Annotated in this window: 50 protein-coding genes and 1 other annotated feature (1 of these 51 running past the window's edge); of the genes, 42 read left to right on the top strand and 8 right to left on the bottom strand. The window is 50.7% G+C overall.

Annotated features, from left to right (window positions below):
* The 3 genes from M2277_RS16685 to ptsP all read left to right on the top strand — a co-directional run.
* Positions 1 to 260, top strand: the 3' portion of a protein-coding gene (locus tag M2277_RS16685; RefSeq protein ID WP_006209185.1) for a CoA-binding protein. Its footprint begins 163 nt before the window's first position; only the last 260 of its 423 coding nucleotides appear in the window; its start codon lies off the left edge, out of view; the stop codon is at positions 258 to 260.
* A 197-nt stretch (positions 261 to 457) separates the two neighbouring features.
* Positions 458 to 2,341, top strand: a complete 1,884-nt coding sequence (locus tag M2277_RS16680; RefSeq protein ID WP_076152087.1) for a glucose PTS transporter subunit IIA — start codon at positions 458 to 460, stop codon at positions 2,339 to 2,341.
* Positions 2,338 to 4,101 carry a phosphoenolpyruvate--protein phosphotransferase gene (gene ptsP, locus M2277_RS16675; protein ID WP_006209187.1) on the top strand — a complete coding sequence of 588 codons (1,764 nt, stop codon included), beginning with the start codon at positions 2,338 to 2,340 and terminating at the stop codon, positions 4,099 to 4,101. Before M2277_RS16680 ends, ptsP begins: the two co-directional genes overlap by 4 nt.
* Before the next feature lie 139 nt (positions 4,102 to 4,240).
* Here ptsP and M2277_RS16670 read toward each other — a convergent pair whose 3' ends face one another.
* Entirely contained in the window at positions 4,241 to 4,768 is a 528-nt protein-coding gene (locus M2277_RS16670) for a type 1 glutamine amidotransferase domain-containing protein (RefSeq protein WP_006209188.1), read from the bottom strand.
* Between the two features lie 305 nt (positions 4,769 to 5,073).
* Here M2277_RS16670 and M2277_RS16665 point away from each other — a divergent pair, with 305 nt between their 5' ends.
* The 4 genes from M2277_RS16665 (at position 5,074) to M2277_RS16650 (ending at position 7,863) form a co-directional block, all read left to right on the top strand.
* The gene (locus M2277_RS16665; protein ID WP_228029924.1) at positions 5,074 to 5,496 is read left to right on the top strand and encodes a hypothetical protein; all 423 of its coding nucleotides are present in this window, start codon (positions 5,074 to 5,076) and stop codon (positions 5,494 to 5,496) included.
* A gap of 95 nt (positions 5,497 to 5,591) precedes the next feature.
* Positions 5,592 to 5,939 carry a bacillithiol system redox-active protein YtxJ gene (gene ytxJ / locus M2277_RS16660; protein ID WP_063479020.1) on the top strand — a complete coding sequence of 116 codons (348 nt, stop codon included), beginning with the start codon at positions 5,592 to 5,594 and terminating at the stop codon, positions 5,937 to 5,939.
* Positions 5,940 to 6,032: 93 nt separating this feature from the next.
* Positions 6,033 to 7,043, top strand: a complete 1,011-nt coding sequence (gene ccpA / locus M2277_RS16655) for a catabolite control protein A (RefSeq protein WP_006209191.1) — start codon at positions 6,033 to 6,035, stop codon at positions 7,041 to 7,043.
* A 118-nt stretch (positions 7,044 to 7,161) separates the two neighbouring features.
* Positions 7,162 to 7,863 carry a 5'-methylthioadenosine/adenosylhomocysteine nucleosidase gene (locus tag M2277_RS16650; RefSeq protein WP_148247738.1) on the top strand — a complete coding sequence of 234 codons (702 nt, stop codon included), beginning with the start codon at positions 7,162 to 7,164 and terminating at the stop codon, positions 7,861 to 7,863.
* A gap of 113 nt (positions 7,864 to 7,976) precedes the next feature.
* Here M2277_RS16650 and M2277_RS16645 read toward each other — a convergent pair whose 3' ends face one another.
* Positions 7,977 to 8,609 (bottom strand): GNAT family N-acetyltransferase, encoded by a 633-nt coding sequence (locus M2277_RS16645; protein ID WP_006209193.1) that lies wholly within the window; start codon positions 8,607 to 8,609, stop codon positions 7,977 to 7,979.
* Between the two features lie 285 nt (positions 8,610 to 8,894).
* On the opposite strand from M2277_RS16645, the gene acsA reads away from it, so the two are divergent.
* Complete coding sequence (gene acsA, locus M2277_RS16640) at positions 8,895 to 10,619, top strand: acetate--CoA ligase (protein ID WP_036636544.1); 1,725 nt, start codon at positions 8,895 to 8,897, stop codon at positions 10,617 to 10,619.
* 236 nt (positions 10,620 to 10,855) lie between these two features.
* Here acsA and M2277_RS16635 read toward each other — a convergent pair whose 3' ends face one another.
* Positions 10,856 to 13,963 carry a penicillin-binding protein 1A gene (locus M2277_RS16635; RefSeq protein ID WP_280755212.1) on the bottom strand — a complete coding sequence of 1,036 codons (3,108 nt, stop codon included), beginning with the start codon at positions 13,961 to 13,963 and terminating at the stop codon, positions 10,856 to 10,858.
* 144 nt (positions 13,964 to 14,107) lie between these two features.
* Positions 14,108 to 14,385 (top strand) — a binding site (T-box leader).
* 52 nt (positions 14,386 to 14,437) lie between these two features.
* Here M2277_RS16635 and tyrS point away from each other — a divergent pair.
* Positions 14,438 to 15,691, top strand: coding sequence for a tyrosine--tRNA ligase (gene tyrS, locus M2277_RS16630; protein WP_280755211.1), 1,254 nt, complete (start codon positions 14,438 to 14,440; stop codon positions 15,689 to 15,691).
* A 154-nt stretch (positions 15,692 to 15,845) separates the two neighbouring features.
* Here the strand turns inward: tyrS and rpsD are convergent, their stop codons facing one another.
* Positions 15,846 to 16,448 (bottom strand): 30S ribosomal protein S4, encoded by a 603-nt coding sequence (gene rpsD / locus M2277_RS16625; protein ID WP_063479023.1) that lies wholly within the window; start codon positions 16,446 to 16,448, stop codon positions 15,846 to 15,848.
* A gap of 529 nt (positions 16,449 to 16,977) precedes the next feature.
* Here rpsD and M2277_RS16620 point away from each other — a divergent pair.
* The 5 genes from M2277_RS16620 (at position 16,978) to M2277_RS16600 (ending at position 21,920) form a co-directional block, all read left to right on the top strand.
* Positions 16,978 to 18,969 (top strand): sensor domain-containing diguanylate cyclase, encoded by a 1,992-nt coding sequence (locus M2277_RS16620; RefSeq protein ID WP_036636546.1) that lies wholly within the window; start codon positions 16,978 to 16,980, stop codon positions 18,967 to 18,969.
* Between the two features lie 100 nt (positions 18,970 to 19,069).
* A complete protein-coding gene (locus M2277_RS16615; RefSeq protein ID WP_280755210.1) occupies positions 19,070 to 19,897 on the top strand; it encodes a hypothetical protein in 828 nt (275 codons plus the stop codon).
* A gap of 131 nt (positions 19,898 to 20,028) precedes the next feature.
* Complete coding sequence (locus M2277_RS16610) at positions 20,029 to 21,144, top strand: aminopeptidase (RefSeq protein WP_006209198.1); 1,116 nt, start codon at positions 20,029 to 20,031, stop codon at positions 21,142 to 21,144.
* Between the two features lie 95 nt (positions 21,145 to 21,239).
* Positions 21,240 to 21,482: an HPr family phosphocarrier protein gene (locus M2277_RS16605; protein WP_006209199.1), complete on the top strand. Its 243-nt coding sequence runs from the start codon at positions 21,240 to 21,242 to the stop codon at positions 21,480 to 21,482.
* Positions 21,483 to 21,632: 150 nt separating this feature from the next.
* Positions 21,633 to 21,920 carry an Fpa/YlaN family protein gene (locus M2277_RS16600; protein WP_006209200.1) on the top strand — a complete coding sequence of 96 codons (288 nt, stop codon included), beginning with the start codon at positions 21,633 to 21,635 and terminating at the stop codon, positions 21,918 to 21,920.
* A 123-nt stretch (positions 21,921 to 22,043) separates the two neighbouring features.
* Here M2277_RS16600 and cax read toward each other — a convergent pair whose 3' ends face one another.
* Positions 22,044 to 23,117: a calcium/proton exchanger gene (gene cax, locus M2277_RS16595; RefSeq protein WP_006209201.1), complete on the bottom strand. Its 1,074-nt coding sequence runs from the start codon at positions 23,115 to 23,117 to the stop codon at positions 22,044 to 22,046.
* Positions 23,118 to 23,304: 187 nt separating this feature from the next.
* Here cax and M2277_RS16590 point away from each other — a divergent pair, with 187 nt between their 5' ends.
* The gene (locus tag M2277_RS16590) at positions 23,305 to 23,691 is read left to right on the top strand and encodes an Asp23/Gls24 family envelope stress response protein (protein ID WP_006209202.1); all 387 of its coding nucleotides are present in this window, start codon (positions 23,305 to 23,307) and stop codon (positions 23,689 to 23,691) included.
* A gap of 57 nt (positions 23,692 to 23,748) precedes the next feature.
* Here M2277_RS16590 and ftsW read toward each other — a convergent pair whose 3' ends face one another.
* Positions 23,749 to 24,966 (bottom strand): putative lipid II flippase FtsW, encoded by a 1,218-nt coding sequence (ftsW, locus tag M2277_RS16585; RefSeq protein ID WP_006209203.1) that lies wholly within the window; start codon positions 24,964 to 24,966, stop codon positions 23,749 to 23,751.
* Between the two features lie 11 nt (positions 24,967 to 24,977).
* The gene (locus M2277_RS16580) at positions 24,978 to 25,325 is read right to left on the bottom strand and encodes a YugN family protein (RefSeq protein ID WP_006209204.1); all 348 of its coding nucleotides are present in this window, start codon (positions 25,323 to 25,325) and stop codon (positions 24,978 to 24,980) included.
* Between the two features lie 252 nt (positions 25,326 to 25,577).
* Here M2277_RS16580 and M2277_RS16575 point away from each other — a divergent pair, with 252 nt between their 5' ends.
* The 9 genes from M2277_RS16575 to M2277_RS16535 all read left to right on the top strand — a co-directional run bounded on the left by M2277_RS16575 (position 25,578) and on the right by M2277_RS16535 (position 34,636).
* Positions 25,578 to 26,087 carry an NUDIX hydrolase gene (locus tag M2277_RS16575; protein WP_006209205.1) on the top strand — a complete coding sequence of 170 codons (510 nt, stop codon included), beginning with the start codon at positions 25,578 to 25,580 and terminating at the stop codon, positions 26,085 to 26,087.
* A 33-nt stretch (positions 26,088 to 26,120) separates the two neighbouring features.
* The gene (locus M2277_RS16570; RefSeq protein WP_063479025.1) at positions 26,121 to 27,293 is read left to right on the top strand and encodes a M20 family metallopeptidase; all 1,173 of its coding nucleotides are present in this window, start codon (positions 26,121 to 26,123) and stop codon (positions 27,291 to 27,293) included.
* Positions 27,294 to 27,447: 154 nt separating this feature from the next.
* The gene (locus tag M2277_RS16565) at positions 27,448 to 29,271 is read left to right on the top strand and encodes a DNA repair helicase XPB (protein WP_280755209.1); all 1,824 of its coding nucleotides are present in this window, start codon (positions 27,448 to 27,450) and stop codon (positions 29,269 to 29,271) included.
* The gene (locus M2277_RS16560; protein ID WP_280755208.1) at positions 29,268 to 30,977 is read left to right on the top strand and encodes a helicase-associated domain-containing protein; all 1,710 of its coding nucleotides are present in this window, start codon (positions 29,268 to 29,270) and stop codon (positions 30,975 to 30,977) included. Before M2277_RS16565 ends, M2277_RS16560 begins: the two co-directional genes overlap by 4 nt.
* 104 nt (positions 30,978 to 31,081) lie before the next feature.
* Positions 31,082 to 31,519, top strand: coding sequence for a YlbF/YmcA family competence regulator (locus tag M2277_RS16555; RefSeq protein WP_006209209.1), 438 nt, complete (start codon positions 31,082 to 31,084; stop codon positions 31,517 to 31,519).
* 47 nt (positions 31,520 to 31,566) lie between these two features.
* On the top strand, positions 31,567 to 31,830 hold the full coding sequence (locus tag M2277_RS16550; protein WP_006209210.1) for a YlbG family protein: 264 nt from the start codon (positions 31,567 to 31,569) through the stop codon (positions 31,828 to 31,830).
* A 434-nt stretch (positions 31,831 to 32,264) separates the two neighbouring features.
* Positions 32,265 to 32,702: a hypothetical protein gene (locus tag M2277_RS16545; RefSeq protein WP_006209211.1), complete on the top strand. Its 438-nt coding sequence runs from the start codon at positions 32,265 to 32,267 to the stop codon at positions 32,700 to 32,702.
* A gap of 121 nt (positions 32,703 to 32,823) precedes the next feature.
* Positions 32,824 to 33,720: a LysR substrate-binding domain-containing protein gene (locus tag M2277_RS16540; RefSeq protein WP_280755207.1), complete on the top strand. Its 897-nt coding sequence runs from the start codon at positions 32,824 to 32,826 to the stop codon at positions 33,718 to 33,720.
* 46 nt (positions 33,721 to 33,766) lie between these two features.
* A complete protein-coding gene (locus tag M2277_RS16535) occupies positions 33,767 to 34,636 on the top strand; it encodes a PHP domain-containing protein (RefSeq protein ID WP_280755206.1) in 870 nt (289 codons plus the stop codon).
* Positions 34,637 to 34,722: 86 nt separating this feature from the next.
* On the opposite strand, the gene M2277_RS16530 is transcribed toward M2277_RS16535, so the two are convergent.
* Complete coding sequence (locus tag M2277_RS16530; RefSeq protein WP_280755268.1) at positions 34,723 to 36,480, bottom strand: Rqc2 family fibronectin-binding protein; 1,758 nt, start codon at positions 36,478 to 36,480, stop codon at positions 34,723 to 34,725.
* Positions 36,481 to 36,663: 183 nt separating this feature from the next.
* Between M2277_RS16530 and M2277_RS16525 the strand changes: the two genes are divergently transcribed.
* The 18 genes from M2277_RS16525 (at position 36,664) to spoVM (ending at position 57,270) form a co-directional block, all read left to right on the top strand.
* On the top strand, positions 36,664 to 39,453 hold the full coding sequence (locus M2277_RS16525; protein WP_280755205.1) for a calcium-translocating P-type ATPase, SERCA-type: 2,790 nt from the start codon (positions 36,664 to 36,666) through the stop codon (positions 39,451 to 39,453).
* A gap of 76 nt (positions 39,454 to 39,529) precedes the next feature.
* Complete coding sequence (gene dapF, locus M2277_RS16520) at positions 39,530 to 40,366, top strand: diaminopimelate epimerase (protein ID WP_006209215.1); 837 nt, start codon at positions 39,530 to 39,532, stop codon at positions 40,364 to 40,366.
* Between the two features lie 180 nt (positions 40,367 to 40,546).
* Positions 40,547 to 42,418 carry a bifunctional homocysteine S-methyltransferase/methylenetetrahydrofolate reductase gene (locus M2277_RS16515; RefSeq protein ID WP_036636576.1) on the top strand — a complete coding sequence of 624 codons (1,872 nt, stop codon included), beginning with the start codon at positions 40,547 to 40,549 and terminating at the stop codon, positions 42,416 to 42,418.
* A gap of 38 nt (positions 42,419 to 42,456) precedes the next feature.
* Positions 42,457 to 43,344: a YicC/YloC family endoribonuclease gene (locus M2277_RS16510; RefSeq protein WP_006209217.1), complete on the top strand. Its 888-nt coding sequence runs from the start codon at positions 42,457 to 42,459 to the stop codon at positions 43,342 to 43,344.
* A 53-nt stretch (positions 43,345 to 43,397) separates the two neighbouring features.
* Positions 43,398 to 43,658, top strand: a complete 261-nt coding sequence (gene remA / locus M2277_RS16505) for an extracellular matrix/biofilm regulator RemA (protein WP_006209218.1) — start codon at positions 43,398 to 43,400, stop codon at positions 43,656 to 43,658.
* 13 nt (positions 43,659 to 43,671) lie between these two features.
* Positions 43,672 to 44,244, top strand: coding sequence for a guanylate kinase (gene gmk, locus M2277_RS16500; protein ID WP_006209219.1), 573 nt, complete (start codon positions 43,672 to 43,674; stop codon positions 44,242 to 44,244).
* 62 nt (positions 44,245 to 44,306) lie between these two features.
* Positions 44,307 to 44,507, top strand: coding sequence for a DNA-directed RNA polymerase subunit omega (gene rpoZ, locus M2277_RS16495; RefSeq protein WP_006209220.1), 201 nt, complete (start codon positions 44,307 to 44,309; stop codon positions 44,505 to 44,507).
* Between the two features lie 124 nt (positions 44,508 to 44,631).
* Complete coding sequence (coaBC, locus tag M2277_RS16490) at positions 44,632 to 45,885, top strand: bifunctional phosphopantothenoylcysteine decarboxylase/phosphopantothenate--cysteine ligase CoaBC (protein WP_280755204.1); 1,254 nt, start codon at positions 44,632 to 44,634, stop codon at positions 45,883 to 45,885.
* Positions 45,885 to 48,419 (top strand): primosomal protein N', encoded by a 2,535-nt coding sequence (gene priA / locus M2277_RS16485; RefSeq protein WP_280755203.1) that lies wholly within the window; start codon positions 45,885 to 45,887, stop codon positions 48,417 to 48,419. Before coaBC ends, priA begins: the two co-directional genes overlap by 1 nt.
* 43 nt (positions 48,420 to 48,462) lie before the next feature.
* Positions 48,463 to 48,957: a peptide deformylase gene (gene def / locus M2277_RS16480; protein WP_006209223.1), complete on the top strand. Its 495-nt coding sequence runs from the start codon at positions 48,463 to 48,465 to the stop codon at positions 48,955 to 48,957.
* Complete coding sequence (gene fmt, locus M2277_RS16475) at positions 48,954 to 49,895, top strand: methionyl-tRNA formyltransferase (protein WP_076152063.1); 942 nt, start codon at positions 48,954 to 48,956, stop codon at positions 49,893 to 49,895. The genes def and fmt overlap by 4 nt, the downstream gene beginning before the upstream one ends.
* Positions 49,892 to 51,274, top strand: coding sequence for a 16S rRNA (cytosine(967)-C(5))-methyltransferase RsmB (gene rsmB, locus M2277_RS16470; RefSeq protein ID WP_280755202.1), 1,383 nt, complete (start codon positions 49,892 to 49,894; stop codon positions 51,272 to 51,274). The genes fmt and rsmB overlap by 4 nt, the downstream gene beginning before the upstream one ends.
* Before the next feature lie 180 nt (positions 51,275 to 51,454).
* Positions 51,455 to 52,495, top strand: coding sequence for a dual-specificity RNA methyltransferase RlmN (rlmN, locus tag M2277_RS16465; RefSeq protein WP_006209226.1), 1,041 nt, complete (start codon positions 51,455 to 51,457; stop codon positions 52,493 to 52,495).
* Between the two features lie 6 nt (positions 52,496 to 52,501).
* On the top strand, positions 52,502 to 53,278 hold the full coding sequence (locus tag M2277_RS16460) for a Stp1/IreP family PP2C-type Ser/Thr phosphatase (RefSeq protein WP_006209227.1): 777 nt from the start codon (positions 52,502 to 52,504) through the stop codon (positions 53,276 to 53,278).
* Positions 53,275 to 55,404, top strand: a complete 2,130-nt coding sequence (gene pknB, locus M2277_RS16455) for a Stk1 family PASTA domain-containing Ser/Thr kinase (RefSeq protein ID WP_280755201.1) — start codon at positions 53,275 to 53,277, stop codon at positions 55,402 to 55,404. Before M2277_RS16460 ends, pknB begins: the two co-directional genes overlap by 4 nt.
* A gap of 53 nt (positions 55,405 to 55,457) precedes the next feature.
* Entirely contained in the window at positions 55,458 to 56,366 is a 909-nt protein-coding gene (gene rsgA, locus M2277_RS16450; RefSeq protein WP_063479034.1) for a ribosome small subunit-dependent GTPase A, read from the top strand.
* A 4-nt stretch (positions 56,367 to 56,370) separates the two neighbouring features.
* Positions 56,371 to 57,030 (top strand): ribulose-phosphate 3-epimerase, encoded by a 660-nt coding sequence (gene rpe, locus M2277_RS16445; protein WP_280755200.1) that lies wholly within the window; start codon positions 56,371 to 56,373, stop codon positions 57,028 to 57,030.
* A gap of 159 nt (positions 57,031 to 57,189) precedes the next feature.
* Positions 57,190 to 57,270 carry a stage V sporulation protein SpoVM gene (gene spoVM / locus M2277_RS16440; protein ID WP_034273235.1) on the top strand — a complete coding sequence of 27 codons (81 nt, stop codon included), beginning with the start codon at positions 57,190 to 57,192 and terminating at the stop codon, positions 57,268 to 57,270.
* Positions 57,271 to 57,671: the final 401 nt, after the last annotated feature.

Below are 57,671 nucleotides of genomic sequence, written 5' to 3'. Positions count from 1 at the left end.
CAGCTGAAATTCTGGGGGAGAAGAGTTATCCGTCTCTGAAGGACATACCGGAGCCCGTCCATATCGTCAATGTGTTCAGACGCAGCGAATATTGCGCGGAGGTCGCACGGGAAGCTGCCGAGATCGGCGCCAAGGTGCTCTGGCTGCAGCAGGGCATTATCAGTGAAGAGGCTGCGGCCATCGCCGAGAGCAGCGGTATGATCGCGATCATGGACCGGTGCATTAAGGTGGAGGACTCTATTGCACTCGGCGGGCGTTAACAGGAATCTGTAATCAGGGTATCGCGAGTTAGTAAAGCAAGTCTTACGTTGAAGCAGCCGGTAGCAGACTGGACACGGTCTGAACCTGCCGTTGTTCCTGCTTGTAGGACTTGCTTTTCTGTGTGACATGGCCCTTATTTCTTTTTGACAAAAACAGGCTTAACGCTTACCATCAAGGATAGAAAGGAGGGCTCGCCTTGAATTGGTTGGGATCATTACAGCAGCTGGGCAGAGCAGTCATGCTCCCTACAATGGCGCTTCCGGCTGCAGCTCTCCTGCTTAGCGTGGGGAGTCTGCCATGGTCGGCGTGGGGCTTCGGAACCTTGGGGGAAATTACCCAGGCAGCCGGACACGGTGTGTTTTATTATATGCCGTATTTATTTGCCATCGGTGTCGCGTGGGGGCTCTCGAATCAGGGAGGTCCTGCAGGGCTTGCGGCTCTCGCCGGTATGTTCATTTATGATCAGGTTATATCCCGTCTGGGTGACGGGAGTGTGCAGCCCTCAACCTTGATCGGTATTATTTTTGGAGTCATGTCCGGTTACGTTTATAACCGGTTCAAACATATCAAACTTCCCGAAGCCATACAGTTTTTTGGAGGCTCCCGGTTTGTCCTGTTGTTCATGGGACTGTTCTCCACCATATTTGCATGGATCATGCTGGGGATGGCACCGATTGTACAGCGAGGTTTTGATGCGTTCTATGAGCTTACCGTACATATGGGCGCTTTCGGTTTGTTTCTTTACGGTATTTTGTACCGGGTACTGACAGCGTTCGGCCTGCATCACCTGCTGAACAATGTGTACTGGTTTCAGCTGGGCTCCTATGAGACAGAAGACGGTACCATCGTTCAGGGGGATCTGCCTCGATTTTTTGCAGGTGATCCGACTGCGGGGGACTTCATGGCTGGGCTCTTCCCGATCATGATGTTTGCCCTGCCGGCGATTGCGTTTGCTATCATTCAAGAAGCGCGTGAAGATCTGAAGCCGAAAGTGAAAAAAACGTTTATGCGGTCCGCGCTTGTCTGTTTTTTAACCGGGGTCTCGGAGCAGATCGAATTTGCATTCTTATTTGCGTCTCCTTATCTGTATGTGCTCCACGCCCTGATGGCCGGATTCGCCATGGTGCTTACCTATTCATTTGATATCCATCACGGGTTTTCGTACTCGGCCGGATTTATCGATTATGTGCTGAATTTTCACTTGTCTCAGAACGCCTGGATGATCATACCGATCGGGATCGTGTACGGTCTTGTCTATTATTTTCTGTTCCGATGGGCGATACGTACCTTCGAGATCCCGACACCAGGGCGCGAGGAAGGCTCGGCGCTGGAAGGCCGGGCGGGAGATATCCCATACCAGGCACCGCTCATACTGGAGGCGCTTGGCGGCAAAGACAATATCGTTCAGGTCCAGTCCTGCATGACGCGTCTGAGATTGACCGTATACAACGATCGCCAGATTGATTCCGATGCACTTAAACTGCTGGGTTCAGCTGGCATCATTAAGCTGGGCGGAGGGAATGTGCAAGTGGTGTTCGGGACCTATTCCGAGCTCATCCGCGAGGAAATCAACAAGCTGATGCAGCAGGATTTGCCGCGCGTTCTGTTCAGTGCACCTGTACAGGGGCGCATGCTTCCGATTGACGAGGTGCCCGATGACATATTTGCCGCCAAGCTTGTCGGCAACGGTGTTGCTTTTATACCGGAAAAAGGGGAGCTTGTATCCCCGGTCTACGGTACCGTGATGCATGTCTACCCGACGATGCACGCGATCGGGATATCAACACCTGAGGGGCTTGAGGTGCTGATTCATATTGGCATCGATACTTCCCAGCTGAAGGGGCCGTTTACGGCTGTAGTTGGGGAAGGGGATACCGTTGAACCGGGGCAGCTGTTGGTCAAATTTGATCTGGCTTATCTAAAGACACATGCCGCATCACTGGCCACGCCAATGGTCATCACCAATCCCGATAAAGTAAGATCTTGGAGCTATGCTCCATTCAAGTCCGTTAAGAGAGGACAGTCATCTGTCATGTCCGTCGTTTTAAATGAGAGTAATGCTGGGGGTAGAGAATCATGATACAAGGCATTGGCGCAGCAACAGGCGTAGCGATCGGTAAGGCTTTCGTACTGCCGCATTGGGAGCTGGATCTTCCCGATTCCGAAATGGACGCTGTCGATTTAGCCAAAGAGTTCGAGCGCTTATATGAAGGCATACGAACCTCCAAGAATGAAATTGAATATATCAAGAACGAGTTCAAGGAAATGGTGGGGCACGAAGAATCGCAGATCTTTGATGCGCATCTGGCCATACTGGAGGATCCTGTATTTATGAATGAAATTCAAGGGATCATCGAACGCCAGTACAAGGCGGCCGAGGTGGCGGTCAAAGAGGCGATTGATCATTTCGTATCCATGTTCGATCTGCTGGATGACGAATATATGAAGGAGCGGGCGCTCGATATTAAGGATGTTGGCAACCGGCTGCTCAAGCATCTTCTCGGTGCTCCCGAAGTCAAGCTTCCGGCCGATACCCAGCCCTACATCCTGGTGGCGAAGGAGCTTTCTCCGTCACAGCTGGTGCATCTTAACCCTTCCCACGTTCTTGGTATAGTAACGATGACAGGTGGCAAGACCTCTCACTCGGCAATTATGGCTCGTGCGCTTGGCATACCGCTTGTATCAGGCATTGAGAACAAGCTGGAGAAGCCGATCCAGACCGGGGAGCATTTGGTTGTGGATGGGGACGAGGGCCTGCTGTATTTGGAGCCGGACACCCTGATTGTGGAACGTTATGAAGGAATACGCGATCAGCAGCGGAAAAAGAAAGAGCAGCTGCAGCTCCTAGCAACCGTTGACGCGGTGACGAAGGATGGCACGTATTTCAATCTGGCCGCGAATATGAACTCCGTCAAGGAGCTCGATATTGCGCTGAAGAACGGGGCTAAGGGAGTCGGACTGTTCCGGACTGAATTTTTATATATGGATCGTCACAATTTCCCGACCGAGGAAGAGCAGTTTGAAGTGTATAAGCTGGTGGCCGAGAACGCTGGTAAAGCCTCGGTCGTGATACGTACGCTGGATATCGGCGGTGATAAACAGCTGGATTACTTCGCGCTGCCGGAAGAAGAAAATCCATTCCTCGGTTACCGCGCGATACGTATCAGCTTGGATCGGACGGAGCTGTTTCAGACGCAGCTGTCAGCTATTTTGCAGGCGAGCGCTTATGGCAACGTCAAAATCATGTACCCGATGATATCCTCGGTTGAGGAAGTCAAGCAGGCTAATGTCGTGCTTCGGCGTGCGATGGCCGATTTGGACCGTCGTGGCATTGCATACAATCCTGACATTAAGGTCGGGATCATGATTGAGGTACCGGCAGCTGTCACCATCTCGGATTTGCTGGCGGAAGAAACGGATTTCTTCAGCATCGGCACCAACGACCTCGTTCAGTATGTGCTGGCGGTGGACCGGATGAATGAACAGATCGCGCATATGTACCATCCGTTTCATCCTGCGGTCTTGCGCATGCTTCGGACGACGGTAGAGGCGGCACACGAGGCTGGCATTCCGGTTAGTGTGTGCGGAGAATTGGCCGGGGATGAGAGAGCAATTCCGCTGTGGCTTGAGCTTGGCGTTCAGGATTTAAGCATGTCTCCGCAATCCCTGCTTCGCGTGAAGCATCGTATATTGAATACCAATGCGGCTGAAGCGAAGGGAGAGGCAGCAGCTTGCTTCAAATTGCGCACCAGCTCCGCTGTTGAAGAACGTCTCAGCGCCTTTGCGGAACGCAGCAGTTATTTGAACGGCACCAACGGTACGGACAGCACGGCCTCTTGAAGGTTCATAATAAGGGTTGAAATTTTTATTTCAGGTTTTCTTTTCTGGGAGGACAAGCTATATTTACGCCAAAACAGCCTCTGCATTCACGGTCCAGTGAATGCAGAGGCTGTTTGTGCATCGTTAGGTTAAGGGGAATCTAGTCACGCTGTGCCAGAGCATCGCAAAAAGCTTTGCCGTATGGCGGCAGGTCCGGTGGGCGGCGCGCCGAAATAATGTGGCCGTCGGTCACAACTGCCTCATCCACCCAGATGGAGCCGGCATTCTCCATATCGTCCCGAATCCCGGGCGTGGAGGTCACCGTGACGCCATCCAGAATTTTGGCGGAGATCAGCACCCATCCAGCATGGCAGATTTGTCCGATCGGCTTTTTGTCTTCGTTCATTTCTTTGACCAACTGGAGCACTTTATCATAACGGCGCAGTTTGTCCGGCGCCCAGCCGCCTGGGACGAGAATCCCGTCATAGTCCTTGCTGTTCAGCTCTTCGAATGCATACTCGGCCTGAGCCGGAACACCATATTTGCCGGTGTATGTTTTTCCTTTTTCAAGCCCGGCAAGATGGACCTCCGCCCCCTCTTCACGGACCCGGTATACGGGGTACCACAATTCCAGATCCTCAAATTCCTCGTCTACAAGCGCTATAACTTTTTTTCCTGTCAGTCTCATGTTATAAGAGACTCCTTTCTCCGCGAATGTTTTGATCTATCCGTATTACGACTGATTACATCTCTTGAGTCTGTATATATTGTAACAAAGATAGAGGGGCGTTTCATAGGAATGACCCGGAAATGAACATTTGGAAACATATCTGGTAAATAAAGCATTATCACAAATTAGCAGGATTCTTTGGTATGATAGTCGAATAGAACTAGTTTAGGTGACAGATTTGTGTCAAGGGACTTTTGGTTTTAGATTACGCGATAGGATTTGGGGTGGGCAATTTGTTCAAAACCTGCAACTGCGGACAATTTATGAAGTTGGAACTAAGAAAGCTGATTCATGAAAGAAAAACTCGAATATGTCATGTTCCTGTTTATGCCTGTCAGGCTTGCAAGAAGTATGAGCTTCTACCTCTTATTAAACCGGATTTACTTCGCTATCTCGCATCGATTAGCAATGAGAGCAGGCGAATAAGCGTCTCGTTTGCAGATGTCAATGAGTCAGCCTATGTTCTACGAGAAGTGTTCCGTACATACGTTGATGATTCTATGGTAGAATTGCAGTCACGCTGCATGGAAGCTTTTGATGACCGAATTAACATGCTGTTGGATCTGTTTCGGTATGCCCAGAACATGGGCGATGATGACTGGATGAGACAAATGGAGGGGCGACTTGAGCAGTTAAGCGCCATAAAATCCCTCATTCCTGAAAACTCCGGTCATTATTCAAGATAATTTTCAGAAAATTTTCGCGGTTGTTGGATTTTTCACGCACTTTTTGTTAGGATAGAGGATAGGAACTTCAATACAATGAAGGGGATGTATATCCTATGGCGACGTTGACGAAAATGACTACTATCGAGGAGTTACGCAACACGCTTGAATCTTCGGAACAGAAGCCCTTGCTGTTGTTCAAACATAGTACCAGATGCCCAATAAGTGCCAAAGCTTATAAGGAAGTCCAGGCTTACCTCCAGGACCGGCCGAACGAGCAGATTGACTATGTATGGATCGACGTCATTGCTGACCGACCGATATCGACTCAGGCTGCGGAAACTCTGAGCACTGTACACGAATCGCCACAAGTTATTCTTGTAAAAGAAGGAGCGCCAGTCTGGCATACATCCCATTTTCATATTACGGCTGAAGCGCTGAAAACTCAATTGGACGGCATCTAGTGCCGTGTCGTTGCACAAAGCAGTAATTTGTCGTATCATAAATTCAATTGGTATTGAACGAATGAAAATCTATTGGCAATGGAGAGAAGGAATTTGACGGTAACCATTTACGATGTTGCGCGCGAAGCAGGCGTTTCCATGGCGACGGTATCCCGGGTTGTAAACAATAACCCGAACGTTAAGCCTCAGACCCGGAAAAAAGTATACGAAGCGATTGAACGTTTAGGGTATCGTCCGAATGCGGTAGCCAGAGGTCTGGCCAGCAAGAAGACCACAACCGTCGGCGTTGTGATCCCGGACATTTCGAACTCGATATTTGCGGAAATTGCCCGTGGTATTGAGGATATTGCTAACATGTACCACTATAATATAATTTTGTGTAATGCCGACAAGCGGAAGGAAAAAGAAATCCGCGTTATCAACACATTGCTGGAGAAGCAAGTGGATGGCCTGCTGTTTATGGGCGGGACTGTGACGGACGAGCACATCCAGGCATTCCAGACATCGGCTGTGCCGATTGTTCTGTGTGCGACAAGCGATGAGAGAGGTTCGTATCCTTCAGTCGATATTGATCATGAGCAGGCGGCATTTGATGCGGTTAGCACATTGGTTCGGCATGGACATCGCGAGATCGCTATGATCAGCGGTACATTGCAGGATCCGGCTAACGGTTATGCCCGTTTTCAAGGCTACAAAAAGGCGCTTGAGGCTGCAGGCATCGAATATCAAGAGGATCTGGTGCGGATCGGGAACTACCGCTATGAGTCCGGTGTTGAAGCTATGAAATACTTCCTGGGACTCAAGAAGAAACCAACAGCGATTTTTGCCGCTACCGATGAGATGGCGATTGGTGCCATTCACAGCATTCAGGATGAAGGTTATAAGGTACCGGATGATTTCTCGATTATCAGTGTAGATAATATCCGGATGGCTTCGATGGTTCGTCCGCAGCTGACAACCGTAGCTCAACCGATGTATGATCTTGGTGCAGTGGCGATGCGTCTGCTTACCAAGCTGATGAAGAAAGAGAACGTGGAGAATCCTCGCGTGATTCTGCCGCATGAAACGATTCTTCGTCTGTCGGTTAGCCATGTGAACGAGTAAGAAAAAGAGTACCAAAGCTTTAAAATTAACACCGAATTAATCTGAAGAAAGCTCCTGGTTTTAAGGGGCTTTTTTCTGGTGGAAATCTTTATGCGCTTTTGAACAGGAGGGACGAAGTATGACAACACAGGTAATCGGCCTCATTGGGGCCATGGACGAAGAAGTGGAGCTGCTGCTTGGTCAATTGGAGAATAAAGTGACGACGGTTAAAGCAGGGGTTACTTATGCTTCGGGGATGCTTCACGGCAAACAGGTTGTGGTTTGCAAGAGCGGGGTGGGCAAGGTTAATGCTGCTGTCACCACGCAAATTTTGATTGACTCCTTTGGCGTTTCGAAAATATTGTTTACGGGTGTTGCAGGTGCGCTGCATCCGGATCTGAATATCGGCGATATTGTCATTTCCTCTTCATGTATGCAGCATGATATGGATGTGACCCCGTTAGGATTTGCCCGTGGCATGATTCCTTATCAGGAGGTATCTGATTTTCCTGCGGATCAATCCTTGATCGAGCTCGCAGAAGAAGCTTGCAAAGAGTTGTCTGTTGATCACTATGTGATCGGTAAGGTACTGTCCGGTGACCAGTTCATTGCCAGCCGTGAAACCGTCCAGACTCTCTACGAGGATCTAAACGGAGCTTGCGCGGAAATGGAGGGCTCTGCCGTTGCGCAGGTATGCTATATGAACCGCGTGCCTTATGTCGTGATCAGATCCATGTCGGACAAGGCAGACGGTTCGGCGCATGTCAATTTCCCCGAATTTACAGTGAAAGCTTCCAGGCGCTCTCACGAAATCGTGAATTATATGCTGGGCAGACTCTAGCAACGAAATAGTATAAAGCGAAACCTATCATAGTCTTGCATATCGTAGCGTAGTGCAGGACAATATAAACAAACTCCCCGGGGAATCCGGGGAGTTTGTTTATATTCTATCGATTAATACATGAATCGCTGTCTGAACCGGATGCGGTCGAATTGCTCTTGCGATGATAGCGGCACATGTCGCCCGATTTTGACCATCAGACAGTTGGCCGGGTGGGAACAAATCTCCGGATCATCGGTAGCATACCATTCCATATCGACCACTTTCATTAATCGCTCCATCATTTTGCGGTAATCCCATACGTTAAGGCCGCTTCCCTTGAGGTCCCAATGCCAGTAATATTCTGTGGTGAAGACGATGTACTGCTCCATCTGTCCTTCTTGAAAGGCAGTCTTAATCATCTGCTGCCCAAGTCCCAGCGAACGGTAGTCGTTCGCTACTTCAATAGCACCCAGCTCAATTAAATCTTTCATATTGCCCTCAGACCAGCGTTCCTGCTCATCCGGGTAATGAAAAGTTACATATCCTACGATCATGTTGCGGTCTCTCGTGATGATAATTCTGCCTTCGGGCAGGCCTGCAATTTCCACCAAAGCTTCATGCTGCTCACCAGGACGACGAAAAGCCTTGAGATCAGGGTGCATGGTTAGTTCGGATAGTTGCTCGGGGGGTACAGGGCCTTCGATGATCAGGCGGCGGTCTTCAGGGAACAAAACATGAGACTGGTATACCTTGCAGTGTTCCATCCGTTACGCTCCTTTCAATTCCATACCCTACTTATAGCAAAAAAATAAAAAAATGAAAAGCAATGACAGGCAAACAACAGCTATGATATAATCTTTTCGACATAAAACCTTCACAATTATATCGTACTTAACGATATGTTTCCTTGCGAAATCCAGGGCTTCATTACTCGATGACTGTGACAACATGACGGCCCACCGCAATGTGTAAATCGTATGTTTCATTCAATCATTTTGTAAGCGCTGTCCACTATGAGGAGACGATATGAGAATGAGGAGGATGTTATCATGAATCAAACGCATAGCGAAATATTGCCAAGTGAAGTTTCACATTCCAATATGAAGAGTTACGAGCAGGCACGCTCCGAGTTTTCATGGGACGAAATCGAGAGACATTTTACTTGGTATGAGTCGGGTAAAGTGAATATGGCGTATGAGGCTATTGACCGGCATGTAGCGGAGGGACGAGGAGACAAAGTTGCTCTCTTGTATAGCGATGCTTCACGCGAGGAATCTCTTACTTATGCACAATTGAAAGAGCAATCCGACAAATTCGGCAACGTGCTGCGCAAGTATGGTGTCGGCAAAGGAGATCGGGTCTTTATCTTTATGCCGCGTGGTCCCGAACTCTATGCAGGACTGTTGGGGATTTTGAAAGTCGGCGCTGTGGTTGGACCCCTGTTTGAAGCATTCATGGAGACGGCGGTGAAGGACCGTTTGGAGGACAGCGGAGCTGTTGCGCTGATCACTACGCCTGCATTGTTGTCGCGTGTAAAGCGAGACGAGTTGCCCGAGCTGAAGCATATTTTTGTTGTTGGTGAACTGGAGGAAGAGGATCCGCGGCTAGTAAGTTACTTCGAAGAAGTAGAAGCTGCATCCAGTGATCTGGAGCTTGAATGGCTTGAGCGGGAAGATGGATTGATCATGCACTATACATCAGGCTCTACCGGGAAACCGAAGGGCGTGTATCATGTGCAGAATGCGATGATTCAGCATTATTATACCGGCAAGGTTGTTTTGGACTTAAGGGAAGATGATATATATTGGTGCACGGCGGATCCGGGCTGGGTAACGGGTACTTCGTACGGTATTTTTGCGCCTTGGTTGAACGGGGTTACGAATGTTGTCCGTGGTGGCCGTTTCAGTCCGCAGGATTGGTACAGCACGCTGGTAAACAATAAAGTGACGGTATGGTACAGCGCCCCGACTGCATTCCGCATGTTGATGGGTGCAGGCTCGGAGCTTATCGACCAGTATGATTTGAGCAATGTGCGCCACGTGTTGTCCGTCGGCGAGCCGCTTAACCCCGAGGTTGTCCGTTGGGGTCACAAGGCTTATCACCAGCGTATTCATGATACGTGGTGGATGACAGAAACTGGCGGTCAGCTGATCTGTAACTATCCGGGCATGGCAATCAAGCCAGGATCCATGGGACGCCCGCTGCCAGGCATTACGGCCGCGATCCTGGATGATCAAGGACGAGAAGTAGCTCCGTACACGATGGGGAATCTGGCAATTAAGACTCCATGGCCGTCCATGATGAGAGGAATCTGGAATAACGAAGCGAAGTATGAGGAATATTTCCGAATTCCAGGCTGGTACATTTCAGGTGACTCGGCGTATATGGATGAAGAAGGATACTTCTGGTTCCAGGGCAGAATCGACGATGTTATCAATTCGTCAGGCGAGCGGATTGGACCGTTCGAGGTAGAGAGCAAACTGGTTGAGCATCCGGCTGTTGCCGAAGCAGGCGTTATCGGTAAGCCTGACGTTACCAGAGGCGAGATCATCAAGGCCTTTATCTCCTTGCGTGAAGGATATACTCCTTCTCAGGAGCTAAAAGATGAAATTTACCGTTTTGTGAAGGAAGGATTATCTGCTCACGCAGCCCCTCGGGAAATTGAGTTTAAGGATAAACTTCCGAAGACACGTTCCGGTAAGATTATGCGCCGCGTACTGAAAGCGTGGGAGCTGGATCTTCCTACAGGTGATCTGTCCACGATTGAAGATTAAGCTAAGAATCAATGCAGGGCTGGGAATGAGCACGGTTTCGACCATGCTCGTTCTCAGCCTTTTTAAGAGATAAGGAAGCATAAACTTATAGAGGCCCGTCAACCTGATCCAGCAAGTAGTAACTTCTGTTATATGCGTTCTGTGTTCAAAGATGATACGATGAACTGATTCTAACAAAAAAGCCAGCCCCTCGAACAGGTAATCTGTAAGAGGGACTGGCTTTCTATTTAACGCAACTATTTCTTCTCAAAATATACGGCCGGTGAAGCCGGGGATTCACCGATCGGATTCACAGCAGTAATTCTATAGGTACCGCCTATCGGACCACCAGAGGAATAGTAGAACTCGGTACTCTTGCTAGAGCCAAGAATTTGGTAGTTGCCGTCGCTATTTGGACTGATGTAAATGTTGTAGACCATTACCTCTTCCTCTGGAGCATTGCCGCTCCAGCTGGCCGAGAAGCCCTCAGGAGTAGCCACCAGGGTTGGCTGACCCGGTGCAGTCGGTACGGTTGAAGCACCTTCATTCCCGAGTCCAGGATCGATATTGGGATCTTCCTCCGTGATCTCGTCATCCGGATTGTCGATGGTATCATCAGGATTCGTTCCAGTTTCGCCTGGAAGAGGGAATCCTGGTGTGGTACCGCCCACAATTGCACTTGGCTCGGATGTTTTCCCTGCTACATCAACGGCTACAACATAATACGTGGCAAACATGCCGTTAGCCCCAAGGCCTGAGAAGACAAGGCTTTCGTCGCCGAGGATAACCTGACCTTGATGCGTATACGGACTGCCGTTAATGGATTTAAAGAGTCGGTATCCGACAACGTCAGGCGATCCGCTGGCATTAAAGCTTATCGAGCCGCTGCCCATCGAATAATGTACATTTTTCGGTGGAGTAGGGGCTTTGCCATCATCGGTTCTTGGGTCGACCTTGCTTGGCATGCCTTTCTTTGCGTCTTGTGGAAGATAAGATTCTAGAGGTCGCTTATCTCCTTTCATGACTTTCAGGGCATTCTGCAGCTCAACAATCAATTCATCAAGCGGTTTCTCGCGCTTGATTACGATTTGCTCCCTGAGCATATCAAGCGGCGTTGCTTCCTGCGGAATGTAATTTACACCCCGGTAAGTGATATATTTCGCCTTTGCGACACCGTCATCGCTTTCAGTAGGTACAAACTTCGCATTGAACAGATCCGTTACGAATTTGTCCGTTAATGCCGTCGGTATTTTACCGCTGTATGCGGAGACTGTTTTGGAGATAATGCCTTCCGGTTTCTCGAACGTTTTGGTAGGGAACAGGTCCGGCTTGACGTCTGTCACTTCGTTCATGATTCTTGCCCAAATGGCCTGGGCGTGCTTGCGCTGATCGCCAACCAGAGTATTTTTTTGCTCCTTGTATCCGACCCATACTCCGAGTGTAATGTCAGGCGAATAACCCATAAACCAGACATCCCCGTAATTCTGGGTGGAGCCCGTTTTACCGACAACCGGAACTTCATTAAATTTCTTGTAATTGTCTCTAACCTTGCTGCCTGTACCGTTCGTAATAACGGTTCGAAGCATATCCGTCATGAGATACGCTGTCTGCTCGGAGAATACCTGTTCCGGCTTTACATCGTGCTTGTAGACGATTTTTCCTTTGGAATCCACGATTTTTTCAATCATGAATGCATCGGTGAATTTACCCTGGTTACCGATGGCGCTGTAAGCATTGGTAAGTTCTTCTACCGTTACTCCGTAATGCAATCCCCCCAGTACACCGGTTGAAGCATTATAATCGTCTTCCTCCAAGGTAGTGATGCCCAGCTTCTTGGAAAACTCCCAAGCCTTTTCGATGCCGACCGTGTTGTTAAACAGTTTGAGTGCCACCGTATTGGTCGAATCGTTGAGTGCCTGCCTGGCTGTCATCAATCCTCTGTACCCGGTGTACGAGTTTTTAGGGATGTGGTACACCTTGCTGTAGTCTTTTAATATGATGGGTGAATCATCGACTACGCTCGCAGGCTGGAGTGCCCCTGAATCCAGTGCCGGTAAATAGGCGGCAATAGGTTTCATGGCAGATCCAGGTTGTCGTTTCATTTGCGTAGCATAGTTCATTTGTTCGGTGTTGAAATCCCTGCCCTCGATCATACCGAGAATGGCGCCGGTTTTGTTGTCAATCATCATGGCGGAGGTCTGTTCCATTCCTTTTTCCGCGCTGTCAGGGAGATAGTTGCTATCATCCTCCGCAATGGTGCGCATCGTTTTGTACAATGTACGGTCAATCGTTGTGTAAACACGGTAACCGCCAGTACTCAGCTGAGTTCTGGAAGCATCCATAAGCTCTGAGTTCCCTTGGGCGCCTTTTGCGTTCTCATCCGCTTCCTGACCCAGTTTCATCAGAATATTCGATGCTTGGCGTTCTACTTCCATCATGAGATAAGGATAAGTCACATAAGCCTTCTGCGTGCGAGGGGCAAGTGATTGTTTGATATCAAATGCTTTAGCCTCTTCATATTGAGCTTGGGTTATCTTGCCTTCCTCGAGCATGCTCGCCAATACCCGGTGCTGGCGGTTCACCGCGCGGTTGAATGCCTTCTCATCAAATTCTCCCTTGCCGTTGAAGGCAGAGTAGGAGGATGGAAGCTGCGGAAGACCTGCCAAATATGCTGCTTGAGCAACGTTCAGGTCATTCAAATTGTTGATGTTGAATATCCCTCGAGCGGCGGCCTTGATGCCGAACAACTGGTATCCGCTTGAGCCGTTACCGTAAGGAACCTTGTTCAAGTAAGCTGTTAGAATTTGATCTTTACTTAAAAAACGTTCCATACGCATGGCCAGCAGCATTTCCTTAACCTTGCGGTTGTCGGTTTTATCGCGACTTAGGAAAGTTAGCCTGGCGAGCTGCTGTGTCAAGGTACTGCCGCCGGTTTGGACCGGCTCATTCAGCACACGTTCCTTTACGGCGCGAGCTGTACCTTTTATGTCAACACCCTTATGTGTATAAAACCGGTTGTCTTCTATAGATACGACGGCATCTTTAACAAGCTGGGGGAGCTCCTTGAACTCCACCGGTCGTCTGTCTTCTTCGGTTCTAAGCTGTCCTATCGGTGAGCCATCCGCGAAGTAGGCGAAGCCGGTTATGGCATTATCGTTCATCGTGTTCTCGATGAGCGCTCTTGATCTTACTGGCTCATTCTCAACGATAGAGGTTACATAGCCGGCTACGGCTCCTCCGGCGAACAAAGCGCCCATCAGACCTACCACAAAGAGCCATCCGATAACGGATCCGAAAACCCGCAGAAAGGACCGTTTGCGCGGTTTTTTCTGTTTCTCAGGCTCCTGTTTTTTCTCCTCAACCATGAATGTATACTCCTCCTTTTAACGCACCTATTATAGCATAAATCGAAGGTTTTGAATCATGTGTACACGTATAGCGTGTCCTTTTTTGAGGAAGTTTGACTTTTTCGCAAAGCCTATGTTACAAATAATGCAAAGTTCATATCGAAAAAAGCGTTGAAGGACTCCAGTAGAAGGCGGATCCTATCGTTTCAGAGAGTCGGTGGCTGGTGCAAACCGATAACGATACCCCTTTGAATTACCGTCCAGAGCTGTCCGGGGGAATAAGAGCTGCGTATTTGGTGCACAGCTGCTGTGTAGTCCGGTTCCGGGATGACAATTCCGTTATGGTAATGAAGTGAAAATCCGTTTTTTTGCGCGAAGGTTTTGTGTGAAGACGGGTTTTAATTAGGGTGGTAACGCGAGCGCTCCTTCTCGTCCCTTGGGATGAGAAGGGGCTTTTTTGCGTTTCATAATAGAGAGGAGGCGTGCTGGAACATGAAGTGGGAACTATTGTCAATGGTACAGCGGCAGGAGGTAGAGCGTCAGATGGAGGTCATCTCCCGTGGGGCCGTGGAGATCGTTCCGGAAGATGAGATGAAATATAAGGTGATGCTATCGGTCGTAACCGGCGAGCCGCTGCGTGTGAAGCTGGGAATGGACCCGTCTGCGCCGGATCTTCACGTAGGCCATACCGTCGTGCTGCAGAAACTGCGCCAGTTTCAGGAGCTTGGTCATCAGGTGCAGCTCATCATTGGCGACTTTACCGGCCGAATCGGGGATCCAACCGGTAAATCCGAAACGCGTAAGCAGTTGTCGGAAGAAGAAGTGAAGCATCATGCGGAAACGTACAAAAAACAAATTTACAAAGTGCTGGATCCTGATAAAACAAAGATATACTACAATTCCGAGTGGCTCGCACCGATGACTTTTGCAGAAGTTGTCAGTTTGTCGGCAAAGGTAACCGTTGCACGTATGCTGGAGCGTGATGATTTCACTAAACGTTACCAAAACGGGCTGCCGATCAGTATTCACGAGTTTTTTTACCCGCTGATGCAAGGGATGGATTCCGTTGCGCTTAAGACCGATGTAGAGCTTGGCGGTACAGATCAAAAGTTCAACCTGCTAATGGGGCGTACTTTGCAGAAGGAGTATGGCACAGAGGCGCAGGTTGCGATCACAATGCCGATTATCGAAGGACTTGACGGCGTGCAGAAGATGAGTAAAAGCCTGGGCAATTACATCGGAATCGATGAAGAACCTAACGAAATTTATGGCAAAACCATGTCCGTTCCGGATGAGCTCATGCTGAAATACTATAGGCTGGCTACCGATGCAAGAAACGAGGATTTGAACAAGCTGGAGACAGGGCTGCAGGACGGAAGTGTACATCCTCGGGATGCCAAAATGGGGCTGGCGCACACTTTGGTACGTATGTATCATGGAATGGAAGCAGCGGATGCTGCCCAGCAGCATTTTGTAACCGTCTTCCAGCAGCATGCTCTGCCTGAAGAGATTGAGGATTTCGTTGTAGCCGAAGAGACACTGGAGAACGGCAAGATTGGTTTGATCAAGCTGCTCACGCAACTTGGCTTTGCGGCTTCGAACGCTGAGGCCAGGCGGTCAATCCAGCAGGGCGCTGTAAAATGGAATGAAGAGAAATGGACTGACATCTATGGTGAAATCACTCCTCAAGATGGCGATATTATTCAGGTGGGCAAACGTAAATTTGCCAGATTAAAGCTTTCTTAAAACAAAGGCACAGTAAAGTACGTGATCACAGAGAGAAAAGACACAAGACGGTCTTACACTCTGTTGGGTATCGGATGAATCAAGAGAGTCCGTATCTAGGCATAAAAAAACCTGAAGGCCGGAGCCTTCAGGTTTTTTGAGTTCTGCGTTAATCTTAACGGTTGTAGAACTCGACGATTTGTTTCTCGTCGATATCTTGGGAAAGTTCGGAACGCTCTGGAAGACGGATGTACTTTCCTTCCATTGAAGCTTCATCAAACTCGATGTAAGCTGGAAGATGTACACGGTTAGCCAAAGCTTCCTTAATGGAAGAGAGGCTGCGGCTTCTTTCACGAAGACCGATAACATCGCCTGTGCTTACAGCGTAAGAAGCGATATCGACTTTCTTGCCGTTCACAGTCACGTGACCGTGAGCAACCAATTGACGAGCGCCTGCGCGGCTGTTGCTGAAGCCAAGACGGTAAACCAGGTTGTCCAGACGGCTCTCAAGCAGGAACATGAAGTTCTCACCAGCAATACCTTTCATGCTAGTTGCTTTGTTAAACAGGGTTTTAAATTGCTTCTCGCCCAAGCCGTACATGTGACGCAGCTTTTGCTTTTCTTGAAGCTGCATACCGTAGTTGCTTACTTTTCTCCGTTGGTTAGGACCATGCTGACCTGGAGGGAAAGGGCGTTTTGCCAATTCTTTACCTGTACCGCTCAGGGAGATTCCCAGACGACGGCTTAATTTAAATTTAGGACCGGTGTAACGTGCCATGTTATATAGACTCCTTTTTAATTAAAGTTTCATTAGGGCTCTATTTGCGCCGTATTTGTTTACTCTAACCCGTGATTTCCGGAAGATCTGTCAGGAAAGTTCAGCCGCTGTCCTGTCAGTAACAAATAACGTGAGGGTGACACAACCCGCCCAAATTCATCGAATGCATTGCATTCTTACTCAACAATAAATATTATATGAAGTAATGATATAAAGTCAAGTTCAACCTGTAACTTACCATTTCTTGTTTTTTGTCTAAATTTGTCGATAGGACCATGGACCTAAAAATATTGTGAAAAACGCATAAATTTTAATGCAAAAATGGGTAGAAAAGAGTAAGATATTAGTGAATTAAGTAGTCGCATTTATCTAGTTACATAACGGAACGTTTTCGGTGATTATACTCCCCAACATGTTGAACAGCTGGGTTACCGCAATCTAAAGCGGCAGCACTAATGGATCCTTACATTATGAATCGGAACGCCAGTCTTGGATAGGCCTTTTATAATGGTGCAAAGGAGCGCCCAATATGTCAGAAGAACAACGGAAAGTGTACGAAAGCTCTCCCGGTTCTGTGGTCATGTTCAATGATTCCGGGCCTATTCCGGGAAATGAGCCTTGTCTTTGGCTTCAGGGCTTGGATATTACACCCCATGATTTCCCTTACCTTCAGCCTCTCATAACAGACAGCTATATGGAGTGGCAGAGAGAAAGTGCAGGCACACAAGCGATGAAGAAATTCAGCTGGGCCCTTCTTTCTCATGAGGGGACTTGGCTGACAGGGGCACCTGAAATAAGAGAATACCTTTATGCGAGCGAAGACGATACGCTATCGCATACTATGATTGCTAAAGAAGCCGCGGCAGGTATGGGTAAGGAGTCGTTTGAGGGGAGAGTGCTATGCTCTGTTCCGCTGTTCACCCGTGTTCATGGCGATTTGTTTGGGGTGCTGGTCTGCGTCTCTACAGATGCCATGGAACAGGAGCAGTCGCTTATGCTGGCAGAGAGTCATGCCTTGTTGTTTCGCTCCTGCTTCTATCGCCAGCTCGAATACATATTTGCTGATGATCTGGAGAAAGTTCATTCCCAGGCGGAGCGCGAAGTTCATCGCCGTTCCATTTTATTTCAGTATGTAAAGCGGATGCATGTTCAGATTAATGTGGACAACGTGCTTATTGAGGCCATTGATAGTGTCCTGGCTCTGTATCCTAGGGCGAAAGTCGAATTGTTTATGTCCCAGGATCATGAAAGCGGGCATCCGCTGGTGCGTCCCTTGCTTCTCCATCACTGGCAGGAGGAGGTCTACGTCCGAACATTTATGGAAGGCACCTTGACGATCCGTGAACATGAGCCTCCTCATCCTATAGTGGAGATCGGGATTCCAATGGGGGGCAAGCAAGGAGTTTACGGCGTGCTTCACGTGGAAGTGGACAAATCCGAACTGCCGGACATGGATTTGGAATTGCTCGGCATGATGGCCGATGCGGCGGGTACAGCGTTTGAGAATGCCAAGCTGTACGAGCAGTCCAACCTGATGATCCACGAGCTCCGTATGATTAATGAGCTGACGCAGCGCCTGAACAAAAGTTTGCATTTGGCGGAAATATTCCAATTTGCCAACCATGAGTTGCTCAAAATCCTAGAGGCGGATTATTGCTGCATTCTGATATACAACGAGGAGCTTGGCGGCCTTGAAGTGGTGTCCTGCAACGCCGAGTGGCTGGCGAAGGAGGTCTTTGAGAAGGATTACGGTCTGGGCGGTCTGGTCTATCATTCGAAGGAGCCGCTCATTCTGTCGGATTATCATGAAGAACGTCCGGCGGAGTCGAGACTGATGGACAGCACGAATTCAAGCTCGATGATTGCAACTCCGCTGACGGTTAACGGCGAGGTTCGGGGCGTGGTTCTCTTAACACACGCGAAGCGGCATTATTTCTCATATGACAGCTATCGTCTGCTTCAAGCGCTTACAAGCCATATCGGTCTGGCAATCGGCAATGCCTTTTTGCATGCCGAGGTGCGACGAATGGCGAATCGGGATATGCTGACTGAACTGTATGCAAGACATTATCTTGATGAGATGATTCATGAATGTCAAAACCGAGATTTTTGCGGTTCTCTGATTGTTGTGGATATCGATGAGTTCAAGCTGGTTAACGATACGTTTGGCCATCAGAGAGGCGACAAGATCCTGAAGCAGGTCAGCAGCATTGTGAAAAGTACCATTCGACACAGCGATATTCCTGCCCGTTGGGGCGGCGAGGAATTGGCGGTGTATTTGCCTGGACTCGGCATTCAACAGGCAGTGCAGGTAGCTGAGCGTATTCGTTTAAGGGTGGCGGAGGAGACCGATCCGAGAGTCACGGTTTCCTGCGGCGTTTCCGAGTGGAACTGGACCAACGACAAGATCAGTGTGGAATCGCTCTTCTATCGAGCGGATATGGCGCTGTACGAAGCGAAGAATAGCGGGCGCAACCGGATCGTCGTGGAGAGGGCGGGAGCCGAGATTGCTTTGGACTAACAACTCTGCAGCTGAGTGGCTGCAGGGTTTTTTTTGTAATCTGAATAATGTCATGAGCCGCGGATAGCCTAAGAGCAAGATCAACGAGAGGCTGATGATTATGAGAATGAGGAAATTATGGACACTCATCGGAATGATTTTGCTCATAAGCTGCTTAACGGGATGTGCCTGGCAGGAACAGCTGTCCGCCGAAGAATCGTTCAATCGTGCCCTTTCGGGACTGTCTGGCATCGACAATTTCTCATTTAAAGGGGAGGCGGCGATTCGGAGCGAGGAGAATGGTCCGTTTCAGCAAAGTATGGCATTTGAAGGGCATTTACAGAATCACAAGGATTTAACGTTATCGTCAAAAGGCGAGGCCGCGAAGCTGCTTCAAGAAAAGGGACCGGCGGATTCGATATATAAAGCAGATGGGCTTAAAGTGACACTTAAGCGCAAGCAAGGCAGGTGGAGCACACTCTCATCACAGGGAGCTGACGAAATGTGGATGACCCGCCTCAATCCGTTGGAATTGCTGGAGTATTTGGGTAATTCGGAGAAGACGGTGACTCAAGAGCTCGGCGCGGCAAGAGGGACGAAGGTGCTTCGAATCGAATTGTCCCCGGAAGCGACAGCCGAGATGGCATATGGCTCCTTGGATGAACAGATGAAGGTGCTGGCAGAGCGGATTGAGCGTAAAGGAGATCCGCTATACAGCGACAATCCCAAGGTGCGTAAACAGCTGAAGACCGTGTGGGAAAGAGATTATAAAGAGATGAGGAATAGGCTGCAGAAGGCGGATGCTCTTTCCGTAAGTCATTTGACAATTAACAGGAAAAACCATCTTCCAGCCAAATTAACGATGGAGCGAAAGCTTTCATTTATAGATAGCCACGGCAAGACTCGGACGGAAACGCTCTTGTCTGAAGTTACATTTACCGGCTATTGACGTAAGTGACGTGAAAATATTTTTCACGTGGAGCGCTGACGCAAGCCGGCTTCCATGCTACAATAATCTATAAATTTACCGCTGTTCAATTATTGAAGTAGGGAACAGTCAACACAAGGAGGATAAGACATATGCGTGATCCCAGAATTCAGAAACTGGCTCAGAATCTCGTGAATTATTCCGTAGATATGCAGCCGGGAGAAAATGTGCTCATCGAGATGATCGGATCGGAGCGTGATTTGCTGAATGCGATCATTGAGGAGGTCGGGAATCAAGGAGGCCGTCCGTTCGTACAGTTGACCGACCGCACGGTTCAACGCGCCATGTTGAAGAATGCCAACAAGGAGCAGCTGGAGCTGTGGGCCGAGTTGGACCTGGAGCGTATGAAACAAATGGATTGTTACATCGGCATACGTGCAGGCGAGAACGTCAACGATATGGCTGACGTGCCTGAGGAGAATATGAAGCTGTACAATGCGCTTTATTCCCACCCGGTACATAGCGAAGAGCGAGTCAAGCGTACGAAATGGGTAGTTCTCCGCTATCCTAACGCCAGTATGGCGCAGCTTGCCAACACGAGCACAGAGGCATTCGAGGATTTTTACTTTGATGTCTGCAATCTGGATTATTCCAAAATGGACCGTGCCCAGGATCCTTTGGCCGAGCTGATGAGAAACACCGATAAGGTTCGTATTGTCGGACCCGGTACGGAACTCGGCTTCTCGATCAAAAACATCGGTGCCGAAAAATGCTCCGGTCAGAAAAATATTCCGGACGGCGAAGTGTACACGGCTCCTGTTCGCAACTCTGTTAATGGAACCATCTCTTACAACACGCCGACTTTGTATAACGGGGTAACCTTCGAGAATATTAAATTCCGCTTTGAAAACGGGAAAATCGTAGAAGCAACGGGCAGCGACACCAAGCGTCTGAACGAGATTTTGGATTCGGATGAGGGTGCAAGATACATCGGTGAGTTTGCCATCGGTTTTAATCCGTACATTTTGACGCCGATGAAAGATATTCTGTTCGATGAGAAAATCGCTGGAAGCCTGCATTTTACGCCAGGTCAAGCATATGATGTAACAGACAACGGCAACCGCTCCTCCATTCACTGGGATCTGGTTTTAATCCAGCGGCCTGAGTACGGCGGCGGGGAAATCTACTTTGACGATCGTCTGATTCGCAAGGATGGTATATTTGTGATTCCAGAACTCGCAGCGTTAAATCCGGAAAATCTTAAATAGATTGGAAAAAATGTTGCATAAGAAAACGGATTCAATGTATCATGAAGGTGCAGTGATGAGCTTTATTCAGATCCTAAAGTTACGGAGGGATTCGTATGTCCAATAATCAATCTATCGTGGAAATTTCACAAACCGCTAGCCAGTTCTCTTCCTCTATCGTTTTGCAGGCAGAGAACAAGTACATCGATGTGAAAAGCATCTTGGGTCTGTTCACAACGCTTGTCAACAGCCAAAGCTATGAACTGCATGTACACGGACCAGATGCTGATGAAGCTAAAAAAGCAATGATCGACGTATTCACCAAACATGGTTTGAATGTATCCGTCGTGGCTGAATAACAGTCGCCAAAAACACCCTTCCATTCAATGGAAGGGTGTTTTTTCGTAGAGCAGGGGTCTATTTTATTCAGGTCCTTGTATTGAGATTCGATTTCGACTAATATTAAAGATAGTAACTGTGCTGTGATTTTTGACATAGGGGGGAAGATCATGACTTCATCTGATTTACAGGAACAGCTGAATCTAAAAGCGATCAGTCTTCTTCATGAAGATGCAGATAAAATCCTAAAGCTTATTGAAGTACAGATGGAGAATCTGGCGACCCGTTATTGTCCTCTCTATGAGGAAGTGCTGGATACCCAAATGTACGGTTTTTCAAAAGAGGTTGATTTCGCGGTGCGGGCCGGGCTTCTTCCGGAAAGTACGGGAAAGCAGCTGATCAGCAAGCTTGAACGCAATCTGGCGCTCCTGTACGAAGCCATGAATCAATCCAAATAGCCTGTACTTGTACAGGCGCATACATAGAGAAACGCATGTCGCGCCCACACGACATGCGTTTTTTGACATGCGGTTTTTCTTGCATTCATACCGGGGCTGCGGCTTCCCCTTATGTGGCTGTGCCTATACCATGAAGAAAGAGACGCCTAAAATTACATATACAGCGATCAGCAGAAGGCCCTCATACCAGTTAGAGGCTCCATCCTGCGTGATGGACCTTGCAATGAATACGGCGACGCCGATTGCAACCAGCTCGAGCGTGGTGAACACGAGATCCATTGTATTGCCGAGAAAGAAACTGATGAAGACAAGCACCGGAGCAACAAACAAGGCAATCTGCAGGCTGCTGCCAACGGCAATTTCAACCGCAGCACCGATCTTGTTCTTCATGGCGAGCATGATGGCTGCACTGTGCTCGGCCGCGTTACCGATAATGGCCACAAGGAATGCCCCGATAAAAAGCTCACTGAGACCGTACTCATGGCTGATCGGCTCAAGCACCCCGACAAGCCATTCGCTTACAAACGCAACCATGACGGTTGCAACCACAAGGAACAGAATCGAGCGTTTCTTGGACCAGGTGGGACCGTGCTCGTGCGGCAGCGCATCCTGATGATGATCATCACTGACATCCGCTAAATAATTTTTATGCGTGATCATCGAGAACCCAAGCCATGCGAGGTAAGCCACAATTAGAATTCCCGCGACAATGAGGCTGAGCGTTTTGGTTTGTCCCTCCGTAATGGAGTGGGTGTTCAGAAAGACGGCAGGGACAAATAGCGCAATGATGGCCAGCGTCATCAGTGATCCATTCAGGCCCGCCAGCGTCACGTTGTATTTCTGGATTTTAAACTTCAGTCCTCCGGCAAACAGGCTGAGACCCAACACGAGCAGCAGGTTGCCGATAATGGAGCCGGTGATGCTTGCCTTGACCATATCGTACAAACCTTCTTTGATCAGAAGGATTGCGATGATCAGCTCCGCCGCATTTCCGAAGGTGGCGTTGAGGAACCCCCCGAGCCGCTGACCGGCGTAATGCGCAACACTTTCGGTTGCCCTGCCCAGAAAGCCGGCCACAAAAATAACCGAAATGGAAGACAAAATAAACTGGAGCGTGAAATTCCAATTCGCAAAGTGCCCAAGCGCGCTCAGCAGAAAGGTAAAGATGAGAAGCGAGGGATTCAACCACTTTTTCATAACCTGCACCTACCTTTAGTTTATGTAATGATAAGTTCTATACGAGTCCAAACGACGATTCTCGTATTACTTTTTACAATATACCCAATTTTTTTGAAAAATTATCCGGCTTTTGCGAAGTGAGCATTTGCTTTTTAGGTCCGTTACCATTTACAATAACGGATAATGAGGTGAAGGAGGATATGGCATGACGGAACAACTTCAACTGGATAACGGTTTGATTCGAATATCGGATGATGTCGTCTCGAAAATTGCCGGATTGGCTGCCTTGGAAACCCCAGGTATTGCAGCAATGTCCGGTGGATTGTCAGAAGGCTGGGCTAAGCGACTGAGCGGCAAAAATGTGCAAAAGGGTGTTACGGTAGAAGTAGGGCAGCTGGAAGCTGCGATCGATCTGCGGATTATCGTGCTCTATGAGACACCTATACATGAAGTGTGCCGCATGCTTCAACAGAATGTCCGCGAAGCAGTGGAGAGCATGACAGGGCTTCGTGTGGTTGAGGTAAACGTGAAGGTCGAAGGTGTAGCATTTAAAGACGATGAAATCGACGATATTCAGTTTCGAGCAAAATAAGACGAATCCTAGGGGGTTACTTCCCCCGGGAACAATGAAAAAAATGAAGAAAAAAGACTACACGGTTGCCCGGTAGTCTTTTTTAATTACGGATTTAACCTGCTCCTCTTTCATCGGACGGTTGCTGTCTCTGGATATGCTGAGCACAATGCCCATACTCAGCATCATTACCAGCAGCGAAGATCCGCCATAACTGATGAACGGAAGGGTAACACCGGTAATCGGAATGGTATTGGTCACTCCGCCGATGTTGATGAATGCCTGGATGGCGATGAGTCCCATAATTCCGACACCTGTTAGCGTCCCGAACGGATCCGAGCAGCGTAGTGAAACAATGATTCCCCGCAGTATGAAATATAGATAGAGCAGCAGGAAGATGGCGGTTCCGATAAAGCCGAATTCTTCACCGATGACGGAGAAGATAAAGTCATTGTAGGGATTCGGCAGGTAATGCAGCTTCTGCACACTTTCTCCATAACCGGCCCCGGTAAGACCACCCTGACCGATAGCAATCAGCGATTGAACCAAATTGTAGCCAGTGTCTGATTCATCTTGGAACGGGTCCATGAAAGCCTCGATACGGCCCACTTTATAGTTCTTGGAGGCCTGCTCCTGGTCACCGCCGGAGTTAAAGAGCGATCCGATACCCAGTGTGAGCGCCAAACCGAGCACAACCAGCGAGATACAGCCGAGAATATGCTTGAGGCTGGCTCCGCCTGCATAGATCAGCAGGCCGCTGGTAGCGACCAGAATGAAGCAGGAGCCTAAATCCGGCTGGAGCATGATAAGGCCGGCAACGATCCCCACAATAATGAGTACGGGGAAGAAACCGCCCTTCCACTGACGGATTCGTTCCCCTTTTTTGGTGATCAGCGCTGCCAGATAGACAATGGTCGCAATTTTGGCAAGCTCGGTCGGCTGAATGCCAAGTTTCCCCAAGTTGAACCAGCTTGTGGCTCCGTTGGTGGCTGAGCCGATGATGACCACAAGAATCAACAGAATCAGTGTCAGAAAAAACACCGGAATAAAGAGCTTCTTGAATTTCTTGTAGTTGATGTTCATCGTGACAAACATAACCAACGTGCCAAGGACCGCAAATGCGACTTGCCGTTTCGTAAAATGCAGTGGATCGTTATTAAATTTTTCATTGAAAACGGCCAAGCTGGAGCTGGAACTGAACACCATGATCAGTCCGAATCCCACTAACAGCAAGGTAAGGATCAGCAGTTGAAAATCAGGCGTCCCTCTCTTCGGCTGAGGTTTGGTCGTATTCATAATGTTCGACCTTACGCTTCCAGAAGAGCTTTGAGCTCTTGAAGCTTCTTGGTTGCCACATTCATAACAGGCTGAGGAGCCATGGATTCATACTCAAGTCCGTGCGGGAACGTAGCTTTACCCAAGTATACCGCTTCGATTTTGAGGATGGTATCCGGTTTTTCGAGCTTGCCTTCAACCGCACGGGTGTTCATGCGCAGGAAGTACTCAGCCTGATTTTTTTTATCTTCGATTTTCAAGTCATATGTAGCACGGTAGTATTCCCACTGCCAACGAATGAAGCCAACTTTCTCAGCACATTCGTCAAGGTAAGCTAAATCACTGTGCAATCCGTCCAAGCCTGTATTTTCGAAAATCATGTGGTCGTAACCCCCTTAATAGTCCTTGCAAAGTTCTTTAATATGATAGTATGTTTCAGGAACTTGTGCAAGCCTGAAGCGCCCGTCACGCTTCATTTGAGACCTTTTATCCAGAAGAGATTTTGATAACGACAGGCATTCTTCTTTTCTGTTAGAATAAAAGAAAGTGAAAACGCTGTGAAATGTACGCTTTCCATTCCAGTGGTTATATATTCATAGGGCTTCAATTCAGATGAAGGGTGGAAATTACCTATGAATCGCATCGTTTACCGCACGGATTATTACGCAGTGGAAGAAAACACGCAGAAGGAAATTGTTGTGATGGACCAGATTCCGGAATCGGCGGCGGTGGTGGCTGTTCATCAGGGCTGTTTATTGTTGGTATGTCAGCATCGTGAAGCGGTTAATGAAATCACGTGGGAGCTCCCGGGCGGGACGGTTAAGCCGGGGGAGGAACGCGCGCTGGCCGTAAAGCGGGAGCTTGAGGAAGAAGCGGGTGTTCTTTGCAAGGATCTGACCTATATGAGTTGCGCTTATCCAATGGCTTCCCTGGCTAACCGCTGCGTGCATTATTATTTCACCGACGATTTGAAGGTGTCCGGCAAGAAGGAGTCGAATCAAGAGGATGACGAAGATGTGACAGCTGTGTGGGTTCCGCTCAGAGAGGTGTATCGCAAGATGAAGGAGGGCAGCCATATGGATGCGATGGTCGGGCATGGACTGCTGTTAAGTAAGCTTTACGGATTTCTTGCGATCGATTGAGCCGCAATAATAGCGGGGAGAGGATGATGCAACTTGACGAAGGAAGTTTTTTGGGAGCAGTGGTTTCCACGGATGGTGGAATGGCGGCGTCATTTACATATGAACCCGGAGCTTTCGTTCCAGGAGAAAGAAACTTCAGCATTTATAGCGTCCCGGCTTCAGGAGTTGGGTCTGGAGGTCAAGACGAACGTAGGCGGGCATGGTGTTATAGGCATTCTAAAAGGGGATAAGCCCGGCAAGACCGTGGTGCTGCGGTCCGATATGGACGCACTGCCGATTGAAGACGGTAAAAGCTGTGAATACAAATCCAAGGTTCAAGGGGTTATGCACGCTTGCGGACATGATGGTCATGCCTCCATGCTGCTCGGTGCTGCGGCATATTACAGTACGTATCCGGAAGAGGTTCAGGGTGAGATTCGGTTTATGTTCCAGCCTGCGGAGGAAGTATGTCCCGGCGGAGCCGTGGAGATGATCAAGGATGGAGCACTTGAAGGAGCCGACGTAGTGTATGGACTTCACCTGTGGTCGCCGTTCCCCGTAGGGACGGCAGCCAGTGCGCCAGGTCCGCTGATGGCAGCGGCAGACGAGTTCTTCATTGATATTACAGGGCGCGGAGGACATGGCGGGATGCCGCATGTTACGGCTGATGCCTTGGTGGCCGGTGCAGCGCTTGTTATGCAGCTCCAGACGATCGTAAGCCGTACCGTTGACCCGCTTCAGCCAGCCGTTGTTACGGTAGGAACCTTTCAAGCAGGGACGGCGCAAAATGTGATTGCCTCCACTTGCCGGATCACCGGAACGGTTCGCACATTCGACGAACATACCCGGGTTTTGATCCGGGAGCGGATCGAGCATATGGCCCGGACGGTTTCGGAAACCTATGGCACAGAGGCATCGGTTCGATATCTCGTCGGCTATCCGACCGTCGTAAATGATGAAGCAGAAACCGCGCGTTTCTTTCGGACGGCACCCAAGGTATTCGAAGCGGAGCAGGTGATGGTCTCTCCTAAATTAATGCCTGCAGAGGATTTCGCTTACTATTTGCAAGAGATCCCGGGCTGCTTTATTTTCGTGGGGGCGGGTAACCCGGATAAGCAGGCAATTTATCCTCACCATCATCCGATGTTTGACTTTGATGAAGATGCGATGCGTTACGGGGCGAAGCTGCTGATAGAAATGGTATCGAGCTATCAGAATGGGGAATAGAACCATAGAAAATCGCATTCATAGCGCATGAACCCTCGTATTTTGGAAATCCTATAAATCATAGGGGAAGTTCAGATCCATGACATTGGATGTGGGCTTCTTTTTTTAGCTCAGCTATGGAAAACGGAGATCCATATGATACGAGGAGGGAAAAATGGTGCACAACAAACCATGCATTGTCCAGCGGGATCGGACCATACTTCTTGAAACCACGCATGCTGAATTTGAGGCCGCACGCGAACAATTGGCGCACTATGCGGATTTGATCAAAAGTCCTGCAACTTTTCATACATATCGTTTGACCCCGTTGACGTTGTGGAATGCCGCCGCCGCGGGAATGACGGCAGAGATGATTTGCTCGAGTCTCCAATCGCTGTCAAGGTGGGACGTGCCGGCAGCGCTTCTGGAAGAGGTTGGACGGATCGTTGGCCGCTACGGGCAGTTGTCGCTGCTTCCGCATCCAATGCTTGAGCATTCCTTGCTCCTGCGCAGTGAGGAGGAATCCGTGATGCAGGAACTGAAGTCCAAGCACTCCCTGGTGGAGATCGGGGTGCAGTTTATTTCGCCGAACGAGGCAGAGGTATCTGCTGGCCGCCGTGGCGTATTAAAACAGGAGCTGACCCGGCTTGGCTATCCTGTTCTGGATCATGCGGGATATCTGGATGGACAATATTTGAACATCTTCTGGACGGGAGAACGACCGGATACGAGAAGAAGTGAGGAATCGAGCGGAGAGTTGCCGGAAGAAGCTGATCATTCCATGGTTGTGAGACCGGGTAGTCAAGAATTCAAGCTTCGCGAGTATCAGCAGAAAGCTGTGGAATCCTTCAGGGATATCGGCGGTGAAGGAGGCAACGGGGTGCTCGTGCTGCCCTGCGGAGCCGGAAAGACGGTGATCGGCATGGCTGCCATGCGCGAGCTGCAGTGTGAGACGCTGATCCTTACCTCCAACACAACGTCTGTCAGACAATGGATCACCGAGCTGTTACACAAAACGTCGCTGTCTGTCGATGACATTGGTGAATATTCCGGTCAGCGCAAGGATGTTCGGCCGGTCACGGTAGCCACCTATCAAATTTTGACTCATCGCCAGGGAAAGGACGATGAGCAGCCGCATATGAAGCTGTTTAACGAACGCCGTTGGGGTTTGATCATCTATGATGAGGTTCATCTTCTTCCTGCTCCGGTGTTCCGTGCAACGGCCGATATTCAAGCAACACGCAGGCTTGGCCTGACGGCCACATTGGTTCGGGAGGATGGACGGGAGCATGACGTGTTCTCGCTGATCGGTCCCAAACGGTATGAAATGCCGTGGAAACGGCTGGAGGAACAGGGCTGGATTGCCTCGGTGGACTGCGTTGAGATGAAGGTGCCGATGCCGGAAGAACTCAAAGAAGCTTGCGGGGCTGCAGGCAAGAGGGAGCAGTATCGGCTGGCGGCTGAGAATCCGTCCAAGCTGCTAGTTGTAAAGCAGCTCGTGGATTTACACAAAGGAGCTCAAATCTTGGTCATCGGCCAATACCTGGATCAGCTCAATACTATTGCCCGGCAACTGGATGCACCCCTCATTACGGGACAGATGGCGCAGGATCAGCGGAATGAATGGTATAAGGCGTTTCGGGAAGGAGACGTGCGCGTGCTTGTCGTTTCTAAAGTGGCTAATTTCGCAGTGGACTTGCCGGATGCTTCCGTTGCGATCGAGGTTTCGGGCAGCTATGGTTCAAGGCAGGAGGAGGCACAGCGGCTCGGACGCTTGCTGCGGCCGAAGCAAGGGGAGAACCGGGCTTATTTTTATGCAGTAGTCTCGGAGGATAGCCGGGAGGAGATATTTGCCATACGGAGGCAGCTGTTCTTGATTGAGCAGGGGTATGCATATCACACGGTTCTGGCGAAGCCTCCGGGTTCTGTTGATCTGCGCGGGATTTCGGGGACTTCCCGGTTCGAATTATCTCGCGGGAAGGAGGCTTCCTGGAGATGACGGACCAGCAGAACAGCGCGGGACGCTGCAGTTTAGACCAGCTTCATCCGAAGGAGCGTTCGGTTCTCCAACACATCTGGCGCCGATTTGCGGGACAGAGCTTTGACGACGACAGGCTGCGCTCCATGCATGTTCAGCGTCTAAGCGGGATGGAGGTGCAGCTCGCATTTGTATCCTTGCGGCAGCAGGGCTGGGTCCAGGCGGTCAAAAAAGGATGGAGCGAGAGGCTGTACTTTATCCCTTTTGACAAGCTGCAGACGCTTCAGGAGGCTTTCTGTCATCTGAAGCCTGAACCGCTTACCGCGACAGCCGTGAAGCTGCTGCAGGAAGGCAGGAGTGGCATCACAGTCGATCTGTTCAATGTACTCGTATATATTGCCAAGCATCACGCAGCTATGACCGGCAAAGGGGTTCTGCATAAGAAGCATATTCAGAGGCTTGGTAGCGTGGCAGAACTAACACGGTCCGACGTGGAGGGACTTCTTCTCCGTTATGCCCATGATGAAGCTTACCCTCCTCATGTCGCGGTTATATTGGATCTGCTGCTCGCGTTTGAGCTGGCAGCTCCGGTGCAGGGCTCGCTGAAGGCAAACACGGCCGCATTGCAGCATTGGCTGGCACTTCCGCGTGAAGCGATGGACCGATTAGTGCTTCTTAACATGATGGAGCGCTATGTTCCGAATCATGCGGAATATCAGCATTTTACCTGGCGGATGTGCGATTCTTCTCTAACCAGAGGCATCTGGTTTGCCGTTGATCAGCTGCTGGCAAGCAGCATGGATCGGCCCGAAAGGGATGCGTCCAAGGCACAGAGCTTGTCGGTGGAGGATGCTGCTCCATGGGTACGGCTGCTGACCGGGTGCGGGTACACCGATCTTGGAGTCGATGAAGAAGGCAGGCTGCATTTTAGATGGCGTATGGATCCATCAGCTTTGCTGAGTGGGGGGAACCGCAATCATCCCGTGGAAGGGCAGTTCTTTATCCAACCGGATTTTGAAATATTGATCCCGCCAGATGTGTCTTATACGGTTAAATATACGGCTGCCATGTGCACGGAACGCATCTCGGATGATCTTATGACGGTTTACCGTCTGACCAGAGACTCTGTGGCACAGGCAGCGGAAGTAGGAATGGGACCGGAAAAGATACTGTCCTTCCTTAAGGAGCATGCGGGGACGGGGGTACCGGAGAACGTGCAGGCTGCGCTATGTCAGTGGGGCAAGGATACTGAAAGATCGTGGAATCCGGAGAACTTACCACAGGCGGGCATAACCTTGAAGGAAAGAGTCGAAGTCTTGGCCTGCGACGGATCGGATAATCGTTACCATGCGGCTCGTTATGTGTGCAATCCAGCCTGCGGATTGATGCTCCCTGCGCGCAGGGAGTTTGTTCTTGAGCTGGATGATTGCGTTCCGGATAGAGTTTCGATCGTTCCGGACCTGAATCATATTCCTGTGATGTGGACGCGGGATTGGCGATCGTATCACAGCTCGACGGCGAAGCAAATGATGGAGCAGGCACTTGAGTTGTCAGCCAAATTAGAGATAGCGATCGATGGCAGCCGCATGGAGTTTATTCCGTTTCAGCTTGAACGCCAGCCATGGAAAATTTCGGGTGCGCTATACGAACCGGATTCGGAAAAGATGGGGAGTACCGTGCAGTTAGGTGAAGGGGAATGGAAGGAAATGCGGCTTGTCGTTCCGTAAAAGCGTTTGAATTTCCTCTTCTTAAGATGCGAGCGTTATGCTATGATAAAAGAGTCCACTCCACCCAGGTGTGGGCCAAACTAATAGAAAAGCGGGATGAGTTCATGAGCGTATCGGAATTAAACACGGTCGATATGGCCGAGGTGCTCACCTATGCCTATGAAATAGGCGACATGATTAATGCTTCCGTCGAAGTGGCGGATTATCTATATTGGAAGCAGGAAGTAGAGAGTGATCCGACGATCCAGGCTTTGATCAGAAAGCTTGAATCCAAGAAAGAACTGTTTGATGAGACTCAGCGGTTCGGTCACTTCCACCCGAATTATCATTCGGCGAAGGATGAAGTAGCCGCAGTGGAATCCGAGCTGGAGGCGTACGAGCCTGTCGCACGGTTCAAGCAGGCCGAGAAGAATCTGGACGATTTGCTGCACTCGATGTCGGAGAGAATTGCTTTTTCGGTCTCCGAGAGCATCAAGGTTCCGGGCAATGATCCTCTTCCGAAGAAGGGATGCGGCAGCGGCGGAGCTTGTTCCTGCGGATAAGAGGAACACACTAGAGATAGAGATGAAAGTGAGGCGAGGAGCTTAGGATGTTGGCTGAACGGACCGGTTTTATTATATGGGTCAGCGATGTAAAGGCAGCAAGGAACTTGGAGAAATACGGCAGCGTACATTATATATCACGCCGTATGCATTATGTTGTCATGTACGTCAACGCTGACCGTGCCGAAGAGACAATGAAGAACATCCGGAGATTGTCCTACGTTCGTAAGATCGAGCGCTCCTACCGGAATGAGATTAAGACGGAGTACAGCAGCAAAGGGCCGGACAAGGCGAAGTTTTACGGCCCCTAGCCCACAGGCTGTACCGGACTTTGAAGTCAACGGTAATCGCATAGTTGGCGGATGAGCGTAAAGCGGCCCCTTCCCGGGGGCCGCTTTTTTTGTATAAGCATGTCAGCAGTTTGCAGCTTTCGCTTTTTGTTGAAATTCCATCGCTCACCTCCGCTGCGCAAAGTTTATTATGGAATGGGGACGACAGATTGGCATAAATCGGAATCTTGTTTGATAAAATAGTATAAATACGGTACAATTTACACTTTAATTGGTCCATCATTCCATATGACGTTGCACCTTCCCACACAGGATACAACTAGAGCTTTTTCTAAATTTTCGGTGATTGTTCACAAGAAACGATGTTTCAATCTTGTGAATACTAGTGGAATGATGTAATATGTTGGGTATATATACATAGATACAAAGACCCATTTGGTGGAGAGTGATATTCCATGCGCGACAAAGGGACTGAGCGGTGGAGCACCTATGAGCCGTTTTATATTACGTTAAATGATAAAAAGGTAGCCGACATCGTGATTACCAACCATGCGAAGAGCCGTTATACAGACCGGGTGGAGGGCAATGACACATCCCATGAGGAGATCGGAACCTGGATGTGGGAATGCCTGAAGCAGGACCGGATCGTGCCGTATTATCGTAACGAACAGGACGTCTATCTGATTGATGACGACCTGGTTGTTGTGGCGGAGTTTTCGGAGCTGGAGCATGAGCGTGATCTGATTGGCAATCCACTGCATCGGATGATCATTGTAACTTTTCTGGGACGTATGTCTGAAACCATTGAGCTTCGTGATTTGAAGTCTTATTACTCATGGCTTCGCCATTCGCGTCGTATGACACTGATCAAGAACAGCCGTAAGCGTAAATAGAGATGAACCATAATTCATGATGTGGCATGCGAGCGTAAGCGCGGATGTCTTTTTTTGTATGCGCTGCTGTGATCCGTTACAATGATAAAACAAGAGAGGCAGCGAGAGGGGAACCGATGTTATGAACTTTCATCAGCTACATATTTTTTACACGGTCGCCGAGCGGGGGAGCTTTTCCGCTGCCGCGCAGGCGCTCCACATGAGTCAGCCGGCCGTGACGATGCAGGTGCAAGCGCTGGAGGAATACTTCGGGACAAAGCTTCTTAATCGTTCCACCAAACGCATGGAATTGTCCGAGGCAGGGATGACGCTGCTTCCTTTTGCACGACGGAGTCTGGAGCTGTCTCAGGAAACGGATGCGGCGATGGCCGCTTTCTCGAACAAACTTCAGGGAAGGCTGCAGCTCGGGGCGAGCCTGACCATCGGAGAGTATGTTCTGCCCCGTTTGCTGGGTCCTTTTGGACGGGAGTATCCGGACATATCCATTATGCTTAAAGTGATGAACACCACGCAGATTCTTGAGGAAATCGTAAGCCACCAATTGAATTTCGGGTTGATTGAAGCCCCGGTGGAACATCCGGATATGGTGCTCGATGCGGTCATGGAGGATGAGCTCAAACTGATTGTACCCTCAGGGCATCCACTGGCGGCAAGGGAAGACAAAATCTATCTGGAGGAAGTGCTGGCCTATCCGTTTGTCCTTCGCGAGAAGGGATCGGGGACCCGGCAGGTCATGGAGGATGTTCTGCTGGAGCGGGGGTTTGACCCCGGGAGCATACAAACGGTAATGGAGCTTGGCAGCACAGGGGCGGTGAAATCGGCCGTAGAGGAAGACCTCGGCATTACGATGCTGTCGATCTCAACGGTCAAACATGAAACTGCGCTCGGTTTAGTCAAAATGATTGATATTGCCGATGCCTCGTTTAAACGGAACTTTTATTCGATACAATTGCGTTCAGCGCTGCTGCCCATGTCAGCCATAACGTTTCTGTCCTATCTAAGGGGGCGTCAGCGCTAGGCAAAGGCATATCGGAACTGGCAGCAAAGAAAGGAGATGGAGCAGGATGGACCAAACGACGGAGCGGATGGGCTGTGATCTTCATTCCCACACCCAGGCATCGGATGGAATGAATCGTCCCTCAGAGAATGTGCAGCTTGCCTTCGAGCGGGGACTGGGAGCGCTGGCAATAACGGATCATGACACAGTGGCTGGCGTCGAGGAGGCGTTGCAGGCGGGAGAACGATTGAACATGCTCGTCGTTCCGGGCGTGGAAATCAGCACCATGGCCGGAGGAACGGATATACATGTCCTTGGCTATTATGTAGATTACCGGGATCCCGTGTTTCTTGAACGTCTGGCAGAGCTGCGACGAACAAGGGAACAACGCAATGAGCGCATCATAGATAAACTTCAGGAGCTGGGAATTGAGCTTACGATGGAGGATGTAATCAAGGGTTTGGGACGGCCGCTTGAGCCTGATGAGAGCATCGGGCGCCCGCATATTGCGGATTCGCTGGTTTTGAAAGGACATGCCCTCCATATGAGGGATGCCTTTGATCGTTATCTAGCGCAAGGCGCAGCGGCCTACGTCCCTCAGCCGCGAATTCATCCGAAGGAGGCCTGCGAATGGATTCGCGAGGCCGGCGGAGTACCGGTGCTTGCGCACCCGGGGCTGTACGGTGACGATGGATTGGTAAGAGAGGTAATCCAGGCGGCGGCGTTTAAGGGAATTGAGGTTTATCATTCCGATCATGAAGCCCCGGATGAGCTGCGGTATTTGGCAATGGCCAAGGAATACGGCTTAATCGTCACAGCTGGATCGGATTATCATGGCGTGAGGCAGGGCCAGGTATTTCATGGGGGTATCGGCAGTCGGCAGGTGCCTATGCAGGTGCTGGAACAGCTTCAGCAGGCGCGAACCATATCAAGCTAAATCATAAACGGGTACCCTGGCAGGTCAGTTGATCTGCCAGGGTACCCGTTTCTTTGTGTAGCGATGCCACTGTGTTTGAGCTTGTATTAATTTCGGTTGTTTTTCACCGAATTGGGCAGGGCCTTGATCTGCTGCTCGTTCGGTGTGACGAACAAGGTTTTCTGATTGTCATAGATGACAAATCCGGGCTTGGCACCATTCGGCTTGCGAACATGTCGAATGAGTGTGTAATCGACCGGCACGCTGCTCGATTCTTTAGCCTGGCTGTAATAAGCGGCAAGCTGAGCCGCTTCCTGCAGCGTGGCGTCACCGTAATCACTGCTTCGGATGACGACGTGAGAGCCTGGAATATCCTTGGTGTGCAGCCATGTATCATTGGAGGATGCGAGACGGTTGGTCACATATTCGTTCTGAAGGTTGTTTTTGCCAACGTAGAGCTCGACACCTTCGGATGAAGTATAGACATGCAGCGTCGGCTTGTCATTTTTTTTCTTTTTCTTGGCTTTGCGGTTTCGATCTCTCAAATATCCCTGTTGAATCAGCTCGTCGCGTATTTCGTCGATATCGTTCAAGGAAGCGTGCGCCAGCTGCTGCAGCAGGTTTTCGATATAATCAATCTCTTCACGGGTCTTAATCAGCTGCTCATCGATGACGGCGAGGCTGTTTTTGTATTTGTTGTATTTTTTAAAATAACGCTGCGCATTGTCCGATGGAGTCAAAAGCGGATCCAGTGGAATGGTAACGGAAGCTTGGTCCTCATCATAGAAGTTGGTCAGCTTTGCTTCCCGGTCTCCCTTCTGAATCTGATGCAGCGAGGCGAAGAGCAGCTCGCCATAGATGCGATACCGGTCTGCATCACCGGCTTCCTCCAAATCGGCATTCAGGTTATTCAGCTTCTTGATGTTCTTGGTTCGTTCATTCTGGAGGAACCGAAGCAGGTCGCTGACCTTCTGCTTAACCGTATCCCGCTGCGCTTTATCACCATAATAATCCTCCAAGCATTGACTGACGGAGTCGTAGGTTGCGGCTTCTCCTGCCAGGAGGCTTAACGGAATGACGGAGAAGACCGATTTCCCCTTTCCATTCAGGCCTGTAACCGGGGTATATTGATGGCTCCGAACTAATTCCATGATCTCGTTGAATGTGCTCCACAGGCTGCCGCAGTCCTTCTCCGTTTCCTCTTCGGCAGATGCATGAGCGCCCGTGCGGTGGGTTATCTCCTGGGCTGCCAGAGGGCTTAGACCGCTGAATGTCCCTACGAGCCACGGAACGGCTTGCTCCTCACTCATCAAACAAGCTTCCCGGAAAGCTTCCTGCCCGGTTTCCAGCGGATTAAGTTTGTGCTGCTCCGGCGGATTCGTGTAGGAGAACCCGGGCATAACCACTCTGTAACTGCTGATGGACGGGGTTACGTGATGGATGCCGTCCAGAATGGTGCCGCTTGCGGGATCGAGCAAAATAATGTTGCTGTGTCTGCCCATTAGCTCGATGATGATTTTTTTGGAAGATATATCCCCGAGCTCGTCACGCTGACGGATCGTAATATGAATAATCCGTTCCATGCCGACCTGCTGGATGTCCTCGATGATGCCGCTCTCGCAATGCTTGCGCAGGACCATGCAGAACATCGGGGCTTCAGCCGGATTCACAAACGTCTCCTGTGTCAGATGCACCCGGGGATATGTAGGGTTGGCCGATAGCAGCAGTTTGGCATTTCCTTGTTTTGTGCGCATATGAAGGACGATGTCCCGATCGTTCGGCTGATATATTTTATTGATCCGCGCACCCTGGCATGATTGAAGCTCATGCACGATTGCGCGTGTGACAATACCGTCTAATGCCATCATTCATTCTCCTATCTGTCTGTTACCCTTCCTAATCGTACTTCTCTATGATGCCATATTTCCCTCAAAAACTTAAGGCCCCTTCTGTGATAATTCAGGACCTGTCCGAATACATTTACGTAGAAAGGGTGGAAAAGCTGTCATCCGCCGGAACTTGCAAAACAACCGGGAGGGAATGGAAGCATGGAACAAAAGCAATGGCACCAGATGGATATGGAAGAATTGCAGCAGGTGCTGCAAGTGCGTCCGCAGCAGGGCCTCACGGAAGAGGAGGCCGGGGAGAGACGGAAAAAAAGCGGCTATAACGAGCTCTCCGAGGGCGTTAAAATTTCTCCATTTGTTCTGTTCTTGAATCAATTTAAGGATTTCATGGTGTTGGTGCTCCTTGGAGCCACCCTGGTGTCCGGCCTGCTGGGCGAGTATCTGGATGCTGTAACGATTGTAGCCATCATTCTGATCAACGGGATTCTTGGCTTCGTTCAGGAGTTTAGAGCAGAACGCTCGCTCCGGGCATTAAAGCAGCTGTCCGCACCTACGTCTAGGGTGATTCGGGACGGGAAAGTGGTTCAGCTTGCGGCAAAAGAGCTCGTGCCGGGCGATGTGGTACTGGTCGAGAGCGGCGACCGGATTCCGGCCGATGTTCGCTGGCTCGAAATCAGCAGCTGCAGCGTCGAGGAATCGGCATTAACCGGAGAATCCCTGCCGGTTAACAAACATGCCGAGCCGATAAGCGATGCGGATGTTCCGCTGGGTGACCGCAAGAACATCGGATTTATGGGCACGATGGTGGCCCGAGGCACAGGCAAGGGCGTTGTCATCCGCACAGGAATGGACACGGAGATGGGCAAAATCGCCGATCTGATCCAGAATACGGAATCCCAGGAGACTCCACTACAGCATCGCCTGGAGCAGCTTGGCAAAATTTTGATCGGCGTGTCGTTAGGCCTGACGATTCTGGTCGTTCTTGCAGGCATTCTGCATGGACAGCCTGCTGCGGGCATGTTCCTCGCAGGCGTCAGCCTCGCGGTTGCCGCTATACCTGAAGGTCTGCCGGCGATCGTAACCATTGCCCTCGCACTGGGCGTGCAGCGGATGATTAAACGCAAAGCGATTGTGCGCAAGCTGCCATCCGTGGAGACGCTTGGCTGCGCGTCCGTGATCTGCTCAGATAAAACCGGAACGCTTACCCAGAACAAAATGACGGTGACCCAAGTCTGGCTGGGAGGCCGATCATTGGAAGTAACTGGACAAGGTTATGACCCGACGGGTCAGATCCTCCACCGAGGCAAGCCTGTTGAACTGAGATCGGATCAGGGACTGCGCAGGCTGCTGCAAATTAGCGGGCTGTGCAACAATGCCGAGATTTATGAGAACGTGCAGGAAGAAATGCGGAACAAGCGGAAGAGCAAGGAAGAACCGGCAGCCGCTGCCTGGGAACTAAAAGGGGACCCGACAGAGGGAGCGCTGCTGACGCTATCGTCCAAAATGGGATTAAACCGGAGCAGCCTGAATTCTGTCTATCAAAGAGATAAAGAGTTCCCGTTTGATTCGGAACGGAAGCTGATGTCTGTCATCGTCAGCCATCAGGGCGGACGCTTGTTGTGTACGAAGGGCGCCCCGGATGTCCTGCTTGATGCCTGTACCTATATAATGTGGGACGGCAATATCGTCCCGCTCACGGGGACGCTCCGTCAGAAGGTGCTTGCAGCCAATGAAGGCATGGCTTCCGATGCACTGCGCGTGCTTGGCCTGGCGTATCGGGATCTGCGTTCTTACGATAAGCCCGAAACGGAGAAGGAGGCGGAGAGCCAGCTTATTTTTGTTGGACTGGCAGGGATGATTGATCCGCCGCGCCGCGAAGTGCGCGATGCGATTGCGACTTGCCGCCGTGCGGGCATCAAGACCGTGATGATAACGGGCGATCACCGGACAACGGCAGAAGCAATCGCCGCCCAGCTTGGCATCCTTCCAAGGAACGGTCTGTCGATGTCGGGTCAAGAGCTGGCCCGGCTGGATGACAAGGAGCTGGATGCGAAGGTGGATCAGACCTTTGTTTATGCCCGTGTATCGCCGGAACATAAACTTCGTATCGTCAAGTCGCTTCAGCGCAAAGGGCATGTAGTTGCCATGACGGGAGACGGTGTGAATGATGCACCGGCGATCAAGGCAGCGGATATCGGGATTGCAATGGGGATTACCGGAACAGATGTAACCAAAGAAGCTTCGTCACTGGTGCTCAGCGACGACAATTTCTCCACGATTGTTTCGGCGATCGAGGAGGGGCGTAGCATCTATGAGAACATCCGTAAATTCATCCGTTATTTGCTTGCTTCCAATGTTGGTGAAATTCTGACGATGTTTTTTGCCACGATGCTGGGCCTGCCGCTTCCGCTTGTTCCGATCCAGATCTTGTGGGTGAACCTGGTCACCGACGGCCTCCCGGCAATGGCGCTTGGCGTGGATCAGCCGGAGAAGGATCTGATGGAGCACAAACCGCGGGGAGCCAAGGAAAATATTTTTGCAAGACGTCTTGGCTGGAAAATCATCAGCCGCGGCATATTGATCGGCCTGTGTACACTCGGCGCCTTCTGGGTCACGCTGCGCATTGCGCCAAACGATCCCGCCCAGCTGGCCAAAGCGCAGTCCGTTGCCTTTGCTACACTTGTCATGGCACAGCTGATCCATGTGTTTGACTGCCGCAGCTCGCGGTCGATTTTCCACCGCAATCCGCTCCAGAACAAAGCCCTGGTGCTGGCCGTGCTGTCCTCGATCTTACTGATGCTTGGCGTGATGTACATCGAGGCGCTTCAGCCGATCTTCAAAACGGTTCCGCTCGGTCTGAAGGAATGGGCGCTTACGCTCGTGGCTGCCGGGATCCCTACGTTCCTGATGGGGGCGGGAAGCGTGTGGGGAGGCAGACGGAATCGCAACCGCCGCAGCATGATGACGAAGAGTGCAAATATTTCGGCGTAAAATGAATGGATGGCCCATCCCTTCTGCGATAAACTATGCACAAGCGTAGCAATTGCAGAGGAGATGGGTTTTTACTATGGAATTTACGAAAATGCACGGACTTGGCAACGACTTCGTTGTTGTATACGGTGAACAGGAACTTCCTAATGATGCGTCCGAACGGGCTGTGAAGCTGTGCCATCGCTTCTTCGGTATCGGTGCTGACGGACTTGTATATATATTGCCTTCCCGGAAGGCGGACTTCATGATGCGAATTATGAACTCGGACGGCTCCGAAGCCGAGCAGTGCGGCAACGCCATTCGCTGTGTCGCGAAGTATGTATATGATCACGGGCATATCAACCGTGAGGAGATAACGATAGAAACCATCGGTGCCGGAGTGCAGCAGGTTCGCCTTACGGTGCAGGATGGTCAAGTGAGCAGTGTGCGGGTAGACATGGGCGAGCCTGTACTGAATGGACTGAGTGTGCCAACAACCATTGATCTCAACCCGGTTGTGGATCATCCCGTTGAGGTGGACGGCCGGGAGTTCCGTTTCACTGCAGTATCCATGGGTAATCCGCATTGCGTGATTTATGTTGACGATGCTGTTAACTTTGATCTGGGTACATGGGGACCTAAGCTGGAGGTGCATCCGCTGTTCCCGAGAAAGATTAACGTGGAGTTTGCGACCGTGAATTCACGGGATCAAGTGGATATGCGGGTATGGGAGCGCGGCGCAGGTCCGACCCTGGCTTGCGGAACGGGCGCATGTGCGACGCTGGTATCGTCTGTGCTAAATGGATCAACAGACCGCAGCGCAACGATATCCCTGAAAGGCGGAGACTTGTTTATCGAGTGGGATGAGAACGACAACCATGTCTATATGACAGGCCCAGCCGAGCTCGTGTATAAAGGAACGTTAGCCATTTAAGGCACAGCTGTTGGCGATTAGGCACGATTGCGAGATAAAAACTAGCATTTTATAAAGTTTGTCCTGTAGGGGTGGACACGGTAGGGAGGCCTTTGGAAGGTCTCCCTTTTGTCTCTTTATCTTTATGAGAGTTTTATGATACATTAGTTGAAAATAAATGTCAGGTGGAGGGAAAACGCGATGAAACCGGATCTTCGGCAGGCATGGGAGAATCAGGTACTGGTCGGTGACGGCGCGATGGGTACTTATTTATATCAAAAGGGATTTCCTGTAGGCATATCATATGAAGAACTGAATTTAACCTCCCCGGAGGTCATCGGGAACGTTCATCGCCAGTATGTTGAAGCTGGTGCTCAGGTGATCGAGACGAACACGTTCTCTGCCAACTACGACAAACTGTCCAAATACGGTTTGGAGACGAGGGTAGAAGAGATTAACCGTGCAGGTGTAAGAATCGCCCGTGAAGCTGCCGGTAATCACGGATACGTAGTGGGGGCTGTGGGCTCCATTCGGGCAGGCAAAAGAAACAACATTTCTACCAGCGAGCTGAAGCGTTACTTCGAAGAGCAGCTGAAGGTTCTGATATCGGAAGGCGTTGACGGCATCCTGCTGGAGACGTTCTATGACGTGGACGAAATGCAGCTGGCGTTGGCGCAGGCGCGAATGCTGAGTGATATTCCGGTAATCTGCCAGTTTGCGGTCGAGGATATAGCCCGTACGCTGGACGGCTTCACGATGCCGGATGCTTACCGCATCCTGAGCCAGGAAGGCGCGGACATCATCGGCTTCAACTGCCGGACCGGTCCTAACGGCATTATGCGCGCGCTGGAAACCTTGAACGGCGTTATGAATCTTCCGGCATCGGTCTACCCTAATGCGGGGATCGCCGATTACGTGGACGGAGAATACCGTTATGGCGCGAGTCCGGAGTATTTCGGCAAGACGGCCCTGGAGTTTGCGGATCGGGGTGCCAGAATTATCGGCGGCTGCTGCGGAACCACACCGGAGCATATTTCAGAAATCTCCTTGGCCTTATCCGGGTACGTGCCTTCACCGCTGCCAGTCGTTGAAGAGGCTGAGGTCAACCGCATCGTGATCCATGAGTCGGCTCAAGAGCAGTTTTATGAGCGCAGCGGGGAACCAACAATCGTAGATATCGTGAAGGAGCGTCACACGGTTATCGTAGAGCTGGACCCTCCAAGGGATCTGGATATCACGAAGTTCATGAAAGGTGCGGAAGCTTTGAAAAAAGCCGGTGCCGACGCCTTGACCCTGGCTGACAATTCGCTGGCCGTAACGCGTATGAGCAACATGGCGCTCGGTCATCTGGTACAGGCGCGCACAGGTCTGCGGCCCTTGATTCATATCGCTTGCCGTGACCGCAATCTTATCGGAACGCAGTCGCATATGATGGGCTTCGATGCTCTTGGCATCGATCACGTGCTGGCCGTGACAGGGGATCCGGCGCGATTCGGAGACTTGCCGGATTCCAGCTCGGTTTATGACATGACCTCATTTGAAATCATACGAATGATCAAACAACTGAATGATGGCATTGCCTTCTCGGGCAAGCCGCTCAAGCAAAAAGCCAAGTTTGTTGTCGGGGCCGCATTTAATCCCAATGTCCGGCATCTCGACAAGGCGGTTGCACGCCTGGAGAAGAAGATTGCCTCCGGTGCGGATTATGTGATGACGCAGCCTGTGTACGACCCCGAGCTGATGGTTAGACTTAGAGAAGCGACAGCTCATTTGGAGATTCCAATCTTTATCGGCATCATGCCGCTGGCAAGCGGACGGAATGCGGAGTACCTGCACAATGAGGTGCCGGGCATTCAGCTTTCGGACGAAGTTCGGATGCGCATGGCCGGGCTTGAAGGTGAAGCGGGACGGGCCATGGGCGTCAAGATCGGCAAGGAGCTGCTGGACGTGGCAACAGAGCTTTTTAACGGCATCTACTTGATGACTCCGTTTATGTTCTATGAAATGAGTGTGCAATTAATGGAGTATGTCTGGGAGAAATCGGGCCGCCGATTGACCCCCTTGTTTCATTAATAATTATCAATTACAATAGTGTAATGGATGTGATTCCGATGTCATTGAGCATGACCGGATATGGGCAATCCGTTGTCGATTTTCAAGGTTACAATATCTCTTTCGAATTGAAGTCTGTCAATCACAGGTATTGTGAGATCGTCTTTCGAATGCCTCGTGAATGGGCATGCTTCGAGGATTCGCTTCGAAGGGCGGTACAGAGCCGAATCGGTCGCGGACGGATTGATGTTTATATTAACAAGGAAAACAACGGCGAGTCCCAGGGTGCTGTGCTGAACCACGCTATGGTTAAGGCATATTTGCAGGCTGCCGAGGATTTGAAGTCATACGGAATTAAGGGAGATCTGGCGGTGCGGGATATTATGTCGCTGCCAGATGTTCTTGTTAGTCCGAGCGGACTTCCCATGGATGAAGCGCAGCAGAAGTTATGGAATGATGCGCTTCTTCAAGGTCTTGAGCAAGCGTTGGACGGTCTGATGCAAATGCGCGGCAGGGAAGGGTCTTTTTTGGTGAGGGACATCGAACAGAGACTTGACCGCCTGCAGCTGCTCCACCGCGAGATGACCGAGCTCGCTCCAGACGTGCCGGAAGAATACCGGAAGCGTCTGCGGCAGCGCATCGAGTCGCTTGCTGAGGGGGCGCTTGCTGTTGATGAACATATATTCGGAATGGAAGTCGCTCTGTTTGCCGAACGTTCCAATGTGGACGAGGAGCTGATTCGTCTTCACAGTCACTTGGAACAGTGCAGGGAGCTGCTTCATCAGAAAAATCCTGTAGGCCGTAAATTGGATTTTCTGATTCAGGAAATGAACAGAGAGGTCAATACGATTGGATCGAAGGCCAATCATCTGACTCTGGTAAACCGTGTTGTCGAAATGAAAGCGGAACTGGAGAAGATTCGTGAGCAAGCCGCCAATGTGGAATAACCGCAGCTTCATCGGCAAATAAGAGTCAAATGTATAGGGGGAGCAACCGCACTATGGCAATCAAACTTATTAATATTGGCTTCGGAAACATCGTATCGGCCAATCGAATCATCTCAATCGTGAGTCCTGAATCGGCTCCGATCAAGAGGATTATTCAAGAAGCACGGGACCGTCATATGCTGATCGATGCTACATATGGCCGAAGGACACGGGCTGTTATCATTACCGATAGCGACCATGTGATTTTATCGGCTGTGCAGCCTGAAACGGTGGCTCACCGTCTGTCCAGCAAAGATGACGACAACGACGAATAAGATGGGGAGTACTATGTCTAAAGGATTATTGATTGTATTGTCCGGTCCTTCCGGGGTGGGAAAAGGAACCGTTTGTACGGCGCTTCGCAGCCGGGTTCCGGAATTGGTGTATTCGGTGTCGGCAACGACACGGTCGCCGCGGCTCGGTGAGGTAAATGGTGTGAACTATTTTTTCAAAAGTCGCGAGCAATTCATGGATATGATTGACAATGATCAGCTGCTTGAATATGCGGAATACGTCGGGAACTATTATGGGACCCCGCGTGATTTTGTGGAAGAAACATTAGCCACTGGCAAGGATATTATACTGGAGATCGAAGTGCAGGGTGCACTGAAGGTGAAGGAGAAGTTTCCGGATGGTATCTTTGTGTTTCTCATGCCGCCGTCGCTGGATGAATTGAAAGACCGAATCCAGGGCCGGGGAACAGAGAGTCAGGCTACAATCGACCATCGTATGTCCGTAGCTGTTGACGAAATCAATCTGCTGCAGCATTATGATTATGCGGTAGTGAATGATGAAATCAATCTCGCTTGTAAGAGAATAGAATCTATCATTATAGCCGAACATTGTAAGGTGAGAAAGTAAGCTGTCTGTTTGTTCATAGACGGCATAAACTTTCAAGTAAAATAAGAAGAGGTGCTTCGACTGTGTTATATCCATCCATTGATGAAATGATGAATAAGGTAGACAGTAAATATTCTCTTGTGGTTGCGGCTTCCCGCCGTGCACGCCAATTGCGTGAAGGAGAAGTTAGCGAGTTGAAACATCCGAAATCTCATAAGTATGTCGGTGTCGCTCTGGAAGAGATCTACGGCGATTACGTGAAGATTGAGAAGGGCCAGGACTAGGACTTTTTCCGACATTTGAATACAACAGCGTTAGCGCGCAAAAATGTGACAACCGAAAGGTTGTTATTTTTTTGACAAGATATGATAGTGTAACTTTCAGACCAATCGAAAGCGGGGGATTGTCATGTTGAACGGAAAAGTCATCGTACTTGGCGTTACAGGTGGCATTGCCGCGTATAAAGCAGCGACTTTATGCAGCAGGCTTGTCCAGAGGGGAGCGGATGTGCACGTCATTATGACGGAATCGGCGAAGCAGTTCATTCCGGAATTAACGCTGCAGACTCTGACCAAAAACCCGGTTTATAGCGATACTTTTGATGAGAGGGACCCGTCGGTAGTCTCGCATATCCACTTGGCCGATTTGGCCGATCTGGTGCTGATCGCTCCAGCAACTGCGAATGTTATTGGTAAAATGGCGCACGGCCTGGCAGACGACATGCTGACCACAACGCTGCTTGCGACCACTGCACCCGTCATGATCTCACCGGCGATGAATGTGCATATGTACACGCATCCGGCCGTTATGGCGAATATGGAGACGCTGGTTTCCCGCGGAGTGGCCATGATTGAACCCGGAGAAGGTCTTCTGGCATGCGGATATGTCGGAAAGGGACGGATGGAAGAGCCGGATACGATCGTTGACGTGGTTGAACGGTTTTTCAATGATCAAGCATCTCAGCTGGAAGAGGTGAGCGTGAGCACGGGAAGCGAGTCTCTTGGCCCATTGCAAGGTAAAAAAGTGGTTGTCACGGCTGGGGGTACGGTAGAGCGTATCGATCCGGTCCGTTATATCACGAATGATTCTTCCGGAAAAATGGGGTTTGCGATTGCTAAAGCTGCCCAAATGCTGGGAGCGGATGTTCACCTCATTGCCGCCCACACGGATGAAGCTCCGCCTGAGGGAATCTCCACGGAAAAGGTGGAATCAGCTCAGGAGATGTACGAAGCGGTGCTTCGCGTGTTTGAGAACAGTGATATCGTTGTTAAGGCGGCAGCTGTCGCTGATTATCGCCCGGCAGAAGTTGCAGCGTCCAAGATCAAGAAGCGCGGCGAGACCATGACGCTTGAGCTTGTAAAAACAACGGACATTCTGGAGAGTCTGGGGCGCCGGAAAATCTCGCAATTCTTGATCGGGTTTGCCGCAGAGACGGATAGTGTGGAGCAGTTTGCCCAAGAGAAGCTGAAGCGTAAAAACTGCGATCTGATCGTTGCCAACGATGTTACGCAGGAGGGCGCGGGATTTGGCACGGATACCAACAGCGTTCATATCTTTGACGCAGAGGGGCTGGTATTGCAGCTTCCCGTAATGTCCAAGGAGGAAGTGGCCCTGAGGCTCTTAACGCTGGCGGCGGAGCGGTTATCCGGGAGGTTATCCTAATGGAAATGGCCCGTGTAATTGTGGACGTGCCGTCCAAGGATACGGACCGGCCTTTTGATTATTTGATCCCGGAGGATCTGCGCCCCTGGATTGAGGTAGGAAGCCGTGTCGGAGTGCCCTTTGGACACCGTACGCTGCAGGGTTTCGTGGTTTCTCTGCATCCGCGTCCCGAGATGGATACGGCCAAAATGAAGCCGATTCAGGAAGTGCTCGATGTGATGCCGCCTCTTTCTCCTGAACTTATTGAGGTCGGGGAATGGATGAAGGAGCGCTATGCTTGCCGTCATATATCTGCTCTCCAATCGATGCTGCCAACGGCGCTGAAAGGAAAAGCGGAGCGCTATATTTCCCTTGCCCATTCTGATATGGACATGGACAGCACAGAGGAAGCGGACGGACTATTTGCTCTCCTGCCCGAGAGTGAGCTGGAGCAGCAGATCATCCGGTTTGTCGGTCAGAAGGGCGAGGTGTCGCTTCAGCAGTTATCCCGGGCGTTTCCGGATGGGGCTGCAACGATAAAAGCGCTGATCGGCCGAGGACGGCTCAGCGAATTTCAGCAGATCAAGGATAAACTGCAGAAAAAAACGATGAAGGCGATAGAGCTTGCCGTTTCGAGCGAGGAAGCGAGCACGGCTTTAGCGTCTTTTCCGGCGAAGGCTCAGCGTCAGAAGGAAGTGCTCCAATATATTTTGGAGATGGAGGACTTTCTGCCGATATCGCAAAAGGATCTGCTGCAGACACTTGGCGTCACAGCGGGTACCGTCAAAGCGCTTGCTGACAAAGGGCTGATTACCCTTGAAGATGTCGAAGTGTTTCGCGACCCATACAGAGGGCGGAACTTCACGCCGAGCACCCCATTGGCGCTCACGCAGGAGCAGCAGGTGGTGTACCGCAGCATCGTGAATAAGCTTGACGAACGTGAGCATGGCGTATTTCTGCTGCATGGGGTTACAGGCAGCGGCAAGACGGAAATCTACCTGCAGACCATTCAGCGCTGCCTGGAACAGGAGCGTCAGGCGATTGTTCTGGTTCCGGAAATATCGCTCACCCCGCAAATGGTGGAACGATTCAAAGCCCGCTTTGGCGACCGCGTGGCCGTCATGCACAGTCGGCTTTCGGACGGTGAACGCTATGATGAATGGCGCAAAATAAGGGAAGGCCGCGCCTCTGTAGTTGTGGGTGCCCGATCGGCGGTGTTTGCGCCGTTTGATCGCCTAGGTCTGATCATTATGGATGAAGAGCATGAAACATCATATAAACAGGAAGAAACACCGAAGTACCATGCCAGGGACGTTGCGATTCACCGGGCCTCGCTGACCGGCGCTGCCGTCATTTTAGGCTCTGCAACGCCTTCGCTTGAGAGCTATCATGCGGCAAAATCGCAGGCGCAGGATCATTTTGCGCCGCAGCTGCTGGAGATGCCAAGCCGCGCGCTGGGGAACCGGCTGCCGGAGGTGCAGATCGTGGATATGCGGGAGGAGCTGCGTGATGGAAACCGCTCTATGTTTAGCCGTTCCCTGCATGCAGCGATTACAACTCGGCTTGAACGCGGAGAACAGACGGTACTGCTTCTGAATCGGCGGGGCTACTCTACGTTTGTGATGTGCCGGAGCTGCGGATATGTGGCAGGTTGTCCGGAATGCGATATCTCGCTGACCTATCATCAGAAATCGAACAATCTGCGCTGCCATTATTGCGGTTATGCGGCACAAGCACCAGAGGTGTGTCCGGAATGCGGAAGCGAGCATATACGCTATTTCGGTACGGGCACACAGCGCGTCGAGGAAGAATTGGCCAAGCTGTTTCCCGGGATACGCGTCATTCGAATGGATGTGGACACGACCACAGAGAAGGGCTCCCACGAGAAGCTGCTTAAGCAATTTCGAGATAAAAAGGGAGACGTCCTCCTAGGCACCCAGATGGTCGCCAAAGGACTGGATTTCCCGGATGTTACCTTAGTCGGTGTCATTACAGCCGATTCGGCGCTGAACCTGCCCGATTTCCGGGCTGCCGAGAAGACGTTCCAGCTTCTCACTCAGGTTGCCGGACGTGCCGGGCGCCATCAGCTGCCTGGGGAAGTGGTCATCCAGTCGTATACTCCGGAACATTATTCGATCATTCACGCGAGCAGCCATGATTATTTATCCTTCGTCAAGGACGAACTGAAGCACCGCAAGGCGCTCCACTACCCGCCGTATTGCAGGCTGATACTGGTGACGCTGTCCCATGAGCAGCTGCCGCTGCTGGTTAGAATGGCGGAGAATTTTGCCGCTGCCATAAAAAGCGAATCCGACCGGCGAGGATGGTTCGGAAGCCTGGACCGGTTTGACGCGAGCGCGCTCGATATACTGGGTCCCGTGGCTTCGCCAATTCCGCGGTTAAAAAATAGATACAGATTTCAATGTATGATAAAATGGCGGGGAACGATGGATGCCGTCTCGCTGGTGCGTGTGGTTGCCGAGAAGCTTCAGGATTCGGCGCGGGACAGCAAACTCCAAATCAGTATTGACGTTGATCCGCAAATGTTAATGTAATACCGCATATAATGATGAAAAGCACAAGGATGGTGTCGTATACATGGCGATTCGAATTATCGTTAAAGAACCGGATGAGGTTCTTCACAAGAAGGCAAAGGAAGTTACCAAAATCACGCCGAACGTACAAAAGCTGCTGGATGACATGGCAGATACGATGTACGATGCAGATGGCGTGGGGCTGGCTGCGCCGCAGGTCGGCATATTGAAGCGTCTGATCGTCATTGATGCTGGCGACGAGCACGGTCTCATCAAGATGATCAATCCAGAGATTGTGGAGAGCGAAGGCGAGCAATTCGGACCGGAAGGCTGTCTTAGCATACCGGGATGGAACGGGGATGTGCGCCGCGCGGAGAAAGTGACGGTTAAAGGGCTTGATCGTGAAGGCAATGAACTCATCGTTACGGGTACGGGGCTGCTTGCACGTGCGTTTCAGCATGAAATTGATCATCTGAACGGGGTGCTGTTTACAGAAATCGCTGATCGGGTGTACGAATATGTTCCGGAACAGCCAAGAAAAGAGCTGGAGAACCGATGAAGATCGTATTTATGGGCACCCCGGCCTTTGCAGTACCCAGCCTGGAAATGTTGATTGCCGAAGGTTATTCCATAGCGGCCGTGGTTACGCAGCCAGATCGTCCGCAAGGGCGTAAAAAAGTGCTGACTCCGACGCCGGTGAAGGAAGCCGCGCTTCGCCATGGTATCCCGGTTCTGCAGCCCCAGCGCCTGCGGAGCCCGGAAGCTGTGGCTGAACTGGCGGAATATAAGCCGGATCTGATCGTAACGGCCGCTTATGGTCAAATCCTGCCGAAATCGGTGCTGGATATGCCATCGCTGGGCTGTCTAAATGTACACGGATCGCTGCTCCCCGCTTACCGGGGAGGAGCACCAATCCAGCGCAGCATCATTAATGGAGAAGCGGTAACAGGCATTACGCTCATGTATATGGCAGAGGGTCTCGATACGGGCGACATGATTGCCAAGGCCGAAGTTCCCATTGAAGAAACCGATACGGCCGGAACCATGTTCGAGAAGCTGAGCCAAGCTGGCGCGAAGCTGCTTCAGCAGGAGCTTCCGCGTTTGGTGAAGGGCAAGGTGGATGCTGAGCCTCAGGACGAGGCGAAGGCAACGTATGCACCGAATTTGACCCGGGATGATGAGAAGATTGATTGGAGCCGCAGCTCCCGTGAAATTTATAATCAAATCCGTGGTCTTGTTCCGTATTCCGGCGGATTTACGCTATGGAACGGGGAAGTATTTAAGGTGTGGGCAGCGGCCAATCCGAGCAGCGCTCAAGTGGTATCCAGCGAAGCTCAGCCCGGAACGGTCCTTGGACTTCACGAAGAGGGCATCGTTGTGAAGACCGGTGACGGCTCCCTTACTTTGCTTACCGTCCAGCCTAGCGGCAAGAAGGCGATGGATGCTGCCCAATTCGTGCGCGGTACAAGCCTGGCGGTCGGGACGGTGCTGACGTGAGCGGCAACCGTAACCCGAAGGGACGCCAGGAATCCCCGCGGGAGCTGGCGATGAATGTACTGACACAGGTGGAGCAGGAGGGAGCGTACAGCAATCTCCTGCTCAACTCGGCTCTTCAGAAGGCCGCGCTATCCAAGAGTGATGCAGGCCTTGCTACGGAGCTGGTCTACGGCACAATATCGAGGCTGAACACCCTCGATTATTTTTTGGACAGGTATGTCAACAAAGGGGTCGCCAAGCTTCAGCCCTGGGTAAGAGCACTGCTTCGAATGAGTCTGTATCAGGTCGTATATCTGGATCGGATTCCAGATCATGCGGTTGTCAGTGAGGCTGTTAATCTGGCGAAGCGCCGCGGGCATCAAGGGATCTCCGGCATGGTGAACGGGGTGCTTCGGAATATTCTGCGTCAGAAGGCAGACCTGACAATCCCTGAGGACATGCCTGCTGCCCGGCGGATCTCTCTCCTGCATTCTCATCCGCAGTGGCTGGTTGAGCGATGGATTGCCCAGTACGGAACCGAGGCGACAGAGGCGATCTGTGCCGCAAACAATGAACCGCCGGCTGTCAGCGTCAGAGTCAACACAACGATGATCAGCCGTGAGGAGATGTTAAAGCTGATGGGCAGCCACGGCCTGGATGCGACACCTTCGCCCCTCAGTCCCTATGGGATTGTAGTTAAAGGCGCAGGAAATATGGCGCTGACCGATTGGTACCGGGATGGGCTGATCTCCATCCAGGATGAGAGCTCAATGCTGGTCGCTGAAGCCATTCAGCCTGAGCCGGGTATGCGGGTTCTGGATTGCTGTGCGGCTCCTGGCGGCAAAAGCGCCCACATGGGCGAACTGATGAAGGATGAAGGCTCCATTATTGCCAACGACATTCATACCCACAAAGGCAAGCTGATATCGGACCAGGCAAGCCGCCTGGGACTGGACAGCATTATGACCGTGACTGGGGATGCGCTGGATTTGGCCGATCGCTTCGAGCCTGCGTCTTTTGACCGAATTTTGCTGGATGCTCCCTGCTCGGGGCTTGGTGTGATCCGGCGCAAGCCCGATTTGAAGTGGGGCAAGTCAGAGGAGGACATCGCTGAGATTGCCGCGCTGCAGTTAAGGCTGCTGGAGTCGGTATCTTCCCTGCTTCGTCCAGGCGGAATCCTGGTATACAGCACGTGTACCATGGAACCGCAGGAGAACGAAGGCGTGGTATCTGCTTTTCTGGAAGGCCATGCGGAGTTTGCCATTGCGGACGATGGTCTTGGGAGTCTGAGCCGCCTGGAGGAGAAATCCCTTCTGCGAGGAGGGGGAGTTCAGATTCTGCCCCAACACTATCATAGTGACGGCTTCTACATTGCAAGAATCAGCAGACAGTCCTCTTAGGGCGTCCTGCTGTTATGACTATAGTCGTATCCCGCCAGTGCCGGCGGGTTTTCCTCTTTTACCGTCTCTTTTATTTATGTTAGAATAGGAAGAATGAAAAAAGAGATGCATATGAATGTAATAGCGGGATTTCAGGAGAATGTTTCCGAATATCCTCTAAATTAGACAGGTGTGGTGAGAATGAAACCTTTTATATACGATTATTCACTGGAAGAACTACAAGCATGGGCTCAAGAGAATGGAGAGCCGGCGTTTCGCGGAACCCAGATCTATGACTGGCTGTACGTGAAGCGGGTAAATGACTTCGAGGAAATGACGAATTTGTCCAAGGAGCTCCGCGGCAAGCTGGAGCAGCAGTTCAGCTTCGTTACGTTGTCCGAAATCACCAAGCTCGAATCCAAGGACGGAACGGTCAAGTTCCTGTTCGGCCTGCATGATGACCATGCCATCGAGACGGTCATTATGAAGCATAACTACGGTAACAGCATTTGCGTTACGACACAGGTGGGCTGCCGTATCGGATGTACGTTCTGTGCATCCACCTTGGGAGGCTTGAAGCGGAATCTGACCTCCGGCGAGATCGTGGCCCAAGTGGTTCAGGCGCAGAAGATTCTCGATAAAACGGGAGAGCGTGTCAGCAGCATCGTGATCATGGGTTCAGGCGAGCCGTTCGAGAACTATGAGGCAACCATGAAGTTTCTGCGCACGATGATCCATGAAAAAGGGCTGAATATCGGCCAGCGCCACATCACCGTTTCGACGAGTGGCATTGTGCCTAACATTTATAAATTCACAGAAGAGAATACCCAGATTAATCTGGCCATCTCCATTCATGCACCGAACGATAAACTGCGCTCGAAGCTGATGCCGGTCAACCGTCGTTTTCCGTTTGATGATGTGATTGAATCGCTTCGTCATTATCAGGCGAAAACCGGACGGCGCATTACGTTTGAGTATGCGCTGATCGGTGGGGTGAACGATCAGGTTGAACATGCCGAAGAGCTTGCGGACGTCATCAAGGACATGAACTGCTTTGTCAATCTGATTCCGGTTAACCACGTGCCGGAGCGGAAATATGTTCGCACATCGCGAAACGACATTTTCAAATTTCAGCGTGCGTTAGCAGACAAGGGGGTCAACGTGACCATCCGTCGTGAACAAGGCCATGATATCGCTGCCGCTTGCGGTCAGCTGCGGGCCAAGCATATGGAGTTGAGGTGAGAACATTTGATCAAGACGGTTCATGTAAGCCATGTGGGACGTGTTCGTCCTGTTAATGAAGATTCGGTATTTGTTAGCACACTGGAGCATGGCTACACCTTAGGTGTGGTTGCTGACGGTATGGGAGGTCATCTTGCAGGTGACACCGCCAGCAGGCTTGCGGTAGACACCGTAGCCGAGGATTTGTCCTCACTGGAGCAGGACATGTCCATGGAAAGTATTCGGGCTGCGCTGGGGGATGCCATTTTGCATGCTAACGCAGTTATCTATCGGGAAGCCTCGTCTGATGAGCGGCTTCACAATATGGGAACGACAATTGTAGCGGTGCTGCTGCGAGGATCCGAGGGTTATATCGGACATATCGGGGATAGTCGGGCCTACAAAATCATTCCCGGACAAGTGATTCGACTCACGGATGATCATACACTGGTCAATGAGCTTTATAAAAGTGGTCAGATTACGGAAGATCAACTGGAAACCCATCCCCGGAAAAATGTATTAAGCCGGGCGCTTGGAACGGATGTGGATGTGACGGTTGAGCTTACACCGGTTACGATAGGAGAAAGCGAAGTGCTGCTTCTCTGCAGTGACGGGCTAAGCAACCGGGTCAGCCGTGAACTGATTGGACAAATTTCGGGTTCACTTGACCTTCCTCTGGAAGAAAGAGCGGATCGCCTGCTTCAACTGGCACTTCTCGCTGGCGGTGAGGACAACATTACTGTCGCAATGTTTGAACATCATGAAGAGGTTGACGGGCAACGTATAAAGGGGTGGGATTCATGATCGGACATGAATTGGCTGGTCGTTATAAGATTATTGAACGCATCGGTGGCGGTGGCATGGCGCTGGTCTACAAGGCTCAGGATATTTTGCTGAACCGAAACGTAGCGATCAAAGTGCTGCGCCAGCAGTTTGTGCACGACGAGGAATTTATTCGCCGTTTCCGGCGTGAGGCACAATCAGCGGCTTCGTTGTCGCATTCCAATGTGGTCAGCATCTATGATGTGGGCCAGGAGGAAGAAGTGCATTACATCGTCATGGAATATATCGAAGGCCAGAACTTGAATGAAATCATTAAAGAACGGGCGCCGCTGCAGGTGGAAGAAGCCGTGCGGATTGCTACCCAGATTTGTGATGCACTGGGGCATGCCCATCATAATCAGATCATACACAGGGATATCAAACCGCATAACATTCTGATTGGCCGCAATGGGAGGGTCAAAGTAACCGACTTTGGGATTGCCAGAGCGGTCACGTCGACAACGATTACGCAAACAGGCTCCGTTGTGGGCTCTGTGCATTATTTCTCACCGGAGCACGCCAAGGGCGTCGTGACCGGAGAGAAATCGGATTTATACTCGCTTGGTATCGTGTTATACCAGATGCTTACTGCCCGTCTTCCTTTTCTGGGCGAGAGCCCGATTAGTGTTGCTCTGAAGCATCTCCAGGAGGAATTTGATGAGCCGAGAGAGGTCAATCCGCTTATCCCTCAAAGCGTGGAGAATATTATTCTGAAATCCATGCGCAAAAATCCGGAGGAGCGCTACCAGTCTGCGGAAGAGATGATGGACGACCTGGAGACGTGTTTGCACCCAATGCGTCTCAATGAACCGAAGATGGAGTTTGAGGAAGATGCCGATTCAACCCTGGTCATGCCGGCACTCAAAACGATGCAGCGCAGTCAGCATGATGACCCGGACGATGATGCGGACAATGAGGAATATGAGGAAAAGCCCACCGGTAAACCGAAGAAAAAATGGGTCAAGCCGACCATTATCATCGGATCGGTACTCCTGTTCCTGGGTATCATGGCTGGTGTTGTCATGTATGTGAACAACATGCTGGAGGTACCGGAGGTTAAGGTTCCTCAAGTTGTAGGCATGACGGAAGAGGAAGCGATTCGCGAGCTCGAGGCGAGCGGTTTGACGGTGGATGAGGAAGTCCTCCGGGAATATAAACCGAATGTCGATGAAGGCATTGTTTTTGCGCAGAACAAGGAAGCGGAAACCATGCTGAAGAAGGGTTCTCCGGTTCAATTGTCGGTTGGGGATAAGAAGCCGCTCGAAAAAATGCCGGATCTCTCGGGCAAGACGTTCGATGAGGCCGTTGAGATCCTGAAAAATATGGGTATTAAGGAAAACGCCATTAAGCAGTCGTCTGAAAACAATGATACTGTACCTGTAGATCAGATATTTGATCAGAGTCCTTCCGCCGATACCGAAATTGATCCTGAACAGATAGAGGTGCGGGTCACGGTAAGCAAGGGCAAGCATACGGTTAATATGCCGAGCCTGATCGGAATGGACAAAGACAAGGCGGTTGCTACCATCGAATCCTTCGGCCTTAAGGTCGGAGCGATCAAGGAGAAATCCAGCTTTGAAGTGAAGAAGGGCGAGGTAATGGAACAATGGCCGCATGAGCCTAACGTACCTGTAGCACCTAACTCTGAAATCACGCTGTTCGTCAGCTCCGGCTATCCATCGGATGCACTTGAATATAATTACAGCGTTCCGGTATCACCTAGCATGGAGGGCCAAGAAAGCAAGATTCGTGTGGTCTTTACCGATGCATTGGGAGAAAACCAAGAAGTCGTGAACAAGGTCATTACGACGTCGGAAATGGTGCCTGTCAAGCTGCTGCTGGCACCGAACAAGGATGCCACGGTGATGATATTCCGTGATGGCCGCCAGGTGGATACGTACAGCGTAAGTTACAGCGACGTCAAGAACGGAACCGTGCCGCAGCCGACCTTTGAAGAGCCGCCTGCTCCGCCTGATGTGCCGGTCGACACCAATCCGGACGAAGGCAACGGGGAAGAGGGTAACAATGGCGAAGACGATGCAGCCAATCATTGGGAATCCGGCAATAATGGCAACGGCAAGGGTCGAGGCAACAAGGATAATGATTAGGACACAAGTCATGAGAACACTAAAATTTCAACAAGAAAGGTGAGGCCTATTATATGCTTGAGGGATTGATCGTGAAGGCACTAAGCGGATATTACTATGTCAAACCACTGCAAGACGGCAACATTATATCCGGGGAGGACCCAGCGGTTCAATGCAGAGCCCGCGGCATTTTCAAAAAGAAAGGCATCTCTCCGCTCGTTGGAGATCACGTTATGTACTCACTGACTGAGAATGGGGAAGGGACCGTGGAAGAAATTCTTCCACGGTCTTCCCAATTAATTCGCCCGCCTGTAGCTAATGTCGACTTGGCGGTGCTGTTGTTTTCGGTTAAAGAACCGGACCTGAGCTTGCACCTGCTGGACAAGTTCCTGGTACATATTGAGCATGCCGGTCTTGAAGCGTTGATCTGCTTGACGAAGCAGGATCTTGCGGATGCCTCAGACGATATACTGGAGCAGGTCAAGCGCCAGTACGAGCAAATAGGCTACGAAGTGATGATTACCAGCTCGGTCGAAGGTACAGGCACCGAACAGGTGAAGGATCGCTTGGCGGGCCATATCAGCGTATTCTCCGGTCAATCCGGTGTCGGGAAGTCGTCTTTGCTTAATGCGCTGATGCCCGGCCTCACGCTGGAGACCAGTGAAATCAGTTTGCGTCTTGGCCGGGGTCGGCATACGACGCGTCATGTCGAGCTGATCGAGCTTGATAACGGCGGGTACGTTGCCGATACACCGGGCTTTAGCCAATTGGACTTTTTGGAGCTGGGCGTCGAGGAGCTTTCGACCTGTTTCAGGGAGTTTGCTCTTTATGCCGACAACTGCAAATTCAGAGGCTGCAGTCATTTGCATGAGCCGGGCTGCCGGGTGATTCAAGCCAAAGAGGATGGAATCATTCTTGCCAGCCGCTACGAGCATTATGTGGAGTTTTTTGCAGAAATGAAAGACAAGAAGCGGAGGTACTGAAACTATGATAAAAATTGCCCCATCCATACTGTCAGCTGATTTTGCCAAGCTGGGACAAGAAATCAAGGATGCCGAGGCCGGCGGAGCCGATTGGATTCATGTGGACGTGATGGACGGTCACTTCGTGCCTAATATTACGCTGGGTCCGCCTATCGTCCAAGCGATCAGACCGCACACGAGCCTGACGCTTGACGTGCATTTGATGATCGAGCAGCCGGAGCTTTATATAGCGGATTTCGTAAAGGCAGGAGCTGACCTGATTACGGTTCATGCCGAGACCTGTCCGCATCTTCATCGTGTGATCCATCTTATTAAGGAGCATGGCGTAAAGGCAGGCGTTGCGATCAATCCGGCCACGCCGGCCCATGTGCTGCAGGAGGTGCTTCCTGATTTGGATCTGGTGCTGGTCATGACTGTAAACCCTGGATTTGGGGGACAAGCTTTTATCGAGCGGACCGTTAACAAGATCTCACAGCTCCGTAAATGGATTTCAAGCTCTGACTTCCCCAATATCCATATTGAAGTGGATGGAGGCATTACAGCGGAGACAGCGCCCCTTGTGGTGGAAGCAGGAGCTGATGTCCTGGTGGCGGGAAGCGCGGTATTCGGCAAGCCGGATCGCGCAGCAGCCATCGCAAATATTCGAAACAGCGTAACATCTTGACCGGAACGTGAGCAAGGGATGCATAGGGCGGGGGTTTCCCGCATAAATATGGTTACATGAGCAGGGTTCTCATGTAGCCTTTTTTGTCTGTGTTCACATCTATGGGCTTGGTGCATAACATAATCTAGGAAGGCATGAGAATGATGGGGAGGGTGAGACATGAAATTCTATACGTTCAAGCTGCCGAAGTTTCTGGGAGGTTTTGTGAAGGCGATCTTAAATACGTTTCACAAGAGCTGACAGCTTGTCCCGGCGTAACAAAACCTCCGCCCGGGACTGGCACCGCCTTGCCGGTTCTAGGGAAAGAGGCAAGAACACTCCGATCCGCGCATGGAGGAGATACCGCATCTCGTGCGGAAGTTTCTCTTGCGGTATAAGTAAGCCAAGCGCGATGTCTCCTTCGCTTTCTTATATCAAAAGAAGAGTGTCTAGCGACGTACTTATCGAAGACAGACCGCGTTCGACCGGAAGTTTTCTTGCGATATAAGAAAGCGGGAGTTTTGCTCGTTCATTTTTCTTATATCTAAATAAAAAAAGCACCTGCTATCGGGACTGACCCCCGTTTGTGAGACAGGGATCAAAACACCTTGCAAGTTTAAGCAGCCAGTTGGCGGAAATGAACCGGCGACTGGTTGTTTAGT

Origin of the sequence: Paenibacillus sp. LBL (assembly GCF_029893715.1) — a bacterium.
Classification (GTDB): Bacteria; Bacillota; Bacilli; order Paenibacillales; family Paenibacillaceae; genus Paenibacillus_AQ; species Paenibacillus_AQ glucanolyticus.
The sequence above is the reverse complement of the archived record's forward strand: the minus strand, read 5'-3'. Positions and strand labels throughout refer to the sequence as shown.

Excerpts from the sequence above, each read along its gene's own strand:
- ptsP (WP_006209187.1), top strand. The coding sequence starts at position 2,338 with ATGATACAAGGCATTGGCGCAGCAACAGGCGTAGCGATCGGTAAGGCT.
- M2277_RS16670 (WP_006209188.1), bottom strand. The coding sequence starts at position 4,768 with ATGAGACTGACAGGAAAAAAAGTTATAGCGCTTGTAGACGAGGAATTT.
- M2277_RS16665 (WP_228029924.1), top strand. The coding sequence starts at position 5,074 with ATGAAGTTGGAACTAAGAAAGCTGATTCATGAAAGAAAAACTCGAATA.
- ytxJ (WP_063479020.1), top strand. The coding sequence starts at position 5,592 with ATGGCGACGTTGACGAAAATGACTACTATCGAGGAGTTACGCAACACG.
- M2277_RS16650 (WP_148247738.1), top strand. The coding sequence starts at position 7,162 with ATGACAACACAGGTAATCGGCCTCATTGGGGCCATGGACGAAGAAGTG.
- M2277_RS16645 (WP_006209193.1), bottom strand. The coding sequence starts at position 8,609 with ATGGAACACTGCAAGGTATACCAGTCTCATGTTTTGTTCCCTGAAGAC.
- acsA (WP_036636544.1), top strand. The coding sequence starts at position 8,895 with ATGAATCAAACGCATAGCGAAATATTGCCAAGTGAAGTTTCACATTCC.
- M2277_RS16635 (WP_280755212.1), bottom strand. The coding sequence starts at position 13,963 with ATGGTTGAGGAGAAAAAACAGGAGCCTGAGAAACAGAAAAAACCGCGC.
- tyrS (WP_280755211.1), top strand. The coding sequence starts at position 14,438 with ATGAAGTGGGAACTATTGTCAATGGTACAGCGGCAGGAGGTAGAGCGT.
- rpsD (WP_063479023.1), bottom strand. The coding sequence starts at position 16,448 with ATGGCACGTTACACCGGTCCTAAATTTAAATTAAGCCGTCGTCTGGGA.
- M2277_RS16620 (WP_036636546.1), top strand. The coding sequence starts at position 16,978 with ATGTCAGAAGAACAACGGAAAGTGTACGAAAGCTCTCCCGGTTCTGTG.
- M2277_RS16615 (WP_280755210.1), top strand. The coding sequence starts at position 19,070 with ATGAGAATGAGGAAATTATGGACACTCATCGGAATGATTTTGCTCATA.
- M2277_RS16610 (WP_006209198.1), top strand. The coding sequence starts at position 20,029 with ATGCGTGATCCCAGAATTCAGAAACTGGCTCAGAATCTCGTGAATTAT.
- M2277_RS16605 (WP_006209199.1), top strand. The coding sequence starts at position 21,240 with ATGTCCAATAATCAATCTATCGTGGAAATTTCACAAACCGCTAGCCAG.
- M2277_RS16600 (WP_006209200.1), top strand. The coding sequence starts at position 21,633 with ATGACTTCATCTGATTTACAGGAACAGCTGAATCTAAAAGCGATCAGT.
- cax (WP_006209201.1), bottom strand. The coding sequence starts at position 23,117 with ATGAAAAAGTGGTTGAATCCCTCGCTTCTCATCTTTACCTTTCTGCTG.
- M2277_RS16590 (WP_006209202.1), top strand. The coding sequence starts at position 23,305 with ATGACGGAACAACTTCAACTGGATAACGGTTTGATTCGAATATCGGAT.
- ftsW (WP_006209203.1), bottom strand. The coding sequence starts at position 24,966 with ATGAATACGACCAAACCTCAGCCGAAGAGAGGGACGCCTGATTTTCAA.
- M2277_RS16580 (WP_006209204.1), bottom strand. The coding sequence starts at position 25,325 with ATGATTTTCGAAAATACAGGCTTGGACGGATTGCACAGTGATTTAGCT.
- M2277_RS16575 (WP_006209205.1), top strand. The coding sequence starts at position 25,578 with ATGAATCGCATCGTTTACCGCACGGATTATTACGCAGTGGAAGAAAAC.
- M2277_RS16565 (WP_280755209.1), top strand. The coding sequence starts at position 27,448 with ATGGTGCACAACAAACCATGCATTGTCCAGCGGGATCGGACCATACTT.
- M2277_RS16560 (WP_280755208.1), top strand. The coding sequence starts at position 29,268 with ATGACGGACCAGCAGAACAGCGCGGGACGCTGCAGTTTAGACCAGCTT.
- M2277_RS16555 (WP_006209209.1), top strand. The coding sequence starts at position 31,082 with ATGAGCGTATCGGAATTAAACACGGTCGATATGGCCGAGGTGCTCACC.
- M2277_RS16550 (WP_006209210.1), top strand. The coding sequence starts at position 31,567 with ATGTTGGCTGAACGGACCGGTTTTATTATATGGGTCAGCGATGTAAAG.
- M2277_RS16545 (WP_006209211.1), top strand. The coding sequence starts at position 32,265 with ATGCGCGACAAAGGGACTGAGCGGTGGAGCACCTATGAGCCGTTTTAT.
- M2277_RS16540 (WP_280755207.1), top strand. The coding sequence starts at position 32,824 with ATGAACTTTCATCAGCTACATATTTTTTACACGGTCGCCGAGCGGGGG.
- M2277_RS16535 (WP_280755206.1), top strand. The coding sequence starts at position 33,767 with ATGGACCAAACGACGGAGCGGATGGGCTGTGATCTTCATTCCCACACC.
- M2277_RS16530 (WP_280755268.1), bottom strand. The coding sequence starts at position 36,480 with ATGGCATTAGACGGTATTGTCACACGCGCAATCGTGCATGAGCTTCAA.
- M2277_RS16525 (WP_280755205.1), top strand. The coding sequence starts at position 36,664 with ATGGAACAAAAGCAATGGCACCAGATGGATATGGAAGAATTGCAGCAG.
- dapF (WP_006209215.1), top strand. The coding sequence starts at position 39,530 with ATGGAATTTACGAAAATGCACGGACTTGGCAACGACTTCGTTGTTGTA.
- M2277_RS16515 (WP_036636576.1), top strand. The coding sequence starts at position 40,547 with ATGAAACCGGATCTTCGGCAGGCATGGGAGAATCAGGTACTGGTCGGT.
- M2277_RS16510 (WP_006209217.1), top strand. The coding sequence starts at position 42,457 with ATGTCATTGAGCATGACCGGATATGGGCAATCCGTTGTCGATTTTCAA.
- remA (WP_006209218.1), top strand. The coding sequence starts at position 43,398 with ATGGCAATCAAACTTATTAATATTGGCTTCGGAAACATCGTATCGGCC.
- gmk (WP_006209219.1), top strand. The coding sequence starts at position 43,672 with ATGTCTAAAGGATTATTGATTGTATTGTCCGGTCCTTCCGGGGTGGGA.
- coaBC (WP_280755204.1), top strand. The coding sequence starts at position 44,632 with ATGTTGAACGGAAAAGTCATCGTACTTGGCGTTACAGGTGGCATTGCC.
- priA (WP_280755203.1), top strand. The coding sequence starts at position 45,885 with ATGGAAATGGCCCGTGTAATTGTGGACGTGCCGTCCAAGGATACGGAC.
- def (WP_006209223.1), top strand. The coding sequence starts at position 48,463 with ATGGCGATTCGAATTATCGTTAAAGAACCGGATGAGGTTCTTCACAAG.
- fmt (WP_076152063.1), top strand. The coding sequence starts at position 48,954 with ATGAAGATCGTATTTATGGGCACCCCGGCCTTTGCAGTACCCAGCCTG.
- rlmN (WP_006209226.1), top strand. The coding sequence starts at position 51,455 with ATGAAACCTTTTATATACGATTATTCACTGGAAGAACTACAAGCATGG.
- pknB (WP_280755201.1), top strand. The coding sequence starts at position 53,275 with ATGATCGGACATGAATTGGCTGGTCGTTATAAGATTATTGAACGCATC.
- rsgA (WP_063479034.1), top strand. The coding sequence starts at position 55,458 with ATGCTTGAGGGATTGATCGTGAAGGCACTAAGCGGATATTACTATGTC.
- rpe (WP_280755200.1), top strand. The coding sequence starts at position 56,371 with ATGATAAAAATTGCCCCATCCATACTGTCAGCTGATTTTGCCAAGCTG.
- spoVM (WP_034273235.1), top strand. The coding sequence starts at position 57,190 with ATGAAATTCTATACGTTCAAGCTGCCGAAGTTTCTGGGAGGTTTTGTG.